Here is a 56,112-nt window from a genome sequence, read left to right as displayed (position 1 = left end):
CCAAGGTGTCCATGGCCCGGCCTGGCTTCGAGGTACCCCCGGGTCCGGCCTGGGGCTGGCCCCAGCGCCAACTCGGGGGCGTGCACCGTCGTGACCGGGCGCGCGCGGGACGAGGCTGGATGCCATGGGCGCGAGGCCGGTTGAGTCGGCCTCACCTGGCCAGCCAGGCCCGCCGCCAGCCCGTCCCCGGAAGGATCCCCGTGACCGGACCCACCCCCGCCCGGCGCTCGCGCGCCAGGCGGGCATCCCTCGCCCTAGCCGCACTGCTGCTCGCCACATCCGGCCTGAGCGCGTGCAGTGCTGCCGCAGCCAAGGCCGGGCCTGCTCCCGCTACCGCGCCGCGGACCACCGCAGTCGCCGCGCCCGGTGTCGCTTCGCCGACCCTGCACATGGTCACCAACCAGGGCCACAAGCTGGCGTTCTACGTCACTCCCGGCCGACTTCCCGCGATCGTGCTCGACGCGGGCGGCGGACTCGACGCCTCGTACTGGAACAAGATCGTGCCCGTGCTGGCCGAGGACACCGGGTCCGAGATCATCACCTACGACCGCTCCGGGGAAGGCCGCAGCAGCGACGTGCCCGGACCCTGGCAAGCCCAGAACGCGGCCTCCGACCTGGCGGCCGGCCTCAGCCAACTGGGCGTCACCCACGACGTGGTCCTGATCTCCCACTCCCTCGCCGGAGAGGTCGCCACCTACTTCGTCAACGAGCACCCGCACTGGATCGCGGGCGCCGTCCTGGTCGACGCGAGCCTGCCCGAGTTCTACACACCCGCAGAGACCGCCCGGATCGTCGCACAGAACCAGCAGCAGATCGCGGCGCTCAAGCAACAGCCGCAGACCCGCGCGACCCGCCAACTCCTCGCCGAGGCCGACAACTACGGCCCCGTCCACCTCGCCTACCACGCGACGGTCTGGCCCCGGAGCGTGCCCGCCATCGCGATCGTCTCCTCGCAGACCCCGTTCCCCACCGCCCTCGACGCCGGACTGTGGCGGGCGGCCCAGCAGGAGTTCGTCGACGCCGCGCCCAACCGCCGTCTGATCACGGCGGAGCACAGCTCGCACGACATCCCGATCGACCGACCCGACGTCGTCATCGGCGCGGTGCAGCAGATGGTGGACGAAGTCCGCTAGACGGCCTCAGGGAATGAGCACGATCTTGCCGTGGGTGTGGCGCTGTTCGAGCTCGGCGTACGCGTCGCGGACGCGGTCCAGCGGGTAGGTGGCGGCGACCGGGATCTCGATCCGGCCGGTGGCGACGAGGTCGGCCATCTCGGTGAGCACCTCGCGGTTCGACGCCTCCGCGCTGCCCTCGTGCTTGGTGCCGAGCTCGGCGGCCTTGGCGAAGGAGATGATCGTTTCGATGCGGTCCTTGGGGATGCCGAGGTCGACGGCGAGTTGGACGTACTCCGGCCCGAAGAGGTCGATGAACGCGTCGATCCCGTCCGGGGCCGCGGCGGTGAGGTCGGCGGCGAGCCGGTCGCCGTAGGGCACGAGGGTGGCGCCCTGTGCGGCGAGCCAGGCCTCGTTGGCGGGCGAGGCGATGCCCAGCACCCGGACGCCACGCTGAGCGAGGAGCTGGACGACGACGCTGCCAACACCGCCGGCCGCCGCCGAGACCGCGACGGTCTCACCGGGCTTGGGATCGACCGCGTGGACGGCGGACCAGGCGGTGCAGGCGACCACGTAGAGGGCGCCGGCGACGGTCCAGTCCAGCGCGGCGGGCTTGCGGATCAGCTGCTCGGCCGGAACCACCGTGTGCGTGGCATGGCTGGACCGCTCCCAGGAGAAGCCGAGGACCTCGTCCCCGATCGCGAAGTCGGTGACGCCTTCCCCGAGTCCGACGACCACTCCGGCCAGGTCGCTGCCCTGCCCGGAGGGGAAGGTGGCGGGGAAAAGGTCGTGCATGGCGCCCGAGCGGATCGTGATCTCACCGGGGTTGATCCCCGCCGCCCGGACTTCGACCAGCACCTCCCCCGGCTCCGGACGGGGCATCGGGATGTCGGCCACGTACAGCACGTCGCGGTCGCCGTAACGGTCGAAGCGGACGGCCCGTGCATGCGTGGGAACGGTGGACATGGCGTCTCCTTGTCTCGGTGGGGCGTTCGGGGGTGCTGACCGTCAAACCGTGGGCCCTCGTCTCACAGCGCCTTGACCAGGCGCTCGAAGGCAAGGTCGGGCCGCTTCGGCACGCCGAAGCGCTCGTTGCCGTAGGGGAACGGCGACAGTTCACCGGTGCGGCTGAAGCCGCGCCGCTCGTACCAGGCGATCAAGTCGGTGCGCTGCACGATCACCGTCATCTCCAGCTGCGCCGCGCTCCACTCGGCCCGCGCGAAGCGCTCCACCTCCGCGAGCACCGCGCGGCCCACCCCGCCGCCCTGCAACGCTGGACGGACCGAGAACATCCCGAAATAGGCGCCGCCCGGCCGCCGCTCCACGGTGCAGCAGGCGAGCGGCCCGGTGTCGCCGAGCCGCTCTGCCACGAGGACCCGGGTGTCGTGGCGGGCCATCGTCTCCGCCATCGCCTCGGCATCGGTGCGCCGACCGGCCAGCAGGTCGGCTTCCGTGGTCCAGCCCGCCCGGCTCGCCTCACCCCGGTACGCCGAATCCACGAGCTCCACCAGCGCGGGGATGTCGTGCTCGGTGGCCGAACGGAACAGCAGGTCCGTCGTGGCGGTGCTCATGCATTCTCCAAAAGGCAGAGGGTGTCGCGGCGTCGTGACGGCTCCGGGCCGGCTGCGGAGACATCGGCGTGCCCGTCGTCAGAACACCGCCGGGCCGTCCCTCAAGTATGGCCACGCTTTGACGCGCTGCCCGGGCACCCCGACGCCCCGACACCCCGACGTGCGGAGAAGTTCGCGCCCTGACGCCCTACCCGGCCACTCGATCGAGGATTCCCGCCGGGAGGGAGGCGAGCCAACCGGTCAGGAGCTGGTTGATCTCGGCGGGGCGCTCCTGCTGGATCCAGTGGCCGCAGTCGTCGAGCAGGTGACTGGACATCAGTCCGGGCAGGGTGACGGGGTAGGCGTCGATCGCGTCGCTCAGCCAGGTGGTGGAGGCGTCCCTGGCGCCGCCGACGAAGAGGGACGGCTGGGGGATCGGTGCGCCGTCGTACGCGGCCAGGTCCTCCCAGTCCCGGTCCATGTTCCGGTAGCGGTTGAGCGCGCCGGTCAGACCGGTGCGTTCGAACTCCTCCGCGTAGACGTCGAGGTCGCTCTCGCCGAGCCAGGCGGGCAGCGGACCGGACGGGAACCGGTCGCGGAGCGTGCCGCCTCGGGTGACGAAGTGCGGGTCGGGGGTCCCGGGCGCGGGCATGGTGTCGCCCGAGAGGGCGGCGTAGAAGCCCGCGAGCCAGCCGCGCACGTCGGGTTCGATCTCGGCCTCGGCCCGGCCGGGCTCTTGGAAGTAGGAGACGTAGAACTCCTCGTCGCCGCCCATCTGTGCGAAGACCTCGCTGGGACGCGGTCCGCCGCGCGGGGTGTACGGCACGCTCAGCAGGGCCACCGCGCGGAACACGTCCGGCCGCACCAGCGCGCAGTTCGCCGCGATGGTCGCACCCCAGTCGTGACCGACGACCACGGCCGACCGCTCCCCCAGGGCCTCCACGACTGCGGCCTGGTCCGCCACCAGCTCCAGCATGCGGTAGGCGTCCACGCCGTCGGGCCTGGACGAGCGGCCGTAACCTCGCACGTCGACGGCGACCGCACGGTACCCGGCCGCGGCCAGCGCCGGAAGCTGGTGGCGCCAGGAGTACCAGGACTCGGGAAAGCCGTGCACGAGGAGCACCAGCGGTCCCGTGCCCTGTTCGACCAGATGGACGCGGCCCGCCGGCGTGGAGACCAGCCGGTGCGTGAAGTCTGCGGCTTGGAACGACACGGCCTTTGACGACATGGATCCTCCAGGTCTGCTGCTCGACAACCTCGGATCGATCATGCGGCACGTCCCCGCCGATCACGCTCCCCATTTGCCGTTTCGGCAAATCACCGCAGTCGGGTCGTCGCCAGCCACGCCGCAACGCCCGCCGTGAGAAGGAGCGTGATGTTGAGGGCGATGCGGCGGTCCCCCAGCCTCAGGTGCACCGTGGCCGCACCGATCTGCAGGATCACGAAGCCGGCGGCGGCGACCAGCGCAAGCCCGGGAGCGACGCCGGTCAGCGGCGGAAGGATCAGCCCGATTGCGCCGAGCACCTCCACCGTCCCGATCGCCCGGACGGCCCGCATGGGCGTGCTGTCCACCCACGCCATCATCGGCCGCAGCTGCTCACGGCTCCGGACCAGCTTCACCCCGCCCCCGTAGAGGTAGAAGAGGGCGAGCAGGCCCGCGACGATCCAGTAGGCGGCGTTCACGCCTCCCGTCCCCGCCTGCCCGGTGCGGGCGCGCCGGACTCGGAGGCCGGCGTGGCTGCCGGCTCGGTGGCGTAGCGGCGCATCACCCCGATGCTCGCCTCGGGCGTCAGCCGCTGCCCGGCGGCGATCATGTCCTGCAGGTCCCGGAAGTACTGCACGTACAGGTCCGGGGTGAACGTGCTGAGCATGACGGCCGGTTGGTCGGTCAGGTTGGCGAAGGTGTGCGGGGCTCCGGGCGGGACCATCACGAGCGTGCCCGGCGTCGCGTCATAGTCCTTCTCCCCGACCGTGAACCGCACGGTGCCGGAGACGACGTAGAAACCCTCGTCGTGCCGGGCGTGGCGGTGCTGCGGCGGTCCGGGCGTGTGCGGGGCGAGCACGGACTCCGCCAGGCCGAGGCGGTGTCCGGTGTTGCTGCCGTCTTCGAGGATGCGCAGCCGCGTCGTGCCCAGGACGACGGTCTCGCCGTCGCCCGGACCGACCACCGAGACGACGGGGTCTGAGATGCGCGGGTCGGCGGTGTGCGGCTCGGCGGTGTGCGGGTCGGCGGATTTCCGTGCTTCGGTCATGCCTCGATTCCAGCGCCGGAGCACGGCACCCGTCCAAGACCCGTTCCGTGCGCTCGATACCGCACGGGTATCGTCGCAGTCATGGAGCTACGCACGCTGCGCTACTTCGCTGCGGTCGCCGAGGAACTCCACTTCGGCCGGGCGGCCTCCCGGCTGCACATCAGCCAGCCGCCGCTGAGCCGGGCGATCCAGCAACTGGAGACCGAGCTCGGCGCCGTGCTCTTCGACCGTTCGTCGGCCGGCGTCTCGCTCACCGCGGCCGGGGCCGTGCTGCTCGTCGAGGCGCGCGCCCTGCTCGACCAGGCTGACCGGGTCCGTGTACGCGTGGCCGCGGCGGCCGGGACCGTCACCCTCACCGTCGGCGTCCTGGGCGACAGCACCGATCCGGGCACGGCCCGCCTGGCCGACGCCTTCCGCCGCGAGCACCCAGGCTTCGAGATCCGCATCCGCGAGACCGACCTGACCGACCCCACCTGCGGCCTGCACGCCGGGCTCGTCGACGTCGCCCTGACCCGCGCGCCGTTCGACGAGACGGGTCTGACCGTACGTCACCTCCGCACCGACCCAGTGGCGGCGCTGCTGCGCGCCGACGACCCGCTGGCCCACCGCGACGGCCTGACGCTGGCGGACCTGGCCGACCGACGCTGGTTCCGGTTCCCGCAGGGCACCGACCCGGCCTGGCAGGCGTACTGGAACGGCGGGAAGCCCCGCGAGGGCCCTGTGGTGCGCGCGGTCCAGGAATGCCGGCAGGCCGTGCTGTGGAACAGCACGGTCGGGATCACGGTCCTGGACCACCAGCCACCGGGAGGCCTCGTCGTGGTGCCGCTGATCGACATGCCACCGAGCCGCGTGGTCATGGCGTGGAAGGAGCGCGACGCGAATCCGCTGATCCGCTCGTTCGCACGGATCGCGACGGCCGCCTACGGCGCGTGACCGGTCGAGAGACGTGCGGTCTCGGCCGTGAGCCAGTCCAGAAGCGCATCCGGTCAGCGAATCACCGTCATCAGTCGACCGGGCGGATGAGGCGGCCGTCGTGGCGGTACCAACTGACGTGGCCACCGACTTCCACCTGGCAGCGCCACCGCACCGGCCTGCCCGATTCGTTCCACGCCCAGGCCCACACCACGGCCTCCTCCCAGCTCCCGTCCCGCATGGCGACCACGGCGTCCCTGCGGCGGGTGGAGCAGGGGTCGCCGCCGGTCGGTGGCTCGGCGCGCAGGAGGAGGACCGGCCAGTTCGCCGGAACGTCCTGATGCAGCGAGCGAGGCGGAGGCGGATATGAATCGAACATGCGTTCTAGCATAAGCCTGATGGGAGATCGCGCAGCGACAAGCGGTTGTGATGGGTCGAGATGCTTGGCACACAATGGGTGGAACCTGGCCACCAGGGCTGGAAGCATGATCGACTCCGCGAAGGGAGCGATCCGGGCGGGCTGTTGTCTGGCCAGGTCAGGGGCTTGTGGACCGCCCACGATTGGCGCCGGCCTCAACAACAAGTCGCTGCTGGTGCCAACAACAGTGGCCCGTCGGTTCCAACCATGGTGGGCCGTCAGCTGAAGAGGCCAGGTGTGTAGGGTTCTGTAAGACGAGGGACTGGGCAGTCTGTCCGATCGGACCGGTAGTCACGGGGGCGGGGAAAAGATGGACGGCTATGTCAGCACAGGAGCGGGTTGGTTCACGCTCAGCCTGGTCAACGCGGGTCTCGCTCAGGCCAAGAACCGCAGCGGGTTGACCTGGTTCATCGTGTCCCTGTTCCTCGGACCGCTGGCGACCTTCTTCATCGTGGCGTGGCGGGCCGTGGAGCGCGACGAAGGCCGCTGATCATGAGTCCCGGAGCGGTTCGGTTCTCCGCCTGATCTCTCCCGCTGTGGCCGTTCCGCTCCTGCGGTCGTCGCGCTAGTGGGAAGTCCTGCGTCGCGAGACGTAGAGCCAGGCGATCAGGAAGCCCGCTAGTGCGGTGAGCGCGGCGGCGCCTTCGGCGATGACGGAGGCGGTCTTCTCGGGGTACCAGAACGGCTCGTACATGTTGGGCAGCGGGCCGATCGCGCCGACGTTGACGTAGCGGTAGAGCAGGACGGCGCCGACGCCGGCGAGGGCGACCGCGAAGGCGAACAGCCAGGCAGTCAGGTGGCGCCGGAAGACCAGCAGCAGGAGCGCGGCGAGCGACGCCGCCGCGGCTTCGGCCCGGAAGAGGTCGCCCTGGCTGACCGTGGCCTTGATCGGATCGTACGTCGGGGCGAGGTCGGCGTGGACGTAGGCGTCGATGGCCAGTCCGGCGACGGTGAGCAGGCGCAGCAGCCACAGCGCGGCTCCGAGGGGCCACAGCTGTCGGACGGCGCGAGGGTGGGTGTGCGCGGCGGTTGCGGCAGTCATCGGTTGCTGCCTCCTTCTGCGTGGAGCTTGGCCGTTCCTGGAGTGATGCCATGGGGCCGACTGCGGGGAGCGGAAGGTGACGGGCGGTCATCTGCCTCCCCGGGGCCGTGAGGTGTCCGCACACCCCACGGCCCTCAGCACGGTGCGTACCCGGGCCCCTACCCGCGCTCCGTGCCGCCCGACTGTCCGCGACGCCGGACCTCAGTAGCCGTAGCCGCCGCCCGAGCCGCCGCTGGAATGGCTGGGCGAACCGCTGGGCGAGGAGCTCGGCGACGGGGCTGCGGGGGCGCTCGTGATCGCGTTGCCGTTCACGCCGACCACGTACCAGGTGCCGCCGAAGTTCGTGATGCCCTCACCGTGCAGGTCACCGGCCGCGGTGTCCGCCGCGAAGGTGTAGAGGGGGTGGCCGTTGTAGGTGACCTGCATCGTGTTGTCGGTGCGGGTGGTGGTGCCGACCAGCGAGGTGGTGACGCCGCTGTTGGTAGGCATGCCGGTGGTGTGGTCCGGCGGCCAGAAGGAGGCGCAGTTGCCGTAGCAGGTGGACTTCGGGCCGGAGTCCGCGGTCAGCAGGTACAGGGTGTGACCGGAGCTGTCGACCAGGATCTGTCCGTACTTCGAGTTCGCGGTGTGCAGCGCCGCGGTCGATGCCGAGGCCGACGCTCCGCCGGAACTGGGCGGGGGTGAGGCCGTGGTATTGCCGCTGGAACTGCACCCGACGGCCAGGGCCGCGACGGCCACGGCCATTGCCGGGATGACGTAGAGACGGTTCATGACGGTCTTCTTCCGGAGGGACCACCGCGACGCCCGCTGCGAAGCGGTCAATCCGCCCGAAGGCGGGTCCTGTTGGGGATACGCGCGCGGACGGGGGTGGGTTCACGGTTCGTCCCCACGACTTCAGCCCCACGGCCCGGCCGTTGGGTGGATGCCTGGGTCAGCTGGTGTCGGGCGGTGGCAGGCCGAGGGTGGTGCGGATCGCCGAGACTGCTCGCTCCACGGGGGCGTTGGCGGCGGTCAGCGAGGGCCGCAGACTGTCGAGTTGTCGCAGGGTGGTGCTGTCCGCTGCACGCAGCGTGAGGGACGCGCGTGCCTCGTTAGCGCGGATCAGGGTGTGGGCCCGGGCGGCGGCCTGCGCGGGCAGGGCGAGCTGGGCGAGGTGCTGATCGAAGACGTGCTCGGTCGCGGCAATGTCGCGCAGGTCTGCCGCGCTCGCCGCGAGCTGGTTGCGGTCGGGGCCGCTGAAGCGGTCGAAGTCCTTGTCGAGGCGGGCATTGCCGGTCCTGGCGATTGCCAGGTACGCGGCTGCAGGGGTATGGGTGGCGGAAGCGGCGGGGACCGCGCCGGGTGAAGCTGCCGCGCATCCGCCCGCGGCGACCATCACCCCGGCAACCGCTCCCACCACCACGAAGGTCTTCATGATCGCTCCCTGGTGGGACGGATCGGTGCGCACCAGTCATGCGGGGCCGAGTCATGGCTCCGCCTGCAGGGCGGGTCTCCTTCTCCTACGCCCCCGCGAGCGGCTCGGTTCACGAGAGCTGGTTGACCAGCCCGGAGAACACCCGCGGCAGGCGAACCGCGGTGGGCACGATGTGAGCCGCGAGCGCCGGTCGGTGGCGGGCCCAGAGCAGGGCCTGGGTGAGCAGGCGGTGGCGGCGGGTGGCCCGGCGCCAGGCGCGCTCGTAGGCGTCGGGGCGGTCCTGCCGGACGCAGTGGACCAGGGCGGCTGCCTGGGTGAGGGCGAGGGAGAGCCCTTCGCCGGTGAGCGCGTCGACGTATCCGGCGGCGTCGCCCACCAGCAACACCCGACCGGCCACGCGTGCGCTCACACGCTGCCGCATGGGCCCGGCTCCCCGCACCGGCCCTGCCGCGTCGGCGGGGAGACGTTCGCGGAGGGCCGGGAAGCGGGTGAGGTGGTTGTGGAAGGACCCGCGCTCGCCCGTCAGGACGGCGACGCCGACCAGTTGCGCGGAGAGCGGCGTCACGTAGGCCTCGGCGCGCGCGGACCAGTGGACCTCGACGCAGTCGGACCAGGGCGGAGTGGTGAAGTGGCAGCGCAGTCCGTGGCGAGGGGGCCCGGGATCGGCGCGGCCCAGGCCGAGTTGACGGCGGATCGGTGAGTGCAGGCCGTCCGCCGCAGCGAGGTAGCGCGCCTGGAGGCCCGCCGCGTACACGTGGTGCCCGTCCTGGCGCACCTGGTCGACCCGCTCCGGGAGGACGGGGACGCCGAGTTGCCGTGCCCGGTGCGCGAGCGCCGCGTGCAGGACCGTGCGCCGCACACCGAGACCGGGCGTTCCCCGAAAGCGGGCCTCGGCCTGCTGGCGTTGGTCGAGGTAGCGGATGCCGAGCAGGGGATGGCCGGTGACCTGCACGCCGAGCGCGGCGAGGGCTTGGGCGCCGTGGGGCATCAGGCCCTCGCCGCAGGCCTTGTCGATCGGGGTGGCCCGGGGCTCGACGACGGCGACGTCGAGTCCGGCCTGCGCCGCGTGGATCGCGGTCGCCAGCCCGGCCGGTCCACCGCCGACGACCAGGAGGTCGATCACGCGGGCGCCCCGACCGAGGACGGGGCGGCGGCCGTGGCCGTGGCGAGGGCGGCCTTCTCGCACCGCAGCCGGGTGGCGAGCAGCCAGGCGTTGAGCGCGGTGAAGACGGTGGCGGTGATCCAGTTGCCGTGGACCAGTGGCAGCGCGACGCCTTCGAGGACGACGGCGAGGTAGTTGGGGTGGTGCAGCCACCGGTACGGGCCGGTGCGGACCAGAGGCAGGCCCAGGACCACGATGACGCGGGTGTTCCAGCGCGGACCGAGGGTGCGGATGCACCACCAGCGCAGCGCCTGTGCCAGCAGCGCGGCGGCGAGCGCGGGCCAACCGAGCGCGGGGGTGAAGGGTCGGTGCAGCAGCGCGGTCTCCGCGAGGCAACCGACGAGCAGGCCGGTGTGCAGGGCCACCATCGCCGGGTAGTGACCCGCGCCGAACTCGACGCCGCCGCGGGCGCGGCTCCAGGCGGAGTGGCGTCGTGCGGTGACCAGTTCGGCCAGGCGCTCCAGGGCGACCAGCAGGATCAGCAGGCTGTAGGGGGTCATCGGCGGCTACCAGCGCAGGAGGACGAGTTCGATGCAGAAACCGGGGCCCATCGCCAGCAACAGCCCCGGTGTGCCGGGTGGCGGCGGGCCGTCGGCGAGGACGTCGCGGAGGATGTGCAGCACCGAGGCGGACGAGAGGTTGCCCACCCGTGCGAGGGAGCGCCAGGAGGTCTCCAGGGCGCGTGCGGGCAACCCGAGGGAGTCGCGGACCGCGTCCAGGACCTTCGGGCCGCCCGGGTGGCAGACCCAGGCGGCGACGTCCCGCGTCTTCAGCTCGTGATCGGCGAGGAAGCCCTCGACAGTGGGGCCGAGGTGACGCTGCACCAGGTCGGGCAGGTCGGCGCCGAGCATGATGTGGAAGCCCGTGTCACGGACGGTCCACCCCAGCAGGTCCTCGGTCCCGGGGAGCAGGTGGCTGCGCGTGGCCACGATCTCGGGGCCGCGCACGACGGCTGCGCTCGCCGCACGGGCTTTCGCGTGCTGCGCTCCGGTGGCGACGACCGCCGCCGCGCCGTCGCCGAACAGGGCGCCCGCGACGAGGTTCTGCAGGGAGGCGTCGGCTCGTTGCAGGGTGAGGGAGCACAGCTCCACCGACAGCAGCAGCGCGGTGTGGTCGGGGTGGCCGACGAGGTAGTCGTGCACGCGAGCCAGGCCCGCCGCGCCGCCCGCGCAGCCCAGACCGAAGAGCGGGACGCGTCTCACGTCGGGGCGAAGTCCGAGCCCCGCGGCGAGGCGGGCCTCCAGGGAGGGGGCGGCGATGCCCGTGACGGAGCTGGAGACCACGAGATCGACCTCGTCCGCGCCGATTCCGGCCTGGTCGAGCGCGCCCTTGACGGCCTGGTGGCCGAGGTCGAGCGCACCGCGCAGATAGGCGTCGTTGCGCGCGCCGAAGCCGTCCAGGCCGGCCACGTCCTCCAGCGGCATGATCAGGTGACGCGTGCTCACACCCGAGGAGGCGTGCACCCGTTCCAGCAGATCCCGGTCGTCGCGCGGGAAGCGGCAGGTTCGCGCCACCGCGTGGGTGATCTCCTGCTGGGTGTACCGGCGCGGCGGCAACACCCCATGAACCGCCATGATCCGGGTCATTCGGTCATCGTAGGGGTCGGCCGTCCCCGATCCCGGGAGGCTGCGGCGGCCCGCGTGGCTGACGGGTGATCAGGTGGGTGCGGACGTAGCATCTGGCCGTGCCTCTCGAAGCGGCCCCACCCCCGGTGGACCGGTCCGTCCTGACCGGCGAAGCGGCGTCTCCCCCGGCGTCTCCCCCTGCGTCTCCCTCGACGGCGGGCTCACCGCTGACCCTGCTGTGTGCCGCCCACCCCGCCCCGGCGTTCGCCGTGACGGGCATGGCGATCGCCCTGGCGGCGGCCCTGGGCCGGAGCCTGGCCGGGTGCGTGCTGGTGGGCGTGGCCGTGCTGAGCGGGCAGTTGTGCATCGGCTGGTCCAACGACCTCGTCGACATGCGACGCGACATCCGTGCAGGGCGACGCGACAAGCCGCTGGCGGTCGGCTCGCTGGCACCGTCGCGGACTGCTGCCGCCGCCCTGGGCGCGGGCGCGGTCTGCGTCCCGCTCTCGCTGGCCTGCGGTGTCGCCGCCGGGGCGGCGCATCTGAGCGGCGTCGCTGCGGGCCTGGCCTACAACGCCGTGCTCAAGCGGACCCGCTGGTCCTGGCTCCCCTACGCGCTGGCTTTCGGGCTGCTGCCCGCGTTCGTCACCTTCGGGGTGCCCGGCCGTCCGTGGCCTCCGTGGTGGCTGATGACGGCGGGCGCGCTGCTCGGCGTAGGCGCGCACCTGACCAACGTCCTGCCCGACATCGACGCCGACCTCGCGGCCGGGGTCCGCGGACTGCCGCAGCGTCTCGGCCGTGCCCGCAGCAGCGCGCTGGCCGTCCTCGCGCTGCTGGCCGCCTCGGCTGTGCTGCTCCTCGGACCGCCGGGCGCGTTCGGGCCGGTCGGCTGGATGGGCCTTGCCGTCACTGCCACCCTTGCCGCCGCTGCCGTTGCGGTTCCCCGCGCCCGGCGCTCGCACAGCCGTCTTCCTTTCCTGCTCACCCTCGCCCTCAGCGCCCTCGACCTCGCGTTCCTGCTGCTCCGCGGCACCGGACTGCGCTGAGACTCTGAGGGAGAGGCGCGGAGCCTACTGCGGATCGGGAGCCGGATTGCGGCCGGGCCGGGCCAGGAAGTCAAAGTCGCAGCCCTCGTCGGCCTGTTGGACGTGCTCCGCGTAGAGCGCTCCGTAGCCGCGCTGGTGGTGCGGCTCGGGCGGCTGCCATGCGGCGCGGCGTCGCTCCAACTCCGCGTCGTCGACGTCCAGGTGCAGTCGGCGGCCGGGGACGTCGAGGGTGACCAGATCGCCGTCGCGGACCAGTGCGAGCGGACCGCCCGTGTGGGACTCGGGCGCGACGTGCAGGACGCAGGTGCCGTAGCTGGTGCCGCTCATCCGCGCGTCCGAGATCCGGACCAGGTCGGTGACGCCGCGTTCGAGCAGATAGGCCGGGATGGGCAGCATGCCGTACTCGGGCATCCCCGGCCCGCCGAGCGGGCCCGCGCCGCGCAGCACCACGACGCTGTCCTCGGTGACCGCGAGGGCCGGGTCGTCGATGCGCTGCTGCAGGTCCTGGTAGGAGTCGAAGACGACGGCCGGGCCGGTGTGGGTGAGCAGTTTCGGGTCGGCGGCCAGATGCTTGATCACCGCACCGCCGGGCGCCAGATTGCCGCGCAGCACGGCGACGCCGCCCTCCGCCGCGACCGGGTCCTGTGGGGTGCGGATCACCCGGTCCGGGGCTGAGGCGTCCTCCGCGTGGGACGGTGCGTCACGGTAGTACGTGGCGAACTCCGCTCCGGTGACGGTGATCCGCTCCGGGTGCAGTGCGCCGGGCACCCGTGCCAGCTGAGCCAGCAGGGCGGGCAGGCCTCCGGCGTAGTAGAAGTCCTCCATCAGGTGTCGGCCGACCGGGCGGACGTCGGCCAGCACCGGGACCCGGGAGCCGATCGCGTCGAAGTCCTCCAGCGAGAGCGCGACGCCGACGCGCCCGGCCATGGCGATCAGGTGGATCAGCGCGTTGGTGGAGCCGCCGAGCGAGAGCACCGTCGCAACGGCGTCCTCGAAGGCCGCACGGGTCATCACCCGTGACGGGGTGAGCTGTTCGCGGACCATCCCGACGACGCGGGCGCCGGACGCGGCGGCCATCCGGTGGTGGGCGGAGTCCACGGCGGGGATGGCCGAGGCGCCGGGCAGCGCCATGCCGAGCGCCTCTGCGGCGGCGGTCATGGTGGAGGCGGTGCCCATGGTCATGCAGTGGCCCGGTGAGCGGGCCAGCCCGCATTCGACCTCGGCCAGTTCGCACTCACCGATGCGCCCGGCCCGGTACTCGTCCCAATAGGCCCACAGGTCCGTGCCGCTGCCCAGCGGCCGGCCCCGGTAGTGGCCCCGGAGCATCGGTCCGGCGGGGACCACGATCGCCGGCAGGTCGGCGCTGGCCGCGCCCATCAGCAGCGCCGGGACGGTCTTGTCGCAGCCGCCCATCAGCACGGCCCCGTCCACCGGATAACTGCGGAGCAGTTCCTCGGCTTCCATGGCGAGCAGGTTGCGGTAGAGCATCGGAGTGGGCTTCTGGAACGTCTCCGACAGCGTCGCGACCGGGAACTCCAGCGGGAATCCGCCCGCCTGCCAGACGCCGCGCTTGACCTGCTCGGCACGCTCGCGCAGGTGCATGTGGCAGGGGTTGATCTCGGACCAGGTGTTCAGGATCGCGATGACCGGCTTGCCGAGGTGTTCCTCCGGCAGGTAGCCCAACTGCCGCATCCGGGACCGGTGGCTGAAGGCGCGCAGCTTCCCGCCGGTCGCCCCGGCGCCGAACCAGGCCGCGCTGCGCAGCGGCGGAGCCTCCTGCTGCTGACCGGGCTCCGGCGCCTGGGGCTCAGGATTCGTGGTCGCGTTCACAGCCACCCCTCGGTCCGCCACCGGTCGACCAGCGACTGGATCTGTTCGCGCAGCGGGGCCGGAAGCGTGCGCGACGGCGGGCGGACGGCGCTGTCGGCCAGCCCGAGTCGGGCGAGGGCCTCCTTGACGACGCTGACGTTGTCGGCCGAGGAGTCGGCCGCGCGCAGCTCCTCGAAGGTGCGGGCCTGCTCCCACACCGTCATGGCCTTCTCGAAGTCGCCGCCGCGCAACGCCTCAAGCAGCGCAAGCGAGAGCCGGGGCACCACGTTGACCAGGCCGGAGGTGAAGCCGGTGGCGCCCACCGCCCAGTAGCCGGGCGCGGACAGCTCGGCCAGCCCCGCGATCCAGGCGAAGCGGTCGATCCCCGCGTCGCGCGCCACCGAGGCGAACCGCACCGGGTCCGGCACGGCGTACTTGACGCCGATGACGTTCGGGCACGCGTCGGCGAGCGCGGCGATCTGCTCGCCGCCGATGCGCGGGTCCCGGACGTAGAGGACGACGCCGAGCTCCGGCACCGCCTCCGCGACCTGCCGGTGGTAGGCCACCCAGCCCTCGGCCGACCGGTAAGGATGGACCGGCTGATGGACCATCAGCGAACCGCAGCCCGCCGCGCTGGCGTGCCGGGCGGCGGCGACGGCCCCTGCTGCGTCCAGCCCGACGCCGGCCATCACCTCGGCGCGGCCGTCGACCGCCTCGACGGCGGATTCCACGGCACGCCGGGTCTCACCCACGGAAAGCGCGTAGAACTCTCCGGTGTTGCCGTTGGGCGTGACCACGTCGATGCCGTGGTCGACCAGTCGGCGGATCAGCGCCGTGTGGGCCGTCCAGTCCACCTCCGCTCCGCCGGGGTGGAAGGGTGTGACGGGGATCGCGACGACGGTCTGCAGGCGGGACCGGAGGCGGACCAGGGCGTCGGGTGTGGCGACGGGCATGAGGGGACCTACTCCGCTTCGTTCTCGGGGAAGTTGCGTGCCATGAACGCACTGATATGACCGCGCATCAGGCGGCGCACCAGGTCGGCGTCACCGTCCTCGGCCGCCCGCAGGATCGCTCGGTGTTCGTCCGCCTCCTGCTCCCACGACGGCTGCCGGGACCAGGCGGCACTGGACACGAGCGCGGTCTGGTCGCGCAGTTCGTCGAGCGACGCCACCAGCAACGGGTTGCCGCAGCCCGCGTACAGGGCTCGGTGGAAGGCCCGGTTGGCCATCGACCGCTCCGCCGCGTCCGCCGCCCGGTCGGCCCGCTCCAGCGCGCTCGCGGCCTGAGCCCAGTCGCCGCGCGCCACCGAGGTGGTGCGGCCGGCGGCGACCGGCTCCAGCAGCAGCCGCATGTCGTAGACGCAGCGGGCCAGTTCACGGTCGACCTCGCGCACGGCCGCACCCTTGTACAGGCTCATCGTGACCAGACCGGACCCGGCCAGGGTCTTGAGCGCCTCGCGGACCGGGGTCTTCGACACACCGAGCCGCTCGGCCAGCTCCGTCTCCACCAGCGCCTGACCGGGCCGTAGTTCGCCCGTCAGGATCGCGTGCTTGATCGCGTCGAGCACCGCCTCGGTCCGGGACGGCATGGTGCCGGGGCGGGCACGCTCGGGGGTGGCAAGGGCGTCGGACACAGTCGCGGCTCCTGAGTGGACGTCAGGGATCGAAAATGAGATCGCATCTCATATATGACCCGAAGAGACGCTAGAACCTCCGCCAGAACGCGTCAAGGACTCCCCCAGCATGCAAAGCCCCTGAAGCGGCGCACTGACGGCAGGACAAGTCTTGGATCCACGTGCCGGCGCGGACGCCACGGCAGGGCACGTCATATATGAGACAGCAGCGGGTTCGCAGCTCTGCCCTGGTCCAGGTTCGCCGCCGGGCGGCGAACCAGGACCGACTCCCCGTCAGGTGCGGGCTATGCGCAGGTCGCCGCGGTGACCTCCGTGCGGGCACGGGCGGCGGCACCGATCGCGACGGCGTCGCTGCCGAGCCGGGTCCGGGCCAGCAGGATCGCCTGGCCACTGACCGGCGGCTCGTCGCCGAGCGCCCTCAGGATCGGTGGTTCCAGCAGCTCCCAGGCCCGGCTGACGCCGCCGCCGATCACCACCGTGGTGATGTCGACCACGCCCGCCGTGATCAGGATCGCCCGAGCGATCGCCCACCCCGCGACGTCGAACACCGCGCGGGCGTCCGGGTCGTCCTCGGTCGCCGCTGCGGCGACCTCCGTCGCGGTGACCTGTCGCCCGGTCCGCTCGCGGTAGCGGGCGGCGATGGAGCGGCCGGAGGCGAGCGTCTCCAGGTGGCCCCGGCCCCCGCAGGTGCACAGAATGTCGCCGAAGCCCGGGATGTGGCCGATCTCGCCGGCGGCCCCGTGCGGGCCGTCGACCAGCGATCCGTTCATCCACAGGGCGCCGCCGACGCCGGTGCCGAGCGTCATCCCGAGGGCGTTCCGCTCGCCCGCGACGGCACCCCTCGCCACCTCGCCGTACAGGAAGGCGTTGACGTCGTTGTCGAGGAAGGCCGGCACGTCCAGGGCGGACCCGAGCGTGGCGGTCACCTCCGTCCCGGCCCAGCCCGAGAACGAGTCGCTGGCGACCAGGACGCGTCCGGCCCGCGCGTCGACCACGCCCGCCGCCCCCACGCCGACCGCGAGCAGCCGCGACGGCACTCGCGCGCGCAGCGCGGCGACCGCGTCGAGCACGGCGCGCAGCATCGCCTCGCCGCCCTGCGCAGCAGGGGTGGGGACCTCGGTACGGCCGAGCACCGCGAGGTCCTCACCGCACAGCACCACCTGCGTCGTGGTGCCGCCGATGTCGACGCCCGCGAAGACGCGCGGGGTCTCGTCGCGCGCCGGGCCGGGCATCTCGACACGGGTCACGCGGACACCTCCACTCCGCCTGCGGTCCGCCCGGCGAGCCGGTGGACTCTCCGTTGCCGTTGCAGCACCGGGTCCGGCAAGGGGACAGCCGCGAGCAGCCGGCGGGTGTACTCCGTCTCCGGGTGCAGCAGGGTGGACGCGGTGGAGCCCTGCTCCTCGATGCGCCCTGCGCGCATCACCACCACGCGCTGGGCGAACTGCTGCACCACGGCCAGGTCGTGCGAGACGAACAGGCAGGCGAAGCCCAACTCGGCCTGGAGCTCGGAGATCACCTCCAGCACCGACTGCTGCACGCTGACGTCGAGCGCGCTGGTCGGCTCGTCGGCGACAAGCAGCCGGGGTTCGAGCACCAGCGCGCGGGCGAGGCTGACGCGTTGACGCTGGCCGCCGGACAGCTCGCGCGGCGCCCGGCCGGCCAGGCTGCGTGGCAGCCGGACCTGTTCGAGGACGTCCGCGACGCGTGCGCGGCGCTCCTGCGCCGACATGCCCCGCCGGTGCACCCGCAGCGGTTCGGCGATGCACTCGGCGATGGTCATCCGCGCGTCGAGCGACGCCACCGGATCCTGCAGCACCACGCCGATACCGGAACGCAGCGACCGGCGGGCACGCGAGCGCGTCCGGCCGAGGTCGGCCCCGAACAGGGAGACGCTGCCGGAGACCGGCCGGATCAGCCCGAGTGCCACCCGGGCCGCCGTCGACTTGCCGGAGCCCGACTCCCCGACCAGGCCCACCGTCTCGCCGGGACGGACCGCGAGCGAGACGCCGTCGAGGGCGCGTACCGCGCTGCGACCGCGGCCGAACCGCACGGCGATGTCGCGTAGTTCGACCACCGGCTCGCCGATCGCGGACGCCCCCGTCGCAGACGCCTTGATCGGCGCGTCGGCGCTGTGCGCGGGCGTCGGGTCGGTCTCGGCGACCGCGAGCCTGGGAACGGCGGCGAGCAGCCGCTTGGTGTACTCGTGCGTCGGGCGCAGCAGCACCTCCTCGACCGACCCGGTCTCCACGATCTGCCCGTGCAGCATGACGGCGACGCGGTCGGCGAAGTCCGCGACGACCCCCATGTTGTGGGTGACCAGCAGCACGCCGGTCCCGGCCTCGGCCGTGAGTCCGCGCAGCAGGTCGAGGATCTCGGCCTGGACGGTGACGTCGAGCGCGGTGGTGGGTTCGTCAGCGATCAGCAGGCTGGGCGAGTTGGCGATCGCCATGGCGATGACGACGCGCTGCCGCTGTCCGCCGGACAGCTGGAAAGGAAACGCGGTGGCGCGCTCCTCCGGCTCGGGGATGCCGACCCGGCGCAGCAGTTCGACGGCCTCGGCGGCGGCTTCCCTGGTGTTCAGGTCCCGGTGGTTGCGGATCACCTCGGCGATCTGCGCGCCGATCCGGGTGAGCGGGTCGAGCGCGGTGGCGGGCTCCTGGAAGACCATGGACACGGTGCGTCCGCGCAGGCCCGCGAGCTCGCTCTCGGGCGCGGAGACCACATCGGTCCCCCGGATCGACGCGCGGCCGGTCGCTCGGGCGTTGCCGGGCAGCAGGCCCATCGCGGCGAACGCGACGGTGGACTTGCCGGACCCGGACTCGCCGACCAGCGCGAGCGTCTCGCCGGGGCGGACGTGCAGCGACACGCCGCGCACGGCGTGGACGTCGCCCGTCTCCGTGGTGAAGGTGACGCCGAGGTCGTCGAGTTCGAGGATCCGCTCCTCGGCCGCAGCCGAGGAGGCCGCTGCCGTGCGGTCGGCGGCGGTCATCCGCGCCCCCTCACGTCGAAGGCGTCGCGCAGGCCGTCGCCGATGGCGTTGAACGCGCACACGACGAGGATCACGGCGAGACCCGGAGGCAGGATCAGCCACCAGCGTCCGGAGTACGCGGCGGTGAGGCCGGCGGAGAGCATTCCACCCCAATCAGTGGCCGGCGGCTGCACACCGAGGCCGAGGTACGACACGTAGGCGACGAGCAGGATCGCGTCGGCGACCTGGAACGTCGCGGCGACGACGATCGTCGAGATCGAGTTCGGCAGGACGTGCCGGGTGACGGCACGGGTGTGCGAGCCGCCGATCGCGCGCAGCGTCAGCACGTAGTCACGGTTCTTCAGCGTGAGTGTCTCGGCCCGGATCAGACGGGACGGCACGAGCCAGGACACCAGGCCCAGGATGACGATGAGTCCGAACACGCCCGGGGTGGTGACGGCCGAGATGACGAGCAGGATGAACAGCGCCGGGATGGCGATCCCGGCGTCGACCACGCGCATCATCACCGCGTCGACCCAGCCGCCCGCGTAGCCTGCGGCCGCGCCCCAGAGCGTGCCGATGACGGTCGCCAGCACACCGGCTGCCAGGCCGACGAGCAAGGACACCTTGCCGCCGTACATCAGTCGTCCGAGCTCGTCGTGGCCGACGGCGTCGGTGCCCAGAAGGTGCTTCGCGCCGGGCGACAGGTTCACCTGCGTCAGCGTGGTGTGGACCTGGTCGGTGGGGTAGAGGTACGGCCCGACGAAGCAGAACAGCACGAACAGCACCACCACGGCCAGCCCGGCGACGGCCAGGCGGTTGCGGGTGAAGCGGCGGACGGCGATCCGGAGTCCGCTTGCCGCCTCGGCCTCCGGCCGGGGCTCCGGCTCGGTGGCGGACGCCAGGGTGCCGGACGCCGTGGTGCCGGGCGCCGTGGTGCCGGACGCCATGGTGCCGGGCCCTTGGTCGGGCATCGACTCGGCGCTCATGAGCGACCTGCCTTCACTCGGGGGTCAACGATCCGCTGGACGATGTCGGCGAGCAACGTGCCCACCACCGTGGCGACCGAGATGACCAGGACGCAGCCGAGCAGGACCGGGTAGTCGGACGACTGGGCGGCGCTCCAGAACAGCAGGCCCATGCCGGGGTAGTTGAAGAGCTGCTCGACCACGAGCGCACCGCCGAAGAGCACCGGCACGTAGTAACCCAGCATCGCGATCACCGGCGTCAGCGAGTTGCGGAACACGTGCCGCCACAGGATCGCGCGTTGCCGGGTCCCGCCGGCCCGCGCGGTGCGGACGTAGTCCTCTTCGAGGTTCTCCAGCGTCGCGGCGCGCATGTAGCGGCTGAACACCGCGATCATCGACGCCGCTCCTGCCGTCACCGGCAGGACCAGGCCCGCCGGGTCGGCCAGGACCTGGGCGACGGTGTCCCCCTGCGGCGCCTGCGGCGGGAACCAGGGCAGGATCTGACTGAACACCAGCACCAGGATGATGCCGAGGAAGTACACGGGGGTCGCGTAGGCGACGAAGCTCAGTGCGGTGACGGCGTAGTCGACCGGCTTGTTGCGCCGGACGGCCTGCCACATGCCCAGCGGAACCGCGATGACGAGCCCGACCACCGCCGACAGGACGGTGAGCACCAGCGTCTTGGGCAGCCGCTGGGCGATCAGCTGCGAGACGGGCTCGTTGAGCGTGTAGGAGGTGCCGAGATCGCCGTGGAGCAGAGTGCGCAGGTAGTAGAGGTACTGCACGGGCAGCGGCCGGTCGAGGCCCTGGGCGCGGTTGAACTCGGCGATCTGCTGGGCGGTGGCCTGGGGCCCGAGGATCCCGCGTGCGGGCCCTCCGGGCAGCGCGTGCAGCAGGCAGAAGACGACCACGGTGACGACGAGGATCACTGCCACGGCTTGCAGCACTCGCCTGGTCAGGTACAGGAGGCTGGTCATGGGCGTTCCGACGGGTTCGGTTCGTTGACCTGGGTCAGGACGTGGGTCAGGGGGTTCACTTGGTCCACTTCCACTGCGCGGGGTGGAAGTCGGCGAGCGAGTCCTGGGCGAAGCCGCCGAGGCCGTTCCTGATGACCGAGATCTGGTAGTCGGGCTCCGGCAGCCAGATCACGGGCAGGTCGTCGGCCGCCGCCGCGCTGTACTCCTGCACGGCCTGGTTGGAGTTCGACGTGGTCGAGGCGGTGATCAGCCCGTCCAGCGCGGGGTCGGCGTAGCTGCCGAAGTTGGAGCCGCCCTGGCTCTGGAACAGCGAGTCACCGGTCGGGAAGGCCGGGAAGTACCAGCTGCCGGCGGTGCCGAAGAACGACAGCTGCCAGGAGCAGATCGACTGACTCGCGGTGCACTGCGGGGTCTGCGACAGCACCGAGTTGACGGGCGCGGTTTTGATGCTGAGCCCGATTCCGGAGTTCGCCAGCGAGGACTGGATCGCGCTCATCATGTTGTCGGTGACGGTCGACCCGGACTGCGACAGCACCTGCATCTGGAACTTGGTGCCCTGGGCGACGCCCGCCCCGCACTGGGCGGCGGAGGTGCCCGGGTCGGTGCAGACCATGACGCCGTTCTGCTCGGTCCAGCCGTGGGCGGTGAGCAGCGCCTTGGCCTTGCTGGTGGAGAAGGGATAGGGATTGGCCTTCTGCACCGGCGAGAGGAAGTCGGAGGACTGGGCCTGCGGGATCGGTCCGTAGCCGGGCACGGCGGTGCCGTTGAAGACGACCTTCGCCAGCGTGTCCTGGTCGATCGAGGTCTGGATCGCCTGTCGGGCGTACAACTGCTTGAAGACCGGGCCCATGGTGGGGTTGTCGAAGTTGTACGGCATGTAGGTGATCGCCCAGCCGGTCCACGGCTTCACCGTGTAGCCGAGGTTGGTGAACGACGACTGCTGGTCGAGGTCGGTGGAGTCGATGTAGCCGTAGTCGACCTGCCCCGCGCGCAGCGCGTTCTCCTCGGCGGTCGTGGTGGTGAACGGCAGCAGGTTCACCGTCTTGATGCCCGCCTTCTCCCCGCCGTCGTACTTCGGGTTGGCGGTGAGCACGACCTTGCCGGACGTGGAGTAGGCGCCGATCGTGTAGGGGCCGCTGACAGTCTTCCACAGCGGGCCCGTGGCGTAGGCGGAGATGTTCTTCGCGGCGGTGTTGAGGTAGTTCCAGACCTGCTGGGCGCCTGCGGGCGTCCGGTCGGCGTCGGACACGGGGGCGGACGCGCCGGTCTTGTCCCACGCGTGCTGCGGCAGCGGGGTGATCATGCTCAGCTCGTTGGCCAGCATCCACTGCGGGTTGTACGCCTTGTCGAAGGTGATGGTGAAGTGCTGGGCGTCGATCGCCGTGAAGCCGGTCCAGTTGTCGGGGGCCTTGCCCGCGTTGTAGTTGGCCCACTGCGCCTTGTTCGCCTTGATCAGGTCGAACCAGAACTCGACGTCGCGCGAGGTGATCGGGGTGCCGTCGCTCCAATGACGGTTGCCCAGGGTGATGGTGACGCTCTTGCCGTCCGGGGCGAAGTCGGCGGCACTCGCGATGGAGGCGGCCTTGTTCCAGCCGATGGTGCCGGTGGAACCGTCGTAGGCGACCAGTGGCTCCCACAGCGTCGCGGCGATGGAGATGTTGTTGGTGTTGAGGTGGGCCGCGGTGCCGATCGGCAGGATCCAGTTCGGCGTGAAGTTCGCGGGCAGCGCGTAGTTGACGGAGTCGGACGACGCGGACGACGAGCTGCCGCTGCCTCCGGTGCAGCCTGTCAGCAGTGAGCCGGCGGCGACGGCGACGGCCGCCGCGAGGGCCCAGCGGCTGCCTGCCGCGGTGCGAGCAAGGGACATGACTCTCCTCAGGGATGAACGACCCGACCGTCGCGTCCCGGCGGGAGCGGCGCTGGCGGGGACAGTCAATGACGCGCCGATCCGAAAAAACAAACAAAGCTGCGTAACAAATAGATTTCTTCCATTCTGGCAAAAGCCATTCCGCTTCATCTGCGCCATCTGACCTGCGACGATGTCGCTGAACACGGAAATCTGAGGGTTTGGCAAAAGGTGGCCAAGGGGCCACTGACAGCACTTCCGCCGACGCTCCGGGGGGCGTAGGATCAGGAGCCTTCCTTCCGATCCTGGAGTTAGTCGGCCCATGCCTGACATAAGTGCCAGTCAGCGGAGCAGCCCCCGAGGGGCCTCCCTGGTCGCACGCATCCTCGAACTGATCGCCTCCGGGCAGGCGACCTCGCGCACCGAGCTCGCGGAGCTGCTGGGCGCCGCCCCGTCGACGATCTCGCTGACGGTCAGCCAACTCGTCGACCGCGGGCTGGTCACCGAGCAGGGCACTCGCTCGTCCACCGGCGGACGCCCGCGCAAGGTGCTCCGACTGGGCGGCACCGCCGAGTTCGCGCTCGCAGCGGACCTGGGCGGCAGGCATGCGCACATCGGCGTCGTCCTGCCCGGGGGCGGACTGTCCGACGTCTCGACCATCCCGTTCGCGATCGAGGACGGCCCCGAGGCCGCGCTGCCGCTGCTCGCCGAGGCCCTGGAGGGCCTGGCCGCACGGCGCGCCGCCGAGCGTCCGAGCGCGGTGGGACTGTCCCTCCCCGGGCCGGTGGACGTGGAGAAGGGCACGGTGACCCTCCCTTCGCGCATGCCGGGATGGAACCGGTTCCCGGTCCGCGCGTGGCTGGAGGAGCGGTTCGGTGTGCCTGCGGCGGTCGACAACGACGCCAACTGCATGGCCTTCGGCGAGCACACGGTCCGACCGGTCGAGCACCGCCAGTCGATCATGGTGAAGGTCGGCTCCGCGATCGGGGTCGGGATCATCGCCGACGGCCGGCTCTACCGCGGCGCGACCGGAGCCGCCGGCGACATCACCCACGTCCGGGTCGACGCCGCAGGCGACCGGCCCTGCTCCTGCGGGAACACCGGTTGCCTGGAGACCATCGCCTCCGGCGCGGCCCTCGTGCGCATCCTGCGCGAGCGCGGCGCGCAGGTGGGCTCACTTGAGGACGTCGTCCAACTGGTGTCCGACGGCGACCCGGAGGCGACCCGCGCCGTACGGCAGGCCGGCAAGTACCTGGGCCAGGTGCTCTCCGCCAACGTCAACTTCTTCAACCCCGACGCCGTCTACCTCGGCGGCATCCTCTCCACGCTCGAACCCTTGGTCGCGGCCGTGCGCAGCCAGCTCTACGAGGGCTGCCATCCGCTGGCCACCGAGCAGCTGACCATCGAGCGCGCGAGCCTCGGTGCGGACGCCGGGCTCGTCGGCGTCGGCCAGTTCGCGCTTCAGCGCACTCTGGCCCGGGCACTCGACACGGTCGCCTGAGCCCTAGAGCCAGTCCGCGCTGATCGCCGGACCGGCGCCACTTTCTTCCGCTCCTGACCGACTTTCTCCACCGGTCTTCACCATGGCCGCCCCACCGGCCGACCGCCGCACGTGTACCCACCCCGCGAGGAACCATGTCCCGACCCCGCACGCCCGTCGAGCATCCCGTCATCGCCATCGCCGGGCTCGGCATCGAATCGTCCACCTTCTCCCCCGCCCGCACCCACGCCCCGGCCTTCCACCCGCAGCGTGGCGACGACGTCCTGACCCGCTATCCGTTCCTCGCTCCTGGCCGGCCGCTGCGCGACGCCGCCGAGTGGAAGGGCGCGCTGGTCGGCAAGTCCCTTCCCGGGGGCATGGTCACCGCCGACGCCTTCGCGGCACTGTCCGACGAGCTGATCGAGCGTCTGCGTGCCATGCCGCACCTGGACGGCCTCTGGTACGACATCCACGGCGCGATGACGGTCGAAGGCGTCGAGGACGCCGAGGCGCTGCTGCTGACCCGGATCCGCGAGAGCGTCGGCCCGGACGTCGTCGTGTCCACCTCCATGGATCTGCACGGCAACGTCTCGCGCGAACTCGCCCACCTGAGCGACCTGCTGACCTGCTATCGGTTGGCCCCGCACGAGGACCACATGGAGACCAAGGAGCGGGCCGCCCGCAACCTGGTCGACCTGCTGGAGTCCGGCGCGCCCCGTCCGGTCAAGGCGTGGGTCCCGGTGCCGGTGCTCCTGGCCGGCGAGCAGACCTCCACCCGGATCGAGCCCGCCAAGAGCGTCTACGCCGCCGTGGACGAGGTCGAGGCCGTGGACGGCGTGATCGACGCCGCGATCTGGGTCGGCTACGCCTGGGCGGACGAGCCGCGCAACCGCGCAGCCGTCGTCGTCACCGGTCCCGACCGGGACGCGGTCGCTGCCGGAGCGGAGCGGCTGGCCCGGGGGTTCTGGCAGGCGCGGCGCGACTTCGCCTTCGTCGCCCCGACCGACTCTCTCGACGGCTGCCTGGACCAGGCTCTCGCCTCCAGCGCCCGACCGTTCTTCATCAGCGACAGCGGTGACAACCCGACGGCGGGCGGCGCGGGCGACGTCACCTGGGGCCTCGAACGCGTGCTGGCCCGGCCCGAGTTCAAGGACGCCGACGGACCGGCCGTGATCTACGCCTCCGTGCCCGGACCCGCCGCTGTGGCCGCCGCCGCGGAGGCGGGCGTGGGCGCGACGGTCACGGTCACCGCGGGCGCGGAGGTCGACGACCGGCACGCCGGGCCGGTCACCATGACCGGCGTGGTGCACGCCGTCAAGCACGGCGACCGCGACGCCGAGACCGAGGTCGTGCTGCGGGTCGGCCGGGTCCACGTGATCCTCACCAAGCTGCGGAAGCCCTACCACCTGGAGCGGGACTTCACCGACCTCGCACTCGACCCGCGCTCCGCCGAGATCGTCGTCGTCAAGATCGGATACCTCGAGCCCGAGCTGTTCGACATGTCCGCGGACTGGCGTCTGGCGCTGACCCCCGGCGGCGTCGACCAGGAGCTGGTCCGGCTCGGGCACCGTCGCATCCGCCGCCCGATGTTCCCGTTCGACCCCGAGATGGCCGACCCGGACCTGACGGCCCGGATCATCGCGCCGTCGGACCAGCCGCTCACCGGGGACAACGAGTGAGCCGCGCACTCGCTCTGGAGATCGCCGTGACCAGCCCGGCGGGGGCCCGAACCGCGCAGGACGGCGGAGCCGACCGGGTGGAACTGTGCTCGGCGCTCGAACTCGGCGGCCTCACCCCGTCGGCGGCGCTCGTCGAGGCGGCGGCGGCCGTCGGTCTGCCGGTCCAGGCGCTGGTCCGCTGCCGTCCGGGCGACTTCTGCTACGACGCCGACGAGATCGCGCTGATGGCCGCCGAGGTACGGTCCGTCGTCGCCTCGGGCGCGCGGGGCGTCGTCGTCGGCGCGCTGACCGCGAACGGGGCGCTGGACCTGGACGCGATGCGCCGCCTGGTCGACGCCGCCCGCACGGCCGAGGCGGCAGTCGGCCGGCCGGTCGAGATCACCCAGCACCGGGCCGTCGACCAGGCCCGCGATCCCGTCGCCGCGGCGGCACTTGCGCCTGCCCTCGGTCTGGACCGCATCCTCACCTCGGGTGGCGCGGTCAGCGCCGGGGAAGGAGCGGCCGTCATCGCCGAGATGGTGACGGCCGCACCCGGCGTCCAGGTGATGGCGGGCGGGGGCGTTCGCCCCACCGACATCACGCTGCTCGCAGCTACCGGCGTCAGTGCCGTCCACCTGTCCGCCAAGCGTCCGGCCGGGACGCGGCGGGCCGGCACGTGGATCCCGCTGGGGGCTGAGGGCTCGACCGCCGAGGCGGACACCCACTTCGTCACGGACCTGGACATCACCGCCGCCGCCCGCGCCGAAGTTGACGCCGTGCGGTCCTGAACCCGGCGCCCCGTCAAGCGTCTTCGCCGAACCGGCAGCGGTGCGACCGGGGAGCGTAGCTGACCGGGCGGGGCCCACCTCACCGTCCGGGAGCCTCACTCCCCCAGCCGGGCCGGGTCCGTGAGGATGCGTCGGACGGTGAGGTGCGCGGCGCCGAGGAGCGGCGCGCTGCGGCCGAGGCTGGAGGGGCGGAGGACGTCGGGGTCCCAGGGGCGGACGCGGACGCGCGCGGCCAGTTCGTCCGCCATGGCCGGGAGGAGCCAGGGTGACAGCTCGGCGTAGGCGCCGCCGAGGACGACCGCGGCGGGGTCGAACAGGTTGACCGCCGAGGTGAGCGCGGTGCCGAAGGCCTCGCCCGCCTGGGCGAGGGCCGCCAGGGTCGGGGCGTGCCCGTCGCGCGCACGCTCGGCGAGGGTCGCGACCGGGTCGCGATGGGTGCCGCGGATGCCGGCGGCGCGCAGCACCGCGCGTGCGCCCGCGTACTGCTCCAGGCAGCCGCGGGCGCCGCAGGAGCAGCGCGGGCCGTCGTGGTGGACGGGAACGTGGCCGAGCTCGCCCGCGTACCCGCCCGCTCCGCGGAAGAGCCGGCCGCCGATGACGAGCGCGGCGCCGATGCCCGTCTCGGCGGAGATGTGGACGAGCGTGTCGGCCGTCTGCGCGCCGCACCAGCGTTCGGCGAGTGCCCCGAGGTTGGCCTCGTTCTCCAACTCCGGTGCCCGCAGCTGCCCGGGCCAGTGGCGGGCGGGGACGACGTCGCGCCAGCCGAGGTTCGGGGCGTGTTCGACGGTGTCGTGGGCCGGTCCCAGGACTCCGGGAACGGCCAGCACCGACCCCTGGATCTCCAGGCCCGCCGCCTCGGCCTCGCGCACGCCGTCGGCAGCGAGTTCGACCAGTTCGGCCAGGACCTGTTCGGCCGGGCGTGAGCGGTTGCGCGCCGGGACCCGGTGCCACACCCGCGTCGCGCCGCGCAGGTCCACCACGCACACACCCAGGTGCGCGGGACCGACCTCCAGGCCCAGGCCCGCCGGGCCACGGTCGTTCAGGGCGAGCTCGCGGCCCGGTCGGCCCACCTTGCCGTTCGTGCGGACGTCACCCTCGACCAGCAGCCTCGCTCCGAGCAGTTCGTCGACGAGACTGGAGACCGCGGTCCGGGTGAGGCCGACCCGCTTCGCCACGGCCGCGCGCGAGAGCGGGCCGGAACCTGCGACCGTGGACAGGATCACCGCCAGGTTCTGGCGGCGCATCCCCTGCTGGGACGCGGGCTGTCGCGGACCGTCGGGCAGGTCGGTGGACAAGGCGCGCTACTCCGTTCCCTTGCTCGTTGTTCGGGTGCCGGTCAGGCGGAACGTTGCAGCTCCCCGGCCCGTTGCAGCGTAGCGGTGATCCGTTCCAGGGTCGCCTCGTCCCTGGGCAGCGGGTCCAGCAGCGGTCCGTCCGCCGTGCCCCAGCGGCGCGCAACGGCGTCTGCGGGCTCGCCGGTCAGCAGTGCCGCGGCCTGCGCGGCGGCGCCGAGGGCGACGAGCTCCTGCGCCGCCGGGACGCGCACCGGCCGCCCGGACAGCCGCCGCACGGTGTCCTGCCAGGCCCGCCCGCGGGCTCCGCCGCCGATCAGCAGCAGCGGCCGTGACAGGGCGTCAGTCGGCGAAGCCTCGACCGCGCCGCCCGCGCGCAGCACCTCGTCCAGCGCCGTGAGCAGCGCGTGCGCGGCGCCGTCGTAGGCGGCCTGGAGCAGCTGACCCGGCGTGGTGTCGTGCCGCAGGCCGTGGACGAGTCCGCTGGCGCCGGGGAGGTTGGGAGTGCGCTCGCCGTCCAGGTACGGCAGGACGACGGCGTCGCCGCCGGGCTCCACGGCCTCGCGGTCGCGGCCGAGGAGCGTGGCGATCCGGTCCACCGCGAGCGTGCAGTTCAGCGTGCAGGCCAGCGGCAGCCAGCCGCCGAGGGCGTCGGCGAAGCCGCAGACGGTGCCGGTCGGGTCCTGCGGACGGCCCGCGGTGGCGGCGTAGACGGTGCCCGACGTGCCGAGGCTGAGTACGGGCTGTGCCGCGTACGGGCCGGTGGCGCTGAGACCGAGACCGATCGCGGCGGCCATGTTGTCCCCCGTCCCGGTCGCCACCGCGGTCCCCGGGCGCAGCGGCCCGGCGTCCGCGCGCACGACTCCCGCGCGTGCCCCTGGCGGCAGGACGGCGGGAAGCCGCGCGGGATCGAGGCCGATCCGGTCGAGCAGGGCGGTGTCGTAGCCGTCCGGTGTCCACCAGCCCGTACCGGACGCGTCGCCCCGGTCGGTGACCGCCGCGCCGGTCAGACGCTCCGTCAGGTAGTCGTGCGGCAGCCGCACCGCGGCGGTGCGGGCGGCGGCTTCGGGGTCGTGCGCTCGCAGCCAGGCCCACTTCGCGGCGGTGAACGCCGCCGTCGGCACGCTGCCCGCGCGCTCCGCCCACGCCCGCGCGCCGAGTTCGGCCACCAGCGCCTCGGCCTGCGGGGCGGAGCGGACGTCGTTCCACAGCAGCGCGGGCCGTACCGGGCGGCCCGACGCGTCCAGGGTGACCAGCCCGTGCTGCTGGGCGGCCACGGAGACCGCCTCGGCCCGCTCGGCCAGACCGGTGCCGGCGACGGCCTCCTGGAGCGCCCGCCACCACTGCTCCGGGTCGCTCTCGCGGCCGGGTCCGGTGCTGACGGTGTGCTCGGCGCGGCCCTGGCCGAGCACGGCGCCGGTGTCGGCGTCGACGGCGAGTGCCTTGGTCGACTGGGTGGAGCTGTCCACCCCGATCACGACCCGAACCGCCCTGCCGGGGCTGCTTCCCGCCATTGCCTTACGTCCTCTCGTCGCGGTGCCGCAGGGGCGTGTCCGCCCGCCGGGCTTCCCATGTCGGCTTCCGCATACTAATTTGTCCAGTGCCATGACGAATAGGGTCCGGCGAAAGAGAGGCAGGAAACACCATGAGCAGCGACCCCCTGGCCCCCACCCCCGCGCACAAGTTCACCTTCGGCCTGTGGACCGTCGGCTGGCAGGGCCGTGACCCCTTCGGCGACGCCACCCGCCCGGCCCTCGACCCGGTCGAGTCCGTGCAGCGCCTGGCCGAACTCGGCGCGTACGGCGTCACCTTCCACGACGACGACCTGATCCCCTTCGGCGCCTCCGCCGCCGAGCGCGAGGCTGCCGTCAAGCGCTTCCGCGCGGCGCTGGACGCGACCGGGATGCGCGTCCCGATGGCGACGACCAACCTGTTCACCCACCCGGTCTTCAAGGACGGCGCGTTCACCGCGAACGACCGCGACGTGCGCCGCTACGCGCTGCGCAAGACGATCCGCAACATCGACCTCGCGGTCGAGCTCGGCGCCGAGACCTACGTCGCCTGGGGCGGGCGCGAGGGCGCGGAGTCGGGCGCGGCCAAGGACGTTCGGGTCGCGCTGGACCGGCTCAAGGAGGCCTTCGACCTGCTGGGCGAGTACGTCGAGTCGCAGGGCTACGACCTGCGCTTCGCCATCGAGCCGAAGCCCAACGAGCCGCGCGGCGACATCCTGCTGCCCACGGTCGGTCACGCGCTGGCGTTCATCAACGAGTTGGAGCGCCCCGAGCGGGTGGGCGTCAACCCCGAGGTCGGGCACGAGCAGATGGCCGGGCTGAACTTCCCGCACGGCATCGCCCAGGCGCTGTGGCACGGCAAGCTGTTCCACATCGACCTCAACGGCCAGTCCGGCATCAAGTACGACCAGGACCTGCGCTTCGGCGCGGGCGACCTGCGCCAGGCGTTCTGGCTGGTCGACCTGCTGGAGTCGGCCGGCTACGACGGGCCGCGCCACTTCGACTTCAAGCCGCCGCGCACCGAGGACTTCGCCGGAGTGTGGGCCTCGGCGGCGGGCTGCATGCGCAACTACCTGCTGCTGGCCGAGCGCGCCCGCGCCTTCCGCGCCGACCCGAGGGTCGCCCAGGCGCTCGCCGAGTCCCGGCTGCCCGAACTCGCCGCCCCCACGGCCGAGGACGGCCTCTCCGGCCTGCTGGCGGACCCGTCGGCGTTCGAGGACTTCGACGTCGAGGCCGCCGCGCGCCGGGGCATGGCCTTCGAGGCGCTCGACCAGCTCGCCCTGGAGCACCTGCTCGGCGCCGCGTAAGTAAGCCCCGGGGAACACCGGGTGGGGTGTCCCGGCGGGACACCCCACCCGGGACGTCGGTCGGGACGTCGGTTGGGACGTCGGTTGGAACGTCGGTCATCACGTAATCCGCCCCGCGGCCGCGGCGGCGGGCATCGAAGAGAGGCGCACAGGTGCACAACTGGGCAGGCAACGTCGCCTTCGCGGCGGCACGGGCCCACCGGCCCCGGACCGTCGAGGAGACGCGTCATCTCGTCGCCGCCTCGGACCGTCTCAAGGTGCTGGGCAGCGGCCATTCTTTCAACCGGATCGCGGACACGTCCGGGGAGCTGGTGGTGCTGGACGAACTGCCGCGTTCCGTGGAGGTCGCCGCGGACCTGTCCACTGTCACCGTGACCGGCTCCATGCGCTACTCCGAGCTGGCCCGGGAGCTGCAGGCTTGGGGCCTCGCGCTGGCCAACCTGGCGTCGCTGCCGCACATCTCCGTCGCGGGATCGTGCGCCACCGGCACCCACGGTTCGGGAGACGGCCTGCGCGGTCTTGCCTCGGCGGTGACCGCGTTGCAGCTGATCACGTCGGACGGGGAGCTCCTCGACCTCGGCCGCGCCGACGGCGACCCCGACCCCGACCCCGACCCCGACCCCGACGACGGCGACCGCTTCGCCGGAGCCGTCGTCGGCCTGGGCGCCCTCGGCGTGGTCGTGGGGATCACCCTCGCGGTCGAGCCCACCTTCCAGGTGGCCCAGTGGGTCTACGACGCCGTCCCGCTGGACCGCGTCGCCGACCGGTTCGACGAGGTGTTCGGCGCCGCGTACAGCGTCAGCGCGTTCACCGACTGGGGAGGGGACACCGCGACCGTGTGGGTGAAGCGCCGGACGGACCGTGAGGGGCCCGACCACCTGGGGAGCCGATGGCTGGACGGCCGCCTCGCCGACGGCCCCCGGCATCCGGTTCCGGGCGTTCCCCCACAGCACTGCACCCGGCAGCTCGGCGTCCCCGGCCCGTGGCACGAGCGGCTGCCGCATTTCCGGCCGGACTTCACCCCGAGCGCCGGTGAGGAGCTCCAGTCGGAGATCCTGCTGCCGCGCGAGGCCGCTGCCGAGGCCGTCGCGGCGATGCGCGCCCTGGGTCCGCGCATCGCCCCGCTGCTGCTGACCTCCGAGATCCGCACCGTCGCGGCGGACGACCTGTGGCTGAGTCCCGCCAACGGCCGGAACTCCGTTGCCGTCCACTGCACCTGGCGCCCCGCCGGGGAGGCGGTGAGCCAGGCGATCGCCCTGGTCGAGGCCGAGCTGCTGCCGCTGGGCGGCCGTCCGCACTGGGGCAAGCTCTTCGCGCTCCACCCCGAGGCCGTCGGCGCGCTGTACGAGCGGCGTGACGACTTCCACCGGCTGATGCGGAGCCTGGATCCGCGCTCCGCCTTCCGCAACGACTTCATCGCCGCGGTGTTCCCGGAGGCGGAGGCGTGAGGTGACCCGGGGTGGCGGCGGACGCGGGCGGCGCGGTGCTGCTCCGCTCGACCAAGGTGGTGGCCAGGTCCACCCGCAGCGTGGCGGGCCGGCCGCCGCGGGCGAGGTCGATCACCATGCGCGCGGCCATCTCGGCCATCTCGGTGAGTGGTTGACGCACCGTCGTGAGCGGCGGTCCGACCCAGCGGGCGATCGGCAGGTCGTCGAAGCCGACGACGCTCAGGTCCTGCGGGATGCGCAGTCCCGACTCCCTGGCGGCCTCGTAGAGTCCGAGCGCCTGCAGGTCGTTTCCGGCGAAGACCGCCGTGGGCCGGTCCGCGAGTCCCAGCAGCTCCAGACCCGCCCGGTGGCCCGCCTCGTGGTGGAAGTCCCCCTCCCGGACCAGGGCGGGGTCGAAGGCGATGCCGGCGGTCTCCAGCGCGGCGCGGTAGCCGTCGATCCGGGCACGGCTGCACATCATCTGGGGCGGACCCGCCACCACCCCGATCCGGCGGTGGCCGAGGTCGAGGAGGTGGCGGGTAGCGGCAAGGCCGCCGTCCCAGTTGGTCGTACCCACCGCGGGCACGTCCTGGCCGGGATCCCCGGCCGGGTCCATGACGACGAACGGGATGTCACGGCTGGTCAGCTGGTCCTGCTGGGCCTTGTCGAGCCCGGAGAGCACCAGGATCACACCGGTGGGCCGACGGGCGAGCACCCCGTCCACCCAGGACTGGCCGAGGCTCAGCCGCCCTGACGACTCCGACAGGACGACGCTGAGCCCTTCCTCGCGGACGACGTTCTCCACCCCGCGGATGACCTCCATCGCCCACGCGCTCTCCAGCTCGTGGAAGACCAGCTCAAGCAGCGGGCTTGCCGTGGCGTTCCCGCGCCGCCGCTGGTAGCCGTGCTGGGCCAGCAGCTCCTCCACCCGCTGCCGGGTGGCGGGGGCGACGTCCGCCCGTCCGTTGAGGACCTTCGAAACAGTCGGCGTGGATACACCGGCCTCGCGCGCGATTTCGGCGAGTGTCGCGGCCCTGGTCACGAGTGTCTCCTCTGCTGCCCCGGCGTGCGTAACCCGTCGCCGCTCTGTCCGTACGGCACGGATGCTAGCCGCTCAGCGGCCCGGCCGGTACTGACCAACGGTTACCTTCCGGACCCTTGACGGTGCCCGGCGTTGCCCCTAGGTTTCCCGCATCATTCGGAAACACTCTCGAAACTATCGATGGAGTGGTCAGGCCATGAACTCCTCATCCGCGAGCTTTCGCACCGTTTCGTCCCGGAAAAGACTCGCCGCAGTCACCGCGACGACCGCACTGGTACTCGGTCTGACCGCGGCCTGCGGCTCCGGCGGGACCGGGTCGTCGTCCGCAGACTCGGGGGTGATCCACGTCCTGGTCTACGGCGACTCCGGCAACACCGTCGAGCAGCAGATGATCGACACCTTCAACAAGACCTCGAAGGTCAAGGCGGTGCTGGAGACCATCCCCGGGGCCGACTACCAGTCCAAGCTCAACACCATCATCAACACGCCGCAGGCCCCGGACGTCTTCTTCAACTGGGGCGGCGGCAGCATCGCCCCGTACGTCAAGGACAACCTGCTGCTGCCCCTGGACAGCATGATCGCCACGGACCCGGGGCTGAAGAGCGACTTCCTCCCCTCGGTCTTCAACACCGCTGTCATCAACGGCAAGTCCTACGGCATTCCGATGCGCGGAACGCAGCCGGTGCTGCTCTTCGACAACAAGCAGGTCCTGGCAAGCGCCGGTCTGAGCGCCCCGCAGACCTGGGCCGACCTGCTGAACGACGTCACGGTGCTGAAGGCCAAGGGGATCACCCCGATCGCGCTCGGCGGCGGAGACCAGTGGCCCACCCAGATGTGGTTCGAGTACGTCTACGACCGGGTCGCCGGTCCGGGCCTGTTCGAGAAGGCGCTCGCCGGTGACAAGAGCGCCTGGTCCAGCCCGGACAGCGTGAAGGCCCTCGGCATGATCAAGCAGCTGGTCGACGCCGGCGCCTTCGGCAGCAACTTCGACTCGGTCAAGTTCACCGACGGCGGCTCCCCCGCGCTGCTGGCCAAGGGCAGGTCCGCCTTCGAGCTGATGGGCTCGTGGGAGTACTCCACCGAGCAGACCAACGACCCCTCCTTCGTCCAGAGCGGTCTGGGCTGGAGCGCCTTCCCGACCGTCCCGGGTGGCAAGGGCGACCCCGCCGACGTCGTCGGCAACACCAACAACTTCTACTCCGTGCTGAAGAAGACCCAGCACCCCGACGCGGTGGCCGCCTTCCTGAAGCTCATGTACTCGGACGAGTTCGTGAAGGCCCAGTTGGGGATCGGCAACCTGCCGACCACCACCAACACGCCGAACTTCCTGTCCACCTCGGCCAGTCCGGCCTACTCGCAGTTCCAGTTCAACCTGGTCAAGGCGGCGCCGTCGTTCCAGCTCTCCTGGGACCAGGCCTACCCGCCGGCCGCGACCACGACCATCCACACGGCCGTCCAGGAGTTCTTCGACGGCAAAATCGACGCCGGCGGCTTCATCCAGGCGATGCAGTCGCTGCCCAACTCCTGAGTGGCTGACCCTCCATGAGCGCACTCTCCCTCTCCGTCACCGCCACCGCCAACCGCCTCCGGGCACGCCGGACCGGCGCCGGGGTGACCCGCCCGGGCATCGCCTGGGCGGTACCGGCAACCGTCTTCTTCCTGCTGTTCGCCGTCCTCCCGCTGGTCCTGGTCGCGGTGCTGTCCTTCACCAGCTGGGACGGCATCACCTCGCCGCACTTCAACGGACTGGCCAACTGGACCCAGCTGCTCCACGACCCGGTGATGACCCAGAGCGTCTGGCTCACCCTCCTGCTCACCGCACTCGGCGTCGTCACCCAGACGCCCATCAGCATCCTGCTGGGCGTGTGGGCGGCCGGCCACCAGCGCAACCGCGCCGTACTGTCCGCCGTCTTCTTCGTCCCCCTGCTGCTCTCGGCGACGGCGATCTCGGTGCTGTGGCGGGCCCTGCTCGACCCCAACTTCGGCATCCCCGGCCAACTCCCCTGGCTCTTCGGCAACGGCAACCTGCTCGGCAGCCAGGCCGGGTCGATCGCGGTGCTGACCTTCGTGGGAATGTGGCAGTTCACGCCGCTGCACGCGCTGCTCTACCAGGGCGGCACCCGGGCCGTTCCGCAGGTCCTCTACCAGGCCGCGGCGATCGACGGGGCCGGCACGGTGCGGCAGTTCTTCCACATCACCCTGCCGCAGCTGCGCAACACCATGATCACCTCGATGATCCTCATGGTCGTCGGCGGACTGACCACCTTCGACACCGTGCTCATCCTCACCCAGGGCGGACCCGGCACCGACACCACCGTCAGCGCCTACTACATGTACGAACAGGGCTTCAAGAACTTCGACTTCGGCGCCGGATCGGCCATCGCGCTGGTCCTGGTGGTCGTCGCCACCCTCATCTCCCTGGCCGTCGTCCGCCTCTCCGGCTACGACCGGATGCGCGGCACCACCGAGGGGATCTCATGAGGCAACGGCCCAACTACCTTGCCGGACTGGGCTCCCTGATCTGGCTCTTCCTGGTCGGCCTGCCGCTGTACGTGCTGCTGACCGCCACCCTGCGCACCCAGTCGGACTACTCCACCAACGGCCCGCTCACCTGGCCGCAGCACCTGACGTTCAGCAACTACCTGAACGCCTTCTCCAACGGCTTCGGCCAGGACTTCCTGAACACGGTGGTCGTCACCGTCAGCGTCGTCGCGATCGTGCTGCTGGTCGTCCCGCCGCTGGCCTACGCCATCGTGCGGGCCAGGGGCCGGACCATCGCCACCGTGTTCCGGGTCTTCCTGCTCGGACTCGCGATCCCCGCCCAGGCGGTGATCGTGCCGATGTTCTACGTGATCAGCCAGGCCGGGCTCTACGACCACCTGATTGGCGTGATCCTGCCGACCGCCGCGTTCTCGCTCCCCGTGTGCACCCTGGTGCTGACCGGTGCGATGCGCGACATCACCCCCGACCTCTACGAGGCCATGGCGATCGACGGAGCGTCCCCCTGGCGGGTCTTCCTCCGACTCGTGCTGCCGCTCTCGAAGGGCGGGCTCTCCTCGATCGTCGTCTTCTCGGCCCTCCAGGCCTGGAACGGCTTCCTCTTCCCGCTCATCCTCACCCAGTCGGACTCGACCAAGGTGATCACCCTCGGTCTGTACAACTTCCAGACCGAGCACGGCGTCGACGTCCCCGGACTGCTCGCCGCCGTGGTGCTTTCCATGCTCCCCATCTTCATCGTCTACCTGTTCGCCCGCCGCGCCCTGGTCCAGGGGCTCATGGGGGTCGGAGGAAAGTGACCGGCAAGATGAACCCCGCGGCCCCAACCGCAACCGACGTCCCCGCCTGGCAGGACACCACCCTCGATCCCGGGACCAGGGCCGATGCCCTGATCGCGGCCATGACCCTGCGGGAGAAGACGGCCCAACTGGTCGGTGTCTGGGTCGGCGCCAGTGACGAGGGCGGCGATGTCGCCCCCCACCAGCACGAGATGGAGGAACCCCCGGACCTGGACGAACTGCTGCCGCACGGCCTGGGCCAGCTGACCCGGCCCTTCGGCACCCGGCCCGTGGACGCCGCCGTCGGCGCGCTCTCGCTCGCCCGCTCCCAGCGGCGCATCATGGCCGCGAACCGGTTCGGGATCCCCGCCCTCGCCCACGAGGAGTGCCTCGCCGGATTCGCCGCCTGGGGCGCCACCGCCTACCCGGTGCCGCTCTCCTGGGGTGCGACCTTCAACCCCGAGCTGGTACGGGAGATGGCCGAGTCGATCGGCGCCGACATGCGCTCGGTCGGCGTCCACCAAGGGCTCGCCCCGGTGCTCGACGTCGTGCGCGACGCCCGCTGGGGACGCGTCGAGGAGACCATCGGCGAGGACCCCTACCTGGTCGGCTCCGTCGCCACCGCCTACGTGCGGGGCCTGGAGTCCGCCGGGATCGTCGCCACCCTCAAGCACTTCGCCGGATACTCCGCCTCACAGGCCGGCCGCAACCTGGCCCCGGTCGCCATGGGTCCGCGCGAGCGGGCCGACGTGATCCTGCCCCCGTTCGAGATGGCGGTCCGCGAGGGGTGCCCGCGCTCGGTGATGCACGCCTACACCGACACCGACGGCATCCCCTCCGCGGCCGACGAGGCGCTGCTCACCGGCCTGCTCCGGGACACCTGGGGCTTCGACGGCACGGTCGTCGCCGACTACTTCGGCATCGCCTTCCTCAAACTCCTGCACGGGGTCGCCTCCGGTTGGAGCGAAGCCGCCGCGCTGGCCCTCGCAAGCGGCGTCGACGTCGAACTTCCCACCGTCAAGACCTTCGGGCAGCCGCTGCTCGACGCGGTCGAAACCGGCGCCGTGCCCGAGAAACTGATCGACCGTGCGCTGCGCCGCGTCCTCATGCAGAAGGCCCAGCTCGGCCTGCTCGACCCCGACTGGGACCCGGTCCCGCAGGCGCTTCGCGACACCGACCCGTCCGCTCCGCAGGACGCGCGCGGCAGCATCGACCTCGACCGCCCGGCCAACCGGCGGCTCGCGGCCGAACTCGCGCAGCAGGCCGTCGTCCTGCTGCGGAACGACGGCACCCTGCCGCTCGACCGACCCCGGCGGATCGCGCTGATCGGCCCCAACGCCGACACCCCCAACGCCGTGCTCGGCTGCTACTCCTTCCCCGTCCACGTCGGCGCGCAGCACCCCGACGTCCCGACCGGCATCGAACTGCCCACGCTGCGCCAATCGTTGGCGGCGGAGTTCCCCGACGCCGAGCTCCACTGCGCGCTCGGCGCGACGGTCGACGGCACCGACACGGGCGGCTTCGCCGACGCGATCGCCGCGGCCCGGGCCGCCGACGTCGTGGTGCTCGCGCTCGGCGACCGAGCGGGCCTGTTCGGACGCGGCACCAGCGGAGAGGGGTGCGACGCGTCGACCCTGCGACTCCCCGGCGTCCAGGAGCGCCTACTCGACGCGCTGCTGGATGAGCTGCAAGGCACCGGCACGCCCGTGGTGTTGGTCATGCTCGCGGGCCGCCCCTACGCACTCGGCCGCGCCGAGCAGGAGGCGGCGGCCGTCGTGCAGTCCTTCTTCCCGGGCGAGGCGGGCACCGGGGCCATCGCCGGCGTCCTGTCCGGACGCGTCAACCCGTCCGGCCGACTCCCCGTCAGCGTGCCGCGCCACACGGGTGTCCAGCCCTCGACCTACCTGGGCGCCCGACTCGCGCACGACAGCGACGTCTCCAGCACGAACACCAGCCCCGCCTACGCGTTCGGCCACGGCCTCGGCTACACCAGCTTCCACTGGTCCGCGCCCGACGTCACCGTCGCCGAGTCCAGCACCGACGGCAGCTTCCACCTCGCCTTCGACGTCCGCAACACCGGTCGGCGCTCCGGGTGCGAGGTCGTGCAGTTCTACCTCCACGACCCGGTCGCCTCGGTGGTGCAGCCACTGCAGCGGCTCGTCGGCTACCGGCGCCTCCCCGTCGACACCGGGCAACGCTGCCGGGTCCACCTGGAACTGCCTGCGGACCTGGCCTCCTTCACCGGCCGCGCGGGCCGACGCATCGTCGAACCCGGCGAGCTGGAGCTGCGCATCTCCGCCAGCAGCGCCGACCACCGCTTCACCGTCCCCCTGCGCCTGACCGGCCCGATCCGCGAAGTCGACCACACCCGACGGCTCCACCCCCGGATCACCGTCGAACACGGCTGTTAGGCCCACGCGGCAGGAGGCCGGTGCCCCTCGGCCGGCTCCAGTCGGCCGCCCGCTCAGTCGACCGCCGGGGTGCGGCCGAACAGCGCGACCAGGCCCGGGTCGTTGAAGGACGTGATGCGGCTGACCCGGGTTCCGTCCAGCGTCAGGACCTGTGCCCCGTAGGGGCGGTAGCCGTCGTCGTCGCGCTTGCGGATGACGACGGCGGCCTGGCCGTTGGCCCGGCTCGGCCCCAGCCGCCAAAGGCCCGGGCGGAGCACCCGGGTGGAGAGGAAGCCGACGACAGCGGTGCGGCCGGTGAACCAGGTCGGGATCGGCGGCATCTCCAGTTCGACGTCGGTGCGCAACAGGCGGACCAGAGCGTCGGTGTCGGCTCGGGTGAAGGCGTCGACGTAGTCGTCGAGCAGCTTGCGCCGCGTGGCCGCGTCCGGCTCGGCGAGATCCTCCGGGACCGGCCCCGCGTCCGACATCGCGGCGCGGGCGCGGCGCAGTGTGCTGTCGACGGCCGCCGTCGTCGTGCCGAGCATCTCGGCGACCTCTGCGGTGCGGAACGCCAGCACGTCACGGAGCGTCAATACCGCACGCTGCCGGGCGGACAGGAACTGCAGGGCCGCGATGAACGCCAGCCGCACGCCGCTGCGCGCGGCTGCGACGACCGCCGGGTCGTCCCCACGTGTGCCCAGCAGCCGGTCCGGCACCGGCTGCAACCACGGGACTTCCGGCTCCCGCTCCGCGACGGTGACGTGGTGATCGTCCTGCGGTGCGCCGAGGCCGGAAGGGAGCGGCCGCCGCGGGCGCGTCTCCAGGGCGGTCAGGCAGGCCATCGTCGCGATCTTGTACAGCCACCGGCGTACCGAGGACCGTCCCTCGAAGTGTTCGAATCCGCGCCAGGCGCGCAGATACGTCTCCTGGACCAGGTCCTCGGCATCGTGCACCGAGCCGAGCATCCGGTAGCAGTGCGCCAGCAGCTCCGGACGGAACGGCTCGGTCAAGCCGGCGAACTCCAGGTTCGAGACCATGGTCTCCACGGTAGTGCGGTCAGCCGTTCAGGGCCGTCACGCCCGCACCGGTCACCGCGTACTCGGGCGCGGACTGCGGGTCCGCAGCGACCTGCAGCACCGCCTTCGCGACCAGCTCCGGCGTGAGCACCGGCTGGAGTCCGGCGATGAAGGTCTCCCGGTCCACCCCGGCTCGCGCGGCGTAGCCGTCGACGCCGAGCGAGCCGATGCCGGTCGGTGTCAGCTGCGGCAGCAGCACCACGAACCGGATGCCGAGGCCGGCCCGCGCGGACTCGTCGGCGGCGTAGCCACCGATGTACCGGATCGCCGCGTTCGCCGCCGCGTAGCCGCCACTGAGCGGAGAGCCTTTCAACGCGGCACCGCTCGACATCTCCACCACGACACTGCCGGGTGCGAGCGGCAGCCGCAGCGCGGCGCGGGTCCAGGTGAACGCCTGGCGGGTGTCCACGTTCCAGTTGGTGGTGAAGGTCTCCCAGGTCTGCTCGTGCACGGCGCCGAGATGCGGCGTCGCGCCGGCGTTCAGCACGAGCAGCTCCGGGCGGTACTCGGACAACAGCCGCTCGGCGAGCCCTTCGTCGACGGCGTCGCCGACGACCGGCACGAAGCCATCCCCGAGCTCGTCGCGGACGGCGTCGAGGTCCGCCCGGTTCCGGGCGATCCCGACCACCGTGGCCCCGTTCGCCACCAGCGCGGCGGCGATGGCACGGCCGAAGCCCCGGCTCGCCCCCGTGACGACAGCGGTCTGCGTCTCCTGCTGGCCTGACATGGTGCTCTCCCTACATGTGGTCGAGTGCTCTCGCAATCAAGACCAGCGGGAGGGCGAAAAACCGTCGCGGCGCGGGAGGAACGGTGGCGAGCGGTGGTGTCGGCCGTCGTACACCCCTTGGGGCCACGAAACTCAGTTGTGGTCGGGGTGTCCGCCTTCCTGGGCCAGCTTGGCGTCTGCTGCGGCGATGTCCCGCTGCCTCTTCTGCTCGGCCCAGCCGGCCGCCTCGTGCTTCTTCGCCGCCCTCAGAGCCTCGAGCCTGGGCGTGTCCAGGACCACATGCTGATGGTCCGCGCTGTAGCGGACCGGCACGATCGTCCCCACGTCGAGGTCTCCGAGCTTGTGGGGGTCCAGTCTTCTCGACGAGAAGACGGCTTGGGTGCCGTCGTCGAACTTGATGTGTCCTTCGACCCCGATGTAGAAGCCCCCGGCACCGGTCTCGCTCATGGGTGCCCCGAGCTTCCGCGCGGTGATCACTCCCTTGCCTTCGAGGCCTTCGCGCAGCAGCTTGTGGTGCAGGAGCTTTTCGAGCATGGAGAGTCCCTTCCCCAGGACAGCGACCGACGGCACACGCCGGCTGGACACTACTAGGCAGCGCCGTGGGAGAGCAGCAGCATCGCACCCGGCGTTGACCGGAACACCCCGCGTGCCACCGAGCCGACGGCCGGCCGCCGTCGGCTCAGTGGCGTCGGCACGGTGGCGTCGGCTCGGTGGAGGCGGCTCGGTGGAGGCGCGCGGTCAGCCGGATCCGAGGCGGGTGATCAGCGCCGCGAGCAGGGTCGTGCGGGGGACGACGCTGGTCAGGTCGAGCCACTCGACGGGGCTGTGGTCCCCGCCGCCGACCGGGCCGAGGCCGTCCAGGACTGGCACATGGGCGGAGGCGAGGTTGGCGTCCGCCGCACCGCCGGTGGCGACCGCGGTGACCTCGAAGCCGAGCTCGGTGGCGATCTCCTGGGCGTGGGCGAGCATGCCCGCGACCTCGTCCGTGGGCGCCATCGGCGGCCAGGCGGCCGGTCGGTGAACCGACACCGAGGTGCCGGGGACGACCGGCCGCGCGGCGAGAGCCTCGACGGCGGCGAGGGCCGCGTCCATCTCGCCGATGGTGGCGGCGCGGACCTCCAGCTCCAGCCTGGCTTCGGCACAGACCACGTTGGTGCGTGAACCGGCGTGCACCACACCGACGTTGACGGTGACGCCGGGCCACTGCCCGTTGAGTCCCTGGAGCGCGACGACCAGGTGGGCGGCGGCCAGCGCCGCGTTGGCGCCGCGCTCGGGCTCGACACCGGAGTGCGCGGCCCGGCCGCTGACGGTGAGGTGCAGGTCGGCGATGCCCTTGCGGGCCCAGACCAGGTCACCGTTCTCCCGAGCCGCCTCCAGGCAGAGCGCGTAGTCGGCCTCGGCCGCCAGTTGCTCGAGGGCAGGCCGACTCGCGTCCGAGCTGATCTCCTCGTCCGGGGTGAGCAGGAACACCAGCTCGGCATAAGGGTGTCGGCCGCTGTCGGAGATGGCCGCGGCGGCGGTGACACCGGCAAGCAGGCCGCCCTTGTCGTCCGTGACGCCGGGGCCGTGGGCGACGCCGTCCTCGATCCGCAGCGGGCGGGACGCCGCCGTGCCGTCGTCGTAGACGGTGTCCATATGGGCGAGGAGCAGAATCCGGCGGCCGTCCGGGAGGTCACCCCGGCGGCGGGCCACCACGATGTCGCCGAGGGGCCGACCGTCGTCGGCCCGGGCGGGCATGCGGGTCACGGTGAAGTCGAGCGCGGCGAGCCGCTCGGCGCAGAAGTCGGCGACCTGGTTGACGCCTTCGGCGTTCCAGCTGCCGCAGTCCACGGCGACCAGCTGGGCCAGGTCGGCCAGGAACCCGTCGTAGCGGGCCTGGACGTGCCGCCGCAGCACGTCTGCGGTGGGCAGGTCGGTGCCGGGCACGCTGGTCACGGGCTGGTCGGTGGCGACGCTCACAGGACCTTCGCCAGGAAGGCTCGGGTGCGCTCCTGCCGGGGTGCGGTCAACACCTCGGCGGGCGGGCCGGATTCGACGACCACCCCGCCGTCCAGGAACACGGTGGTGTCCGCGACCTCGCGGGCGAAGCCGATCTCGTGGGTGACCACGATCATGGTCATGCCGTCCTCGGCCAGTCCGCGCATCACGTCGAGCACCTCGCCGACCAGCTCGGGGTCGAGTGCCGAGGTCGGCTCGTCGAAGAGCATCAGCTTGGGATCCATCGCCAACGCCCGTGCGATGGCGACGCGTTGCTGCTGGCCGCCGGAGAGCTGGGCGGGGCGGCTGTCGGCCTTGGCGGCCAGGCCGACCCGGTCGAGCAGCTTCGCGGCCCGCTGCCGCGCCTCGTCCTTGGCGACGCCCTTGACGCGCACGGGCGCCTCCATGACGTTCTCGGCGGCGGTCAGGTGCGGGAAGAGGTTGAACCGCTGGAAGACCATGCCGATGTCGCGGCGTGCCGCAGCCACGGCCTTCTCCCGCAGTTCGTGGCGTCGGCCCTGGTGGCGGCGGAAGCCGACCGGCTCGCCGTCGACGCTGATGGTGCCGCCGTCCGCCTTCTCCAGGCGGTTGACGCAGCGCAGGAAGGTGGACTTGCCCGAGCCCGAGGGGCCGAGCAGGCAGCAGACCTCGCCGCGTCGCACGGTCAGGTCGACGCCGCGCAGGACGTCGACGGACCCGTAGCGCTTGTGGACGCCCTCGGCGACCACCATGGGTTCACTCACCGTGCTCATCGTGCTCCCTCGGCTCACCGTGCTCGCTTTGCTCATCGGGCGCCTCCGAAGCGGCGCTCCAGCCAGGACTGAGGGAGGCTCAGCAGGCTGCTGAGCACCAGGTACCAGAGGCTGGCGACCACGAGCAGCGGGATGACCTTGTAGTTCTGGGCGTACACGTCCTGGAGGTTGGACAGCAGGTCATGACCGGCGATCACGGAGACCAGCGCGGTGGATTTGAGCATGGTGACCACCTCGTTGCCGAGCGGCGGGATGATGGACCGCATCGCCTGCGGCAGCACGATCCGGCGCAGCGTCAGCACCGGCGTCATGCCGAGCGCCTGGGCGGCCTCGGTCTGGCCCCGGTCGACGGCCTGGATACCGGCGCGGATGATCTCCGACGCGTAGGCGATCTCGTTGAGCCCCAGGGCGAGCAGGGCCGCGGTGGTCGCGTCCACCAGGGTGCTGGTCGGGGCCGAGTAGAAGGTGATGTGGGTGAAGGGGACGCCGATCATCGTGTTCTTGTAGAGCGCGCCGAGGAAGCCCCAGAAGATGATCTGGACGAGCAGCGGGGTGCCCCGGAAGACCCAGACGTAGAGCGAGGAGACGCCGCGCAGCACCGGATTGTGCGACAGCCGCATCACCGCGACGAGCACCCCTCCGGCCAGCCCGATCGCCATCGCGACGACGGTGAGCCAGACCGTGGTCCACAGGCCCTGCAGCGTCAGGTCCTTGAACAGGTACGCGCCGATGGTGGGCCAGTCGAGGTTGGGGTTCTTGCCGAACGACCAGAGCACGCCACCCAGGCACACCAAGGCGACCGCGGCACCGGCATGGCGGCCGTAGTGCCGCAGGGGGACGAGGGGCTCCGACGACGCTTCGGACCCGGCGCCGTCTCGGAGCGGGAGGGTCGAGGAGGCCATGCTCAGCTCACCGCCGCGTTGCGCTCGGCCTTGGCGACCGCGATCGAGGACTCGCCGTACGTGGCGAGGATCTTGGCGTAGGTGCCGTCGTCGATGAGTTCCTGGAGCGCCTTCTGGATGGCGTCGGCCAGCTGGGGTTCGGACTTCGCCACCGCGATGCCGTTCGGCGTGGAGTTGTAACCGGTGGGCGCGCTGGGGTCCTTGACGACCTGGAACGAGTTGCCCTGGTCCGCGGTGGCGGCGGCGTACCCGGCGGCTGCCGCGTCCAGGACGTGCGCCACCACCTTGCCGGCCTTGATCGCGAGCTGGCCGTCGGAGTCCTTGGGGTAGGTCTGCAGGTCGATCGGCGGCTTGCTGGCGGCGGTGCACAGGCGCTGGCCGGTGTCGTCGACGAACTTCTCCGTGTTGGTGCCGGCCTCGGTCGACACCGGCTTGCCGCACAGGTCGGTGAAGGTGGCGATGTGGGACGGGTTGCCCTTGGCCACCAGGATGGCGGTGCCGTCCTGGGTGTAGTCGACGAAGTCGAGCTGCTGCTCGCGGGCCTTGCGGTCGCCCATGTCGGACATCGCCACGTCGTACTGGCCGGCCGAGATGGCGGCGATGATGCCCTCGAACTTCACCGGGCTGAACGTGAAGCTCACCCCGAGCTTGGCGCCGAGGGCCTGGCCCAGGTCATAGTCGATGCCCGTGATCTGCGTGCTGCCCGCACTCGCGTACATCTCGAACGGCGCGTACGGCACGTCGGAGGCGACCCGCACCACGCCGGAGGACTTGATCGCGCTGGGGAGCGCGTCGTGGAGGGACCGGTCGACCGTGATGCGGACGCCCGCGACGGTCGCCTCGGTGGAACCCGGGGAACCGGCGGACGACGGGCTGGTGGATCCGCAGGCGGAGGCGAGCAGCGCACAGCCCACCACGGCTGCGAGGGCGCCGACACGCCGGGTCGGGGAGGTTGAGGACATGGGTGTCTCCTTGCAGCCGCGAGGGAGAGGCGGCGATGGAGAGATAAATTACAGATGGCGGCCGTTCTGCGAAAGATGTAATAGCTGTTTCAGTTCGGTAACCACGCCGAGCCCTGGACGCGACGAAGCCCTCCCGGCGCCGGGTCGGGCGCCGGGAGGGCTTCACTCGCACGTGGACAGGTCGTCCGGGACGCGTTGTCCTGAGGCTGTCCCGTAATTGAATCGCCCGCTGCCGCCGTCGGTCTCGCGAGACCGCGCGCCTTGTTGCTCCGGGCTGCTCGTCTACGGCATCGGGGACCAGGTGATCACCGTGTGCAACCTGCGTCAGGCTTGCGGAGCCTTCGGTGTCTGGGTGGGCGGTGCCAAGCGGGGGAAGTGGATGGCGAGGAAGTCACGCATGATCCGCAGGGCCTGTTCCGGGGAGACCTCGGTCTTGGAATCGTGAGGAAGTCCCTCTATCCGGATGCCGTGGTGGTCGGCGTAGCCGCGGATCCCCTCGAAGGCTGCCTTACCGAGGGTTGAGAGGCTTCGGCCCACGAGCAGGGCGTCCTCGATGTACTGGGGCACCGGCTGCGGGGTCGGAGTGGGCCAGATGTCCGGATCCCGGGGTCTGTCAAGGGTGAAGGCGTGCGAGAACGTCCGGGCGGCTGCGTCGCGCGCACTGAACGGCTCGCCCAGGTCCCACGCTTCGCGCAGGGTGGCGATAAGGGAGGTGTGGCGGTGTTCCTCGTTGAACACAGTGCCTGCGGCCACCCATGGGGAGACCAGGACGGCCGGGACTCGGTAGCCGGACCGGTCGAACCCGAACCCGAGTTGGCCCGGCGGGGCGGTCGGGTCGGGGGGCGGCACCGGTCCGGGCGGGACGTGGTCATAGGTGCCGCCGGGCTCGTCCCAGCCGATCAGCAGGGCTGTGTTCCAGACGTTGGCCCCGTCCGGCGACCGCATGGCCCGGTAGGCGCGGTAGATCCGGGCCAGGAACGCCTCACCGCCCAGGATGGAGGAGGGCGGGTCGACCCCGGAGATCACGACCCCGTGGCCCAGCGCGCGCGACATTGCCGGGTGGTAGTCACCGTGCCCCAGGACCAGGCACGGCTCGATGAACGAGAAGTCGGGCAGGTCGCCGTTGCCGGCGTCGGTTTCGAACTGGGAGAACGGCTCGAAGTGCGTGTCGAAGCGGTCCTTGAGCCGTGGGTAGTGGATCAGGCCTGTCATCGAGAACCGGTCCGGCTCAGCGACGTACACCTTCCACGTCCTACCGTGCTGTTCGAGCCGATTGAAGATCGTCTCGGCATCGTTGTCGAGAATCCAGTTCTTGACCGGTGAGTTCACCACGAACCCCGAGGCCGTCGCGGCGGTCCAGAACGACCGGTTGGTGAACGTTTGCGACGGCACCTCGCAGAACCAGTGGTCGAACACGCCGAATCCGCGTGCCAGCCCGCTCAGCACAGGGATCTGCTCCGGGGCGAACCCGGTCATTACCTGCGCGTACTCGTCGTAGGTGGGCTGGCGGCCCAGTTCGCCGGTCAGGGTACTGATGTAGTCGGTGACGAACCCGTCCATCGTGGGAGTCTGGCCGGGCTCGGGCGCGTTGTACGGCGCCGAGATGTCCTCGCCGACCTTGAAGCGGTTCGCCTCGCTGAGGATGTTGAAGAGCTGAGTGTTGGTGTGCGGATACTCCTCCCCCGTATCGGGATTTGGGCTGTCCATGTCCGTTGCCACCGTGTAGGGCACCACCTTGCGGTCGGCGCCGTGCTCGGCCCATTCCGGGATCGGATTCGTGAGGTCCCTACCGGTCACGCCCTCGAAGGTCTTGCCGTCCTGCGGCCCGTACAGCCGACCGAGCAAGTTGTCCAACGACCGGTTCTCGAACACAACCACCACCACGTGGTCGAGCGCGTGGTCCTTGCTCTGACTCGTCATCCCTGACCTCGGATCTCGACAGGCCGGCTGTTCGGCTGCGGCCGGACCGGTTTCTGTGTTCGGGCGACGGGAAACAGCCGGTGGTCGCCGAGCCAGGCCGGAGAAATGCGCCGGGCGTGGACGCGGCCAACCCGGGGAAGCTGCGGATGCTCAGCTGACCGGCCCTGGTCAGAACAGAGGACACGGATGCAGGCGCAGCCGTGTCCCTGCGCTCCGGCGAAGTCGGTACACCGTCCCTTCGGGGCTCGACCACGCGTCCGCCTGACCTCATCTCCCAGCCTGCCTCCACTCGGACGCGGGCGCACGCCGCCGACCCGGGCTGCGACAGCCGAACCAAGACCGAGAGGTGCCCCAGATCGGCTCAGAACAGCGACAGCTCCTGCGTCGCCTGCTCGCCCGCGGCCATGCGGGCGGTCGCCGCCTCACCGAGCGAGGCGAGCACCCCGGCGACGAGGGTTTCCAGCACCGCCATGGCCGGCACCAGCGTGTCGTACGGCGAGGGCGACGCCACGACCGTCGGCAGCACCACCTGCGCCACCTCGGCGACCGGGGAGAGCCAGGTGTCCGTCACCAGGACGACGGTGGCTCCGCGCGCGTGCGCGGCCTTGGCCAGCTGGAGCGTGGCGACCTCGTAGCGCCGGATGTCCAGCGCGACCACCACGTCGCGACGTCCCAACTCGGCCAGCATGGCCACGCGTTGGACCGGCGCCTCGGGCAGCACACGGCAGTCCGCCCGCATCTGCACCAGATGGAGGCAGAGATAGGACGCCAGCGTGCTGGTGAACCGCCCGCCCACCACGGTGATCCGCCGACTCGGGTCGGCCACCAGGGCGATCGCACGGTCGATCTCGTCCTGCGGGAGCATCCGGAAGGTCTCCGCGACCGAGTTGCTGAACACCCGCCCGCTGTGCGCCAGCAACCCGCCCTCGGCCTCAGCCTGTTCGGCGAACTCCGCCGACCCGTACATGCTGAGCGGCGAGGCCTCGCGCTCCTCCAGCTCGTCCCGCAGCGCCTGCTGGAATTCCGGGTAACCCCGGTACCCGAGCCGCTGCGCGAACCGCACCACCGTGGGCGCACTCACTCCGGCGCGCTCGGCCAGCCTGGCCACCGTCTCGAACCCGGCCGCCGGATACGCGGCGAGCAGCACCCGCGCGACCTTCCGCTCCGCCGGACTGAACTCCCCCAGCCGAAGCCGCACGGCCTCGCCGACACCCCCGGGCGCTGGTCGCACGAGCCACCTCCTGAAATGGACGTTTCATCGTAGCGACCAGGAGGACCGGCTGGAACGGCGTGGCGCCCGCGAGCATCGTGTGTCGACGTTCGCGCGCTGCCCCCTCAGATGAACTCGACCCAGTACGGATACGCGTCAGGCCCCGGTCCGAAGATCTTCGAGGAGTGGGGCGGAACGTCGGCGAATTGGGCGCTGCAGTAGAAATCCCCGTTGTGGAAGAGAAAAGCCGGCTCGTCGGTGTCGTTGTCGATACGAGTCGCGCCGTCGACCAGCGGCATGCACTCGCCGCTGTGCAGGTTCTGGCCGATGTAGTAGTTGCCGTCCAGCGACCTGTAGCCGAACGTGCCGTTGGCCGCCTGGGCGCTGGTGGGGAGGCTGACAGTAAGCAGGAGCGAAGCTCCCACGGCCATGGCCAGTCGCCGCGCACGCACAAATCGCCGCATCGACGGCTCCCTTCTTCCGCTCTGACGGCCCCTCCGGGCCGGGGCGGCTCGCTCTGCGGGTCACGCCTAGTTTTGCGACATGGGCTCTCCGTGTACAGAACATTGGGCCGACAGCCAGCCGAAAGAGTGACGAGGCGACCGTAGTCACACCCCTGCCAGGGCGAGTAGCCGGTACATCTCCTCGGGCGGCAGGTTGGGGTTGCCCGCTGCGGCGTTCGCCACCCACTCCGACGGATCGTTCACCAGTTGCGCCAACTCGCGGGCAGGAAGGCCCGGATGAGTCGCGATCGCGCGCCGCACCGTCTGGTCGGGGTCGGACGCGAGGCGGCTGACAAGTTCTCTCGGCAGGTCGGGGTCGCGTGGTGCCAGCCGCCGCATCCTCGGGTCGGGGTCGGTGGCAAGACGCCGAAGGGCGTCCGGCGGGAGGGGGAAGTCATCGGCGGGGCGCCAATCGGTTTTCCCCTCCGCCCGGTAGTCGCGGTCGATGCGTTCAGCCGTGGCGGGGTCGATCCGGTCGCGGGCGTGGAGAGCCATCGTGGTCCGGACGCTGCTCTCCTCGTCGTCGAGCAGTCGGGCCACGACGGACGCGGGCAGGCTGTCGGCCTTCGCGGCCGAGGCGCGGAAGCACAGGTAGGGCGAGTCCACATGCGGCAAGGGGTCGGCGGTCACCCAGGGGACGCGCAGCGACCGAAGCTCCAGGTTGGCCATCTCCCCTGCGAGCGCCCGGCCGAGTGCATCTCCGTCCAGGTTCTGACGATCTGTCATCCAGTTGCGCGCGGGCATCTCGGCCAGGATTCCCGCGTGGATCGCGGCGCGGGTCGCGTCAGGGGTGTCCTCCCGTGCGAAGATGCGGAGCCTGACCCGCAGACTGGGGTCCTCGGCCAGTATGTCCCGCACGGGTAGCAGGAGGTCGGGGTGAGCAGCGAGTTCCTTGCGTACGTCCTCGTCAGGGTCACCGGCCAGATCGCGGGCCGCGTCCGCGGTCAACCTGCAGTGGCGCAGCGCGCCTGCACGCGTCACCGGGTCTGCCAACAGCGCCGGGAGCAGGTCGGCAGGCGGGACGGGATGAGGACGGCGTGGGTAGTAGGTCGCGCAGGCCCCGGCGCGCACCGCGTCCTCCTGATCGGTCAACAGGATTCGACGGACCCCCTCCGGCGCCAGCGTCCACCATTGCGCCAAGGTCGCCCGAACCTTGGGGTCCGGGTCCATCGCCAGCCGGGCACGCAGGTCCGTCGGCATGTGCTCGTTCTGCGCCACGTACTCACGTACCTGGGCGTCGTCTCTCCGAGGAGCCGCTCGAACAGGGCCCTCTGCGCGTCGCCTGCGGCAACCGCCACGGCCGCGCGTATCGCCGGATCCGGGTGCAGGGCAAGCGTCATGCGGAAGGCGTGCGGGAGGCCCCGGTTGAGCGCCAGCGCGTGCGTGAGCCAGAAGTCGTCGACGGCGATGATCTCGGCGATCATGTCGTCGTTCAGGTCCAGTCGCTTGGCGACGCTGCCACGGCCTCTGCGGTACGCAAAGAGACGACGGATCAGCTCGGGCGGTAGCGAGGGGTTCCCGGCGAGTCCCTCCATCACCTTGTCGAGGTGGACCGGCGGTGGCGAGACGTCCGACACGGCGTGCGACCCTTCTGGCTCGGCGAGCTGGCCGCAAAGTCTCTCACGCACAGCGGTCTGGAAGGGGCCCCTGAGACACGTCTCGGCTCGAAGATGCGCTCCGCAGCGCGCGGGCCGGACCCCGGCCGAGCCGGCTACGCGCGGCAGCCGTACCCTGCCGTCGTGATCACACCTGACTGCGGCTGCCTGCTCTGCGACGCATCGAGCGACCCTTCCACGTGGGACTCCCGAGACCCGGCGCACCTCGGACAACGTGAGCAGCCACGGCTGGAGCGTGACCGGAGTCGCCGGCGGAGACCTGCCCGGCGACTGGTCCTACTCCATCGGCCTCTGGCATACGCTGCGCAGTCCTGAGGTGGCCGTCTTCGGAGTCCCTGCACAGACGGGCATGCGGATCCTCAACGTTCTCGGGGATGCGATCCGTGAGGGCAACCCCCTTGAGCCGGACCAGCGCCGCGACGACGTGCTCAACGGCTTCCCCGTCGCCATCCGACCGGTCCACCCGAGCTGGTACCGGAGCTTCTTCGGTGCTGCCCTGGACTACTACCAGCGGCCGCCCCTCCCGATCACGCAGATGTTCTGGCCTGACAAGCAAGGCCGCTTCCCCTGGGAAGAAGACGTCGAAGAGACCTGCCGCGCGACGCAGCCGCTCCTCTGGATCCGCCGGGAGGACTCGTCCGGCCCCTGGGCTGACGAAGACCCGAAGCGGAACTGGCCCTTCGTCACGATGCTGCCCTACCACGAGGTACGGGCTGCGGCCTCTGTCGCCGACGGATCCCAACCCGTCATGCGCGCCGAGCACTCCGACTCCGGCTTGTGGACGTTCGAGGGAGTACCTTCCGCGGAGGGGCGCGAAGAACTGGTGACGACCATATTGGGACACCTCGTGGGACACCATCCGGACCTCAAGGAGGTCGCCTGGCTCGCACCGGGCCAGAGCGTTCTCCGTCAAGCCGACGGAGCATGGCCTGCCGGCGGATGAAGCCCGGTCTCCAAGGCGGGCGTTTCCAGACCATTCGGATATGTCGGCGCTCGCCCCGTCCCTGAAGCTCAGTCAGAACATCCTCCGTCCCGAACCGGGTGCTCCGTCCAGGCGAGGCTGAGCGGGAGCGGGTGTCGGCCACGAGGGGCACGCCAGCGGACCCGCTCCGGCTCCCGCTCCCATTCGCCTGCCTGCTGCCCGAGAGCCACCGGCACGTTCCAGGGGCGGCCGCGGAAGCCCTGGCCCACGGCCTTCACGCACGCCTCCTGGACGCTGAAGATCCAGGCGAACTCGCGCCGCCGCCGGTCCTCCGGCATCGCGGCGAGGGCCTCCGCGTCCTCGGCCGAGCAGCAGAGGCGCAGCATCCGGTCGCCGACGCGGGACGGGAGCTGCACGTCGATGCCCACGTCGCAGTGGGTGCCGACAGCCGCGGCGACCCAGCCCGAGGAGTGCGAGAGGCTCACGCCCAGCTCGGGGCGGTCCGGCAGATAGGGCCGGCCGGTCGGGCGGGCGGCGATCGGGCCGGCGGCGAGGTCGGCGCCGGCCTCCCGCAGCAGGGCGCGCAGCAAGGTGCGGGAGGCGGCGTGTTCCGCCGCGCGCCAAGGAGGCCGCGCAGAAGCGGCCTCCTGGTCCGTCGCGGCGACCGGCAGGGCGTCCAGGATCTCGTCGGTGCGGCCGACCAGGTAGAGCACGCCGTCGGCGGCCGTGTACGGCACCAGCCGCCGGGTGCCACGCAGCATCGACGCCTCCGTCTCGCACCGCCGTCAGGCGGCGCTCGGCGAGCGGCCGAGGGTGCGGATCGGGCGGGAGGCGAGGAGGGCGAGCGCGGTGAGCAGGGCGACGACGACGCCGACCATGAGGACCCGGTCGGTGCCGAACGCCGCGACGGCCGGGCCGGCCAGTGCGCTGCCGATCGGGTACATCCCGACGGAGCCCGCGACCTCGTAGGCGTGGACGCGGTTGAGCACCTCGCCGGGCACCTGGGTCTGCACGCTGGTCGCCCACATGACGCCCCAGACGCCGATCCCGACGCCGACCGCGACCTGTGCCGCGGCGAGCAGCCAGGCGGGCCAGCCGAGCACGATGCCGAGCGGGTAGAGCGGGTAGGCCAGCATCGCCACCGCTCCGGCGGCCAGGGGACGTCGGGGCTTGTAGCGGATCGCCAGCAGGCCGCCGATCACGGTGCCCGCGCCCAGCGCGCAGTTGATCAGCCCGAAGGCGGTCGCACCGTGCTGGGGCACGATGACGCTGGCGGCCACCGACAGCTGGGGTCCCCAGGAGAGCACGGCGTAGAACATCCAGATCACGACCACGCCCCAGAGCCAGCTGCGGGCGCGGAACTCGTGCCACCCGATGGCCAGGTTGCGCCACAGGCTCTCCCCCGCGGGCGGTGCGGGCACCGCTCCCAGCCGGAGTGCCAACAGGCAGGTGGCGCTGGTGCCGTAGGCGACGGCGGAGATCACCATCACGAAGCCGGTGGCTCCCAGTCCGACCAGGGCGCCGGCCAGCGCAGGGCCACCCAGTCCGGTGAGCGCCTCTGAGGTCCGCAGCACCCCGTTGGCTCCCTGCACGTCCCTGGCCACCAGCGGGACGGTCGACGACGCGCCCGGCTGGAACATCGCGTTGGCGGTCCCGGCCACCACCAACAGCGCGTACAGCTGCCAGAGATGGCTGATGCCGTGGATGAACAGCACGGCCAGCAGGGTGTGGGCGGTGAGGTTCGCCAGGTCGGCGGCAATCATCAGGCGACGGGCGGTGAACCGGTCGGCGAGCACTCCGCCGAAAAGCACCAGGCCCGCGAACGGGCCCACCAGGAAGGCCATGGCGTACCCCGCGGTGCCCAGGCCGTACCCGCCGCTGAGCAGACCGGCCGAGACCGCGACCGGCAGCATGGCCCAGCTGAGCAGCCCCGCGCTGCGGGCGGTGAAGTAGAACCGGAAGTTGCGGGTCCAGATCGCCGGTCCCTGACCCGACGCGGCCTCGGCGGCCTCGGCGGGCTCGGCGGGCGGGTCTTGGGCGGGTGCAGCCTGGGTCTGCGCGGATACCGGCGCTGCGGTGTCGTCGGTCAGGCTTTCTTCCATGACTGTCTCAACCCATCAGTCGTAGCGTGTGGTCGGCGGGAGGCGCGGATGGCGCGGGAGGTGCGGGCGGCGCGAGCTGAGGCGCAGGGTCGAGCGCGGGCAGTTCTCCCACGGGGACCAGTTCCAAGCCGCGTTCGAGCAGGCCCTCGATGATCGTGGGAAGGGCCCGCACGGTCTGCCCCCGGTCTCCGGCGCCCTCGTGCATGAGCACCACCGAGCCGGGCCGGGCTGCGCCCAGGACGGTCGTGGCGATCTGCTCCGGCCCCGGCCTGGTCCAGTCGCGGGAGTCCACGTCCCACAGCGTCAGCGTGGTCGGATGCCCGTCGAGGGCGGCCAGTACCTCGGGTGTGAGCGCGCCGTACGGCGGGCGGAACCGGGTCGGGGCCTGACCGGTCAGCTGGGCCACCGCCTCCGTCGTCCGGTCGAGCTGCTCCTGGAGTTGACTGGGCGTCAGGTCCGGCAGGTACGGGTGCGACCAGGAGTGGTTGCCCAGTTCGTGTCCGGCGTCGGCGATCCGGCGCACCTCGTCGGGCAGCGCCGCGACGTGGTGGCCGACGCTGAAGAAGGTCGCCCTGGCCCCGTAGCGGTCCAAGATCCGCAGCACCTGCCGGGTGAGCACCGGGTCGGGGCCGTCGTCGAAGGTGAGGGCGACCTTGGGGACGTCGCGTCGGCCGTGCTCGAAGCAGCTGCCGGCCGCCACCAGCGCGGCCACGATCGGCTCGCCGCGCTGGACGCCTTCGAAGAACTCGTCGGCGCGGCCGGTCAGCGTGCCGCCTTCGGCCGTCACCCGGGCCAGCGTGCCCGGTGCGGTCCGGGCCTGCTCGGCCAGGTGCTCGGCCGGGACGGAGCCGAACCGTGGCCGGGGCGGCAGCAGCCAGGGGTCCGCGCGGTACACCTCCAGACCGGCTGCCGTCATCGGACCGTCGAGCAGGCCGTTGGTGCTGTCCAGCACCACCGCCGGTGTGCTCCCGCCGTCCAACCCCCGGAGCCAGGCGATGAGTTCGGCGACCTGGGCGGCGCCCCAACTCCGGCCCTCGGTGGCCCGGCGACCCGCGCCGTCCACGACCTCGACCCGGTAGCCCGCGCCCGTCCAGGCGATTCCCGCGTAGCGCGTAGTCATCAGTCCCCCAGCGCGATCGCCGCAGCCACGACCAGCCGTTCGACTCCGCGCAGGAACTGCTCCATCCCGTCGCGGCCGATGACCGCCGGGTCGGCGGTCATGGCGAGATCCAGAGCGCCCGGGGCCGTCAGCACATCCACCGCCGCCGAGACGTTCACCCGGGGCAGGAACTCGGTCGGCCAGCTCAGCTCGGTCCGGCCGATCAGCTCGCTCAGCGCCGCGCGCGGAGGCTCGACGGTGTCGAAGGGCCCGACGGCCGGGTCGCGGGTGTCGTTCCACCAGTACGAGTGGTCGGCCGCCGCCTCCTTCTCGACCAGCTCCGCGATCTCGCGGTCCAGCGCCCACTTGTCGTAGGCGGCGTGACGGAACGCCTGGAACGCCGCCGAGCGGGTCCGCCGCACCGCGTCGGCGAAGTCCCGGTCCGCGTCCGGGAGCCGGAACAGGGCCTCCTGCGCCACCGTGCTGACCGAGGCGGCCGCAGCGGGCTGGAAGCGGTTGCCGACCACGACCTGCCACAGCACGTCGCTGCTGCCCGACATTCGTGCCAGCTGGTGGGAGGCCGCTCCCAACAGCACCGCGGCGTCGCTCACCTCCAGCTCCGTAGCGACGCGTCCGACCGCGACGGCCAGTGCGGGCGAGCGCAGCAGGGCGTTGGGGAACATCCGGTCCGGGTCGTCCGCGAGTTCCGGCGCTGCGGGGTTCCGGAACAGCCGCCGGGGGCCGGCGGTCAGTTGCTCGCGCCAGTGGCGACGGGCCGCCTCGTCCCGGCGGCGGCCGAGCGGCGACGCCTGGAACTCCGCGGCCTCCAACGGCTGTTGGGCGGGGCGTGCCTGGCGCAGCGACGCGGCGGTCTCGCCCCCCTGGACGGATTCCAGGTCGCGGAGCAGCCGCCCGAGCCCCCAGTAGTCCATCGCGGTGTGCGCGCCGACCAGCACCAGCCGGTGGACCACGCCCTCGCACGCGACCAGGCCGACCCTCAGACCCCACTCGCTCGCGGTGTCGAAGGCGCGCCCGGCGAGTTCCTGGAGCAGTCCGGCGCTCACCGCCGGGGCATCGGCGACGGCGCACTGCCTGAACTCCACCGCGAGCTCGCCGGCGTCGTCCACCACCTGCTTCAGCCCGTCCTGACCGACCGACAGCAGTCGGGTGTGCAGGCTGTCGTGAAGCTGCAGCAGTTCCGCCAGATCCGCGAGGACGCGGGTGACCGGGCGGGGCGGGGTGACCGGGAGGTCGATGGGCAGGTTGTACCTGGGGGCGTCGTCGCCCAGGCGTGTGACGACGCCCCAGATCGCGCGCTGCCCCCAGGTGGCCGGTCCTGTCCCGGCCCGCGCGGATTCCAGTCGGATCGTCGACTCGTTGACCGTGGTCATCGTCTTCCAACCGTCCCTTCGGTTGCCTCGTCCGATGTCTGTCGCAGCCGCGCCGAACGCGGCCGAAGGTCCGGCCCGGGTCCGGGCCGGTGGGGTGGTGGGGCCC

General features: G+C 71.8%; 53 protein-coding genes. 15 read left to right on the top strand and 38 right to left on the bottom strand.

Going from position 1 to position 56,112, the window contains the following annotated elements; genetic code table 11:
• The first annotated feature begins 200 nt into the window (after positions 1-200).
• The gene (locus I2501_RS32360) at positions 201-1,133 is read left to right on the top strand and encodes an alpha/beta fold hydrolase (protein ID WP_215910193.1); all 933 of its coding nucleotides are present in this window, start codon (positions 201-203) and stop codon (positions 1,131-1,133) included.
• 6 nt (positions 1,134-1,139) lie between these two features.
• Here I2501_RS32360 and I2501_RS32355 read toward each other — a convergent pair whose 3' ends face one another.
• The 5 genes from I2501_RS32355 to I2501_RS32335 all read right to left on the bottom strand — a co-directional run bounded on the left by I2501_RS32355 (position 1,140) and on the right by I2501_RS32335 (position 4,914).
• A complete protein-coding gene (locus tag I2501_RS32355) occupies positions 1,140-2,078 on the bottom strand; it encodes an NADP-dependent oxidoreductase (RefSeq protein WP_196197888.1) in 939 nt (312 codons plus the stop codon).
• A 62-nt stretch (positions 2,079-2,140) separates the two neighbouring features.
• Positions 2,141-2,683 (bottom strand): GNAT family N-acetyltransferase, encoded by a 543-nt coding sequence (locus tag I2501_RS32350; RefSeq protein WP_196197887.1) that lies wholly within the window; start codon positions 2,681-2,683, stop codon positions 2,141-2,143.
• A gap of 187 nt (positions 2,684-2,870) precedes the next feature.
• The gene (locus I2501_RS32345) at positions 2,871-3,890 is read right to left on the bottom strand and encodes an alpha/beta fold hydrolase (RefSeq protein WP_196197886.1); all 1,020 of its coding nucleotides are present in this window, start codon (positions 3,888-3,890) and stop codon (positions 2,871-2,873) included.
• Positions 3,891-3,979: 89 nt separating this feature from the next.
• Positions 3,980-4,345 carry a DoxX family protein gene (locus tag I2501_RS32340; RefSeq protein ID WP_196197885.1) on the bottom strand — a complete coding sequence of 122 codons (366 nt, stop codon included), beginning with the start codon at positions 4,343-4,345 and terminating at the stop codon, positions 3,980-3,982.
• Positions 4,342-4,914 (bottom strand): cupin domain-containing protein, encoded by a 573-nt coding sequence (locus I2501_RS32335; protein ID WP_196197884.1) that lies wholly within the window; start codon positions 4,912-4,914, stop codon positions 4,342-4,344. Before I2501_RS32335 ends, I2501_RS32340 begins: the two co-directional genes overlap by 4 nt.
• An 81-nt stretch (positions 4,915-4,995) precedes the next feature.
• On the opposite strand from I2501_RS32335, the gene I2501_RS32330 reads away from it, so the two are divergent.
• Positions 4,996-5,847: a LysR family transcriptional regulator gene (locus I2501_RS32330; RefSeq protein ID WP_196197883.1), complete on the top strand. Its 852-nt coding sequence runs from the start codon at positions 4,996-4,998 to the stop codon at positions 5,845-5,847.
• A 70-nt stretch (positions 5,848-5,917) separates the two neighbouring features.
• Here the strand turns inward: I2501_RS32330 and I2501_RS32325 are convergent, their stop codons facing one another.
• Entirely contained in the window at positions 5,918-6,205 is a 288-nt protein-coding gene (locus I2501_RS32325; protein ID WP_196197882.1) for a hypothetical protein, read from the bottom strand.
• Positions 6,206-6,554: 349 nt separating this feature from the next.
• Here I2501_RS32325 and I2501_RS32320 point away from each other — a divergent pair, with 349 nt between their 5' ends.
• Positions 6,555-6,734: a hypothetical protein gene (locus I2501_RS32320; protein ID WP_196197881.1), complete on the top strand. Its 180-nt coding sequence runs from the start codon at positions 6,555-6,557 to the stop codon at positions 6,732-6,734.
• A gap of 75 nt (positions 6,735-6,809) precedes the next feature.
• On the opposite strand, the gene I2501_RS32315 is transcribed toward I2501_RS32320, so the two are convergent.
• The 6 genes from I2501_RS32315 to I2501_RS32290 all read right to left on the bottom strand — a co-directional run bounded on the left by I2501_RS32315 (position 6,810) and on the right by I2501_RS32290 (position 11,448).
• On the bottom strand, positions 6,810-7,286 hold the full coding sequence (locus I2501_RS32315; RefSeq protein WP_215910192.1) for a hypothetical protein: 477 nt from the start codon (positions 7,284-7,286) through the stop codon (positions 6,810-6,812).
• A gap of 201 nt (positions 7,287-7,487) precedes the next feature.
• Positions 7,488-8,057, bottom strand: coding sequence for a COG4315 family predicted lipoprotein (locus I2501_RS32310; RefSeq protein ID WP_196197880.1), 570 nt, complete (start codon positions 8,055-8,057; stop codon positions 7,488-7,490).
• Between the two features lie 160 nt (positions 8,058-8,217).
• Positions 8,218-8,700: a hypothetical protein gene (locus I2501_RS32305; protein WP_196197879.1), complete on the bottom strand. Its 483-nt coding sequence runs from the start codon at positions 8,698-8,700 to the stop codon at positions 8,218-8,220.
• A 109-nt stretch (positions 8,701-8,809) separates the two neighbouring features.
• On the bottom strand, positions 8,810-9,823 hold the full coding sequence (locus I2501_RS32300; RefSeq protein WP_196197878.1) for an NAD(P)/FAD-dependent oxidoreductase: 1,014 nt from the start codon (positions 9,821-9,823) through the stop codon (positions 8,810-8,812).
• Positions 9,820-10,362: an isoprenylcysteine carboxyl methyltransferase family protein gene (locus tag I2501_RS32295; protein WP_196197877.1), complete on the bottom strand. Its 543-nt coding sequence runs from the start codon at positions 10,360-10,362 to the stop codon at positions 9,820-9,822. Before I2501_RS32295 ends, I2501_RS32300 begins: the two co-directional genes overlap by 4 nt.
• Positions 10,363-10,368: 6 nt before the next feature.
• Positions 10,369-11,448, bottom strand: coding sequence for a type III polyketide synthase (locus tag I2501_RS32290; protein ID WP_196197876.1), 1,080 nt, complete (start codon positions 11,446-11,448; stop codon positions 10,369-10,371).
• Positions 11,449-11,546: 98 nt separating this feature from the next.
• Between I2501_RS32290 and I2501_RS32285 the strand changes: the two genes are divergently transcribed.
• Positions 11,547-12,473: a UbiA family prenyltransferase gene (locus tag I2501_RS32285; RefSeq protein ID WP_328806802.1), complete on the top strand. Its 927-nt coding sequence runs from the start codon at positions 11,547-11,549 to the stop codon at positions 12,471-12,473.
• Between the two features lie 24 nt (positions 12,474-12,497).
• Here the strand turns inward: I2501_RS32285 and araD are convergent, their stop codons facing one another.
• From araD to I2501_RS32245, 8 genes are all read right to left on the bottom strand, one after another.
• On the bottom strand, positions 12,498-14,303 hold the full coding sequence (gene araD / locus I2501_RS32280) for an L-arabinonate dehydratase (protein WP_328806801.1): 1,806 nt from the start codon (positions 14,301-14,303) through the stop codon (positions 12,498-12,500).
• Positions 14,300-15,235 carry a dihydrodipicolinate synthase family protein gene (locus I2501_RS32275; protein ID WP_196197874.1) on the bottom strand — a complete coding sequence of 312 codons (936 nt, stop codon included), beginning with the start codon at positions 15,233-15,235 and terminating at the stop codon, positions 14,300-14,302. Before I2501_RS32275 ends, araD begins: the two co-directional genes overlap by 4 nt.
• 8 nt (positions 15,236-15,243) lie before the next feature.
• A complete protein-coding gene (locus tag I2501_RS32270; RefSeq protein ID WP_196198005.1) occupies positions 15,244-15,870 on the bottom strand; it encodes a GntR family transcriptional regulator in 627 nt (208 codons plus the stop codon).
• 329 nt (positions 15,871-16,199) lie between these two features.
• Complete coding sequence (locus I2501_RS32265) at positions 16,200-17,147, bottom strand: ROK family protein (protein WP_196198004.1); 948 nt, start codon at positions 17,145-17,147, stop codon at positions 16,200-16,202.
• Between the two features lie 11 nt (positions 17,148-17,158).
• Positions 17,159-18,907, bottom strand: coding sequence for a dipeptide ABC transporter ATP-binding protein (locus tag I2501_RS32260; RefSeq protein WP_196197873.1), 1,749 nt, complete (start codon positions 18,905-18,907; stop codon positions 17,159-17,161).
• Positions 18,904-19,875: an ABC transporter permease gene (locus tag I2501_RS32255; protein ID WP_236047703.1), complete on the bottom strand. Its 972-nt coding sequence runs from the start codon at positions 19,873-19,875 to the stop codon at positions 18,904-18,906. The genes I2501_RS32260 and I2501_RS32255 overlap by 4 nt, the downstream gene beginning before the upstream one ends.
• Positions 19,872-20,831, bottom strand: a complete 960-nt coding sequence (locus tag I2501_RS32250; RefSeq protein ID WP_196197872.1) for an ABC transporter permease — start codon at positions 20,829-20,831, stop codon at positions 19,872-19,874. The genes I2501_RS32255 and I2501_RS32250 overlap by 4 nt, the downstream gene beginning before the upstream one ends.
• A gap of 55 nt (positions 20,832-20,886) precedes the next feature.
• Positions 20,887-22,698, bottom strand: coding sequence for a peptide ABC transporter substrate-binding protein (locus tag I2501_RS32245; RefSeq protein WP_196197871.1), 1,812 nt, complete (start codon positions 22,696-22,698; stop codon positions 20,887-20,889).
• A 301-nt stretch (positions 22,699-22,999) separates the two neighbouring features.
• Here I2501_RS32245 and I2501_RS32240 point away from each other — a divergent pair, with 301 nt between their 5' ends.
• From I2501_RS32240 to I2501_RS32230, 3 genes are all read left to right on the top strand, one after another.
• On the top strand, positions 23,000-24,178 hold the full coding sequence (locus tag I2501_RS32240; protein WP_196197870.1) for an ROK family transcriptional regulator: 1,179 nt from the start codon (positions 23,000-23,002) through the stop codon (positions 24,176-24,178).
• A 134-nt stretch (positions 24,179-24,312) separates the two neighbouring features.
• Positions 24,313-25,836 (top strand): M81 family metallopeptidase, encoded by a 1,524-nt coding sequence (locus I2501_RS32235; RefSeq protein ID WP_196197869.1) that lies wholly within the window; start codon positions 24,313-24,315, stop codon positions 25,834-25,836.
• Complete coding sequence (locus I2501_RS32230; protein ID WP_196197868.1) at positions 25,833-26,603, top strand: copper homeostasis protein CutC; 771 nt, start codon at positions 25,833-25,835, stop codon at positions 26,601-26,603. Before I2501_RS32235 ends, I2501_RS32230 begins: the two co-directional genes overlap by 4 nt.
• Positions 26,604-26,698: 95 nt before the next feature.
• Here the strand turns inward: I2501_RS32230 and I2501_RS32225 are convergent, their stop codons facing one another.
• Positions 26,699-27,847, bottom strand: a complete 1,149-nt coding sequence (locus tag I2501_RS32225; RefSeq protein ID WP_196198002.1) for an ROK family protein — start codon at positions 27,845-27,847, stop codon at positions 26,699-26,701.
• Between the two features lie 92 nt (positions 27,848-27,939).
• Positions 27,940-29,409 carry a xylulokinase gene (gene xylB, locus I2501_RS32220; protein ID WP_196197867.1) on the bottom strand — a complete coding sequence of 490 codons (1,470 nt, stop codon included), beginning with the start codon at positions 29,407-29,409 and terminating at the stop codon, positions 27,940-27,942.
• 131 nt (positions 29,410-29,540) lie between these two features.
• Here xylB and xylA point away from each other — a divergent pair, with 131 nt between their 5' ends.
• Positions 29,541-30,713 (top strand): xylose isomerase, encoded by a 1,173-nt coding sequence (xylA, locus tag I2501_RS32215; RefSeq protein ID WP_196197866.1) that lies wholly within the window; start codon positions 29,541-29,543, stop codon positions 30,711-30,713.
• A gap of 152 nt (positions 30,714-30,865) precedes the next feature.
• Positions 30,866-32,161, top strand: a complete 1,296-nt coding sequence (locus I2501_RS32210) for a D-arabinono-1,4-lactone oxidase (protein WP_196197865.1) — start codon at positions 30,866-30,868, stop codon at positions 32,159-32,161.
• On the opposite strand, the gene I2501_RS32205 is transcribed toward I2501_RS32210, so the two are convergent.
• Positions 32,127-33,182, bottom strand: coding sequence for a LacI family DNA-binding transcriptional regulator (locus I2501_RS32205; protein WP_328806800.1), 1,056 nt, complete (start codon positions 33,180-33,182; stop codon positions 32,127-32,129). The two genes, I2501_RS32210 and I2501_RS32205, sit on opposite strands and share 35 nt — an antisense overlap.
• A gap of 196 nt (positions 33,183-33,378) precedes the next feature.
• On the opposite strand from I2501_RS32205, the gene I2501_RS32200 reads away from it, so the two are divergent.
• From I2501_RS32200 to I2501_RS32185, 4 genes are read left to right on the top strand one after another with little or no spacing between them, the layout of a single operon-like run.
• Entirely contained in the window at positions 33,379-34,710 is a 1,332-nt protein-coding gene (locus I2501_RS32200; protein ID WP_196197864.1) for an ABC transporter substrate-binding protein, read from the top strand.
• Between the two features lie 14 nt (positions 34,711-34,724).
• Positions 34,725-35,663 (top strand): carbohydrate ABC transporter permease, encoded by a 939-nt coding sequence (locus I2501_RS32195; RefSeq protein WP_196197863.1) that lies wholly within the window; start codon positions 34,725-34,727, stop codon positions 35,661-35,663.
• Entirely contained in the window at positions 35,660-36,478 is an 819-nt protein-coding gene (locus tag I2501_RS32190) for a carbohydrate ABC transporter permease (RefSeq protein WP_196197862.1), read from the top strand. The genes I2501_RS32195 and I2501_RS32190 overlap by 4 nt, the downstream gene beginning before the upstream one ends.
• Before the next feature lie 8 nt (positions 36,479-36,486).
• Positions 36,487-38,868, top strand: a complete 2,382-nt coding sequence (locus tag I2501_RS32185) for a beta-xylosidase/alpha-l-arabinosidase (RefSeq protein WP_196198000.1) — start codon at positions 36,487-36,489, stop codon at positions 38,866-38,868.
• A gap of 53 nt (positions 38,869-38,921) precedes the next feature.
• On the opposite strand, the gene I2501_RS32180 is transcribed toward I2501_RS32185, so the two are convergent.
• From I2501_RS32180 to I2501_RS32130, 11 genes are all read right to left on the bottom strand, one after another.
• Entirely contained in the window at positions 38,922-39,893 is a 972-nt protein-coding gene (locus tag I2501_RS32180; RefSeq protein ID WP_328806799.1) for a sigma-70 family RNA polymerase sigma factor, read from the bottom strand.
• Between the two features lie 10 nt (positions 39,894-39,903).
• Entirely contained in the window at positions 39,904-40,650 is a 747-nt protein-coding gene (locus I2501_RS32175) for an SDR family oxidoreductase (RefSeq protein ID WP_196197860.1), read from the bottom strand.
• A gap of 132 nt (positions 40,651-40,782) precedes the next feature.
• On the bottom strand, positions 40,783-41,184 hold the full coding sequence (locus tag I2501_RS32170; protein ID WP_196197859.1) for a hypothetical protein: 402 nt from the start codon (positions 41,182-41,184) through the stop codon (positions 40,783-40,785).
• A gap of 204 nt (positions 41,185-41,388) precedes the next feature.
• Positions 41,389-42,609: a M20 family metallopeptidase gene (locus I2501_RS32165; RefSeq protein ID WP_328806798.1), complete on the bottom strand. Its 1,221-nt coding sequence runs from the start codon at positions 42,607-42,609 to the stop codon at positions 41,389-41,391.
• Entirely contained in the window at positions 42,606-43,379 is a 774-nt protein-coding gene (locus I2501_RS32160) for an amino acid ABC transporter ATP-binding protein (protein ID WP_328806797.1), read from the bottom strand. The genes I2501_RS32165 and I2501_RS32160 overlap by 4 nt, the downstream gene beginning before the upstream one ends.
• Before the next feature lie 32 nt (positions 43,380-43,411).
• Positions 43,412-44,281, bottom strand: a complete 870-nt coding sequence (locus I2501_RS32155; RefSeq protein WP_196197858.1) for an amino acid ABC transporter permease — start codon at positions 44,279-44,281, stop codon at positions 43,412-43,414.
• Positions 44,282-44,283: 2 nt separating this feature from the next.
• Complete coding sequence (locus I2501_RS32150; protein ID WP_196197857.1) at positions 44,284-45,243, bottom strand: ABC transporter substrate-binding protein; 960 nt, start codon at positions 45,241-45,243, stop codon at positions 44,284-44,286.
• Between the two features lie 324 nt (positions 45,244-45,567).
• The gene (locus I2501_RS32145; protein ID WP_196197856.1) at positions 45,568-47,163 is read right to left on the bottom strand and encodes an alkaline phosphatase family protein; all 1,596 of its coding nucleotides are present in this window, start codon (positions 47,161-47,163) and stop codon (positions 45,568-45,570) included.
• Between the two features lie 361 nt (positions 47,164-47,524).
• Entirely contained in the window at positions 47,525-48,394 is an 870-nt protein-coding gene (locus I2501_RS40820) for a MurR/RpiR family transcriptional regulator (protein ID WP_196197855.1), read from the bottom strand.
• A gap of 104 nt (positions 48,395-48,498) precedes the next feature.
• Positions 48,499-48,837 carry a hypothetical protein gene (locus tag I2501_RS32135; RefSeq protein ID WP_196197854.1) on the bottom strand — a complete coding sequence of 113 codons (339 nt, stop codon included), beginning with the start codon at positions 48,835-48,837 and terminating at the stop codon, positions 48,499-48,501.
• 144 nt (positions 48,838-48,981) lie between these two features.
• Positions 48,982-50,094, bottom strand: coding sequence for a hypothetical protein (locus tag I2501_RS32130; RefSeq protein ID WP_236047701.1), 1,113 nt, complete (start codon positions 50,092-50,094; stop codon positions 48,982-48,984).
• Positions 50,095-50,198: 104 nt separating this feature from the next.
• Between I2501_RS32130 and I2501_RS39880 the strand changes: the two genes are divergently transcribed.
• Both I2501_RS39880 and I2501_RS32125 read left to right on the top strand, forming a co-directional pair.
• Positions 50,199-50,384 (top strand): hypothetical protein, encoded by a 186-nt coding sequence (locus tag I2501_RS39880; protein WP_236047699.1) that lies wholly within the window; start codon positions 50,199-50,201, stop codon positions 50,382-50,384.
• 322 nt (positions 50,385-50,706) lie between these two features.
• Positions 50,707-51,435 (top strand): DUF4262 domain-containing protein, encoded by a 729-nt coding sequence (locus I2501_RS32125; RefSeq protein ID WP_328806796.1) that lies wholly within the window; start codon positions 50,707-50,709, stop codon positions 51,433-51,435.
• Positions 51,436-51,503: 68 nt separating this feature from the next.
• On the opposite strand, the gene I2501_RS32120 is transcribed toward I2501_RS32125, so the two are convergent.
• The 4 genes from I2501_RS32120 to I2501_RS32105 form a co-directional block, all read right to left on the bottom strand.
• Positions 51,504-52,175: a 4'-phosphopantetheinyl transferase family protein gene (locus tag I2501_RS32120; RefSeq protein WP_215910191.1), complete on the bottom strand. Its 672-nt coding sequence runs from the start codon at positions 52,173-52,175 to the stop codon at positions 51,504-51,506.
• A 24-nt stretch (positions 52,176-52,199) separates the two neighbouring features.
• Positions 52,200-53,516: an MFS transporter gene (locus tag I2501_RS32115; protein ID WP_196197852.1), complete on the bottom strand. Its 1,317-nt coding sequence runs from the start codon at positions 53,514-53,516 to the stop codon at positions 52,200-52,202.
• A gap of 7 nt (positions 53,517-53,523) precedes the next feature.
• Positions 53,524-54,636: a polysaccharide deacetylase family protein gene (locus I2501_RS32110; protein ID WP_196197851.1), complete on the bottom strand. Its 1,113-nt coding sequence runs from the start codon at positions 54,634-54,636 to the stop codon at positions 53,524-53,526.
• Positions 54,636-56,112, bottom strand: a 1,477-nt coding sequence (locus I2501_RS32105; protein WP_328806795.1) for a condensation domain-containing protein, incomplete at its 5' end; no start/stop codon positions are given. The genes I2501_RS32105 and I2501_RS32110, both read right to left, overlap by 1 nt.

Source organism: Streptacidiphilus fuscans (genome assembly GCF_015690355.1).
Taxonomy (GTDB): Bacteria; Actinomycetota; Actinomycetes; order Streptomycetales; family Streptomycetaceae; genus Streptacidiphilus; species Streptacidiphilus fuscans.
This window is presented reverse-complemented; position numbering and strand designations above follow the sequence as displayed.

Excerpts from the sequence above, each read along its gene's own strand:
- I2501_RS32265 (WP_196198004.1), bottom strand. The coding sequence starts at position 17,147 with ATGCCCGGCCCGGCGCGCGACGAGACCCCGCGCGTCTTCGCGGGCGTC.
- I2501_RS32240 (WP_196197870.1), top strand. The coding sequence starts at position 23,000 with ATGCCTGACATAAGTGCCAGTCAGCGGAGCAGCCCCCGAGGGGCCTCC.
- I2501_RS32270 (WP_196198005.1), bottom strand. The coding sequence starts at position 15,870 with ATGCCGTCCCGGACCGAGGCGGTGCTCGACGCGATCAAGCACGCGATC.
- I2501_RS32160 (WP_328806797.1), bottom strand. The coding sequence starts at position 43,379 with ATGAGCACGGTGAGTGAACCCATGGTGGTCGCCGAGGGCGTCCACAAG.
- I2501_RS32235 (WP_196197869.1), top strand. The coding sequence starts at position 24,313 with ATGTCCCGACCCCGCACGCCCGTCGAGCATCCCGTCATCGCCATCGCC.
- I2501_RS32330 (WP_196197883.1), top strand. The coding sequence starts at position 4,996 with ATGGAGCTACGCACGCTGCGCTACTTCGCTGCGGTCGCCGAGGAACTC.
- I2501_RS32325 (WP_196197882.1), bottom strand. The coding sequence starts at position 6,205 with ATGTTCGATTCATATCCGCCTCCGCCTCGCTCGCTGCATCAGGACGTT.
- I2501_RS32115 (WP_196197852.1), bottom strand. The coding sequence starts at position 53,516 with ATGGAAGAAAGCCTGACCGACGACACCGCAGCGCCGGTATCCGCGCAG.
- I2501_RS32350 (WP_196197887.1), bottom strand. The coding sequence starts at position 2,683 with ATGAGCACCGCCACGACGGACCTGCTGTTCCGTTCGGCCACCGAGCAC.
- I2501_RS32310 (WP_196197880.1), bottom strand. The coding sequence starts at position 8,057 with ATGAACCGTCTCTACGTCATCCCGGCAATGGCCGTGGCCGTCGCGGCC.
- I2501_RS32245 (WP_196197871.1), bottom strand. The coding sequence starts at position 22,698 with ATGTCCCTTGCTCGCACCGCGGCAGGCAGCCGCTGGGCCCTCGCGGCG.
- I2501_RS32275 (WP_196197874.1), bottom strand. The coding sequence starts at position 15,235 with ATGCCCGTCGCCACACCCGACGCCCTGGTCCGCCTCCGGTCCCGCCTG.
- I2501_RS32355 (WP_196197888.1), bottom strand. The coding sequence starts at position 2,078 with ATGTCCACCGTTCCCACGCATGCACGGGCCGTCCGCTTCGACCGTTAC.
- I2501_RS32335 (WP_196197884.1), bottom strand. The coding sequence starts at position 4,914 with ATGACCGAAGCACGGAAATCCGCCGACCCGCACACCGCCGAGCCGCAC.
- I2501_RS32345 (WP_196197886.1), bottom strand. The coding sequence starts at position 3,890 with ATGTCGTCAAAGGCCGTGTCGTTCCAAGCCGCAGACTTCACGCACCGG.
- I2501_RS32290 (WP_196197876.1), bottom strand. The coding sequence starts at position 11,448 with ATGACCCGGATCATGGCGGTTCATGGGGTGTTGCCGCCGCGCCGGTAC.
- xylB (WP_196197867.1), bottom strand. The coding sequence starts at position 29,409 with ATGGCGGGAAGCAGCCCCGGCAGGGCGGTTCGGGTCGTGATCGGGGTG.
- I2501_RS32135 (WP_196197854.1), bottom strand. The coding sequence starts at position 48,837 with ATGCGGCGATTTGTGCGTGCGCGGCGACTGGCCATGGCCGTGGGAGCT.
- I2501_RS32250 (WP_196197872.1), bottom strand. The coding sequence starts at position 20,831 with ATGACCAGCCTCCTGTACCTGACCAGGCGAGTGCTGCAAGCCGTGGCA.
- I2501_RS32150 (WP_196197857.1), bottom strand. The coding sequence starts at position 45,243 with ATGTCCTCAACCTCCCCGACCCGGCGTGTCGGCGCCCTCGCAGCCGTG.
- I2501_RS32185 (WP_196198000.1), top strand. The coding sequence starts at position 36,487 with ATGAACCCCGCGGCCCCAACCGCAACCGACGTCCCCGCCTGGCAGGAC.
- I2501_RS32305 (WP_196197879.1), bottom strand. The coding sequence starts at position 8,700 with ATGAAGACCTTCGTGGTGGTGGGAGCGGTTGCCGGGGTGATGGTCGCC.
- I2501_RS32195 (WP_196197863.1), top strand. The coding sequence starts at position 34,725 with ATGAGCGCACTCTCCCTCTCCGTCACCGCCACCGCCAACCGCCTCCGG.
- xylA (WP_196197866.1), top strand. The coding sequence starts at position 29,541 with ATGAGCAGCGACCCCCTGGCCCCCACCCCCGCGCACAAGTTCACCTTC.
- I2501_RS32170 (WP_196197859.1), bottom strand. The coding sequence starts at position 41,184 with ATGCTCGAAAAGCTCCTGCACCACAAGCTGCTGCGCGAAGGCCTCGAA.
- I2501_RS32190 (WP_196197862.1), top strand. The coding sequence starts at position 35,660 with ATGAGGCAACGGCCCAACTACCTTGCCGGACTGGGCTCCCTGATCTGG.
- I2501_RS32200 (WP_196197864.1), top strand. The coding sequence starts at position 33,379 with ATGAACTCCTCATCCGCGAGCTTTCGCACCGTTTCGTCCCGGAAAAGA.
- I2501_RS32175 (WP_196197860.1), bottom strand. The coding sequence starts at position 40,650 with ATGTCAGGCCAGCAGGAGACGCAGACCGCTGTCGTCACGGGGGCGAGC.
- I2501_RS32295 (WP_196197877.1), bottom strand. The coding sequence starts at position 10,362 with ATGACCCCCTACAGCCTGCTGATCCTGCTGGTCGCCCTGGAGCGCCTG.
- I2501_RS32225 (WP_196198002.1), bottom strand. The coding sequence starts at position 27,847 with ATGCGCCGCCAGAACCTGGCGGTGATCCTGTCCACGGTCGCAGGTTCC.
- I2501_RS32110 (WP_196197851.1), bottom strand. The coding sequence starts at position 54,636 with ATGACTACGCGCTACGCGGGAATCGCCTGGACGGGCGCGGGCTACCGG.
- I2501_RS32155 (WP_196197858.1), bottom strand. The coding sequence starts at position 44,281 with ATGGCCTCCTCGACCCTCCCGCTCCGAGACGGCGCCGGGTCCGAAGCG.
- I2501_RS32255 (WP_236047703.1), bottom strand. The coding sequence starts at position 19,875 with ATGAGCGCCGAGTCGATGCCCGACCAAGGGCCCGGCACCATGGCGTCC.
- I2501_RS32145 (WP_196197856.1), bottom strand. The coding sequence starts at position 47,163 with ATGACGAGTCAGAGCAAGGACCACGCGCTCGACCACGTGGTGGTGGTT.
- I2501_RS32120 (WP_215910191.1), bottom strand. The coding sequence starts at position 52,175 with ATGCTGCGTGGCACCCGGCGGCTGGTGCCGTACACGGCCGCCGACGGC.
- I2501_RS32315 (WP_215910192.1), bottom strand. The coding sequence starts at position 7,286 with ATGACTGCCGCAACCGCCGCGCACACCCACCCTCGCGCCGTCCGACAG.
- I2501_RS32260 (WP_196197873.1), bottom strand. The coding sequence starts at position 18,907 with ATGACCGCCGCCGACCGCACGGCAGCGGCCTCCTCGGCTGCGGCCGAG.
- I2501_RS32320 (WP_196197881.1), top strand. The coding sequence starts at position 6,555 with ATGGACGGCTATGTCAGCACAGGAGCGGGTTGGTTCACGCTCAGCCTG.